We start from the raw sequence: 53,017 nt of genomic DNA on the forward strand, positions 1-53,017 counted from the left end.
CCTCATCGCCGGCTCTGGGTTACAGATTCTCTATTATCTCGATCAAGGACGGACTGCGACCGAGTTGGCCGAACAGAGTGGTGTTAGCCAGGCAACGGTGTACCGTCGCTTAGATGATCTCCAGCGCGTTGGTGTTGTCGGGAAATCGAGGTCTCGGTATCGTCTCAACGATCCGTTTACAGTATTGGTCTCGATCGCCAGAGGGCTGTTCCACCAGAAACACCGGCACGAAGCAGAAAAATATGCGACTGGACTCAATTTCATCTGGGAAACACACGATGAGTATCTCTTCGCGTGTGGCTCCGATGTTAGCGCTGATGAGTTTTATTTGACTGGGCCAGCACTGTTCGGTGAGTTCGGCGTCCCGCTTCTCACCCGTGATCGGCGGCATTACTTCCGAACGGACCGACGCTCGAAGATCACCCCTGCAGAATTAGTCTGCCACACGCTGCTCATCGATGATGACTCGCGATACCGAACGTACTGTCTGTTGTTGATGCAAAAACAGGGAATCGATCGAACTGTACTCCGAGAGCGTGCTGAACACTACGTATCCGAGTCGGCGACCGATCTACGCGCTATTATTGACGAACTCATTGGATTCCTAGAGTCGGAAGGCACTGTCACGGCTGAGCAACTCCCCGAATGGGAAGAGTTCAAACAAACAGCCAGCGAGTATGAAGTTACTCTATGAGTTCTCGTGAACGATTCGGCCGTGACTATATCGAGGCCGAACTCCGGCGGATCGCAGATCATCTCCAGACTGACGTCGAGGCGTATCTCATCGGCGGTGGCGCGATGTCTCTCCACGAGCCGTCTCTCAAGGACACGACCAAAGATATCGATCTCGTTGTCGTGGACGAAGCGGCTCTCAGCCGCCTGATGGGGGTGCTCGACGATCTCGGATACGAGGAAGTCACCGATCTCGGTGACGAGTACGATCGATTGGGCGCACGCCACTGCGTACGAAATGACGCCGGCTGCCAGTTCGATGTCTTTTATCGACAGATCGCCGATAAGCTGTTCTTCAGCGATGGGATGCAAGCGCGAAGCGACCCGTTTCTCTCAGAGGAGTCCTTCTCGGTCGGTCTGGTCTCGTTCGAGGACATCTTTCTTTTCAAAGCCGTCGCAGAACGCCCGGACGATATCGGCGATATGGCCACCCTCGTCCAAACGGATCTCGACTTCGACGTCATCGAATCCGAACTCGAACGCCAGGTGGAGCTCCTTGGCGGGGAATTCTTCGTCACGGTGGTCTCCGAATCCCTGGAACGACTCGATGAAAATGAGGGAATACAAACGCCACTCGATGACGTGGTTCAAGAGTACTATTTGCGGTATATGGAAGGATACGAACTTCGAATGCAGTTAGACAAGGACACCCCGAAGTCCGTGAACGAACTGGCCACGGAGTTGAGCGTTTCTAGCGAGGAGATCGAACATCGATATGCGTACCTCGAACAGTACGGGTTTGCTGAACGAACTTCCGAGGGAATTCGGGATACAGGCAGGCACGACGAATTTACGCGATCGTAACTGCTGCCTGTGGTGGTCTCCCCCAGTAGTCGGTCCATTAGATGATAGGCAGTGGTGGATGCTGGAGATCTTCTTCTATCGAGAGTTCCACCGAAGCGCTGTCTTTACGCGAACATATTTCGAGTGATAGATTCCTGTGTAGCCCCGGTATGACGGGGGGTCCGGCCTTTTTCGAACCTCCCGAAACGATCGATATTCAATCTGAAACGCGTGGAGGCGCGCGCCGAACGAGTGAACGGACGCACAGCCACAGCCGGCGCGGCGACGGGCGGCCGCCCTCGGGCACTGCGGCACGGGGCCGAGCGAGCGCGCTGCCGGCCGCGGCCCCGCGAAACGCGCCGCGGCGCGCCGCAGCGCGCGATCGCAGTACAACGCGTGAGCACACGACAGGGGAGGGCGGCCGCACACCCGTCATCGGAGGGGCGGCCGGGCACGCGACATGACGGAAGCACGAGCGCACACGGGTATTTAAAAGCGCGCTCACGCGCGACGGGTGAGTGTCGCGGAGGCGGCCGTCCGCGGGTGATACTACGTCTCTCCCTGAACTACACTTCTTGTACCCATAGATTTAATATAACCCACTATAGATAGTGTAGTGTCGAACGATGCCCCGAACACCGCCCGGATGGAACACAAGCCTGACGTACTATGCCCACTACTGGGGTTCAGCGTTGGGCAAATCCCCGACTCGCGCCAAACAGCAGATGCGTGATGTCCGCGAGGACGTCTCCGGGACCTGGGGCTCGGCCGATGATCCGTTGGCGTCGCATACGCCGATGGCACAAAATGCGATCCTTAACCGGCTCGCGAAACTCGCCGCCGGCCGGATCGACGACTGGGAGTCACACGTTGATCCGACGCTCTCCTCGGGGGAGAACTACCGGATCCTTCTGGAACGTGGCGGCGAGCTGCCCGCGGACGAAAAACGCGAAATCCGTGAGGCGATCGCCGCGACGGTCGACGAACGAGAACAATCTCGGGCGGCCGACTTGCTCCGGGAGAATCTTGAGGCGATCGACGCCGGTGACAAACAGCAGCTGACCGACGATATCGCCGCTGAATATGGCGAGGAATTCGTCGCGGAAACGCTGCGCGATGCCCGTACATCGGTCGAAACGGCCGCCGAAGTGACGATCGAACCCCGCGACGTCGGGGCGGCGACGGCCGCCGACGTCGAGCCGGCCCCGTCGCAACCGGCCACATCCAACACAACCGATGCGACGGCCGACGGAACGACCGAATCGGCGGCCAACACGGCCGAACCGGCGGGGGCCGATACGACTGCCACGCCAACGACGTCGGAACCGGCCGATCCGACAGCCGAATCGGCCGATCCGACAGCTGAACCACCGTCGCTAAACCTGCTGACGGGGTTGTTCGCGGTGATTTGGGGCTTTTTCAAACTCGGGTTCCAGGATGCGGCGACCGACGGCCCGATGACCGACACGCAAACCACACTCGATGATTACTAACATGTCCGACAATACCACAGACTTCGGTGCGATCGAAGCACAGACGACAAACACGACCGACGAAACAACGTTTGCGGACTTCGGCGGCGAGGAGCGCTCGAACCGTGCGGATCCGGAGCCCCGACTCGAAACCGAGACGGCGACCAAGTTCGGCGTCGACGACCGTGAAACCGCCGAGTCGATCGATACCGGGACGCAAGCCGAGATCGCCGACGATGCCGAGGACGGCCAGCTCGATCTTGCCGGAAACGTGGCCGAGCAGGGGCCGGCCTGGGCTGATAGCCGGGGTGACGAAGACACGCGGTACCTCGGTGACGTTTACGGCCCGACGATGAAACAGCCGATTCCGGCGGTCGAACGGTGCCGATACGACCACTGGGCCACGCCGATCGATGAGCGGGAGCTCGCCGGAACGCCCGTGACGCCGCACGATATGGACTGTTGGACAGTCGAACTCGAGACCGGGATCCACAAGGCTGATTTAGTGAGCCCAAACGGCAATTCGACCGAGGACCGTGAACATCGGGCCGCAACCGGCGAGCGCCGCCGAACGCCGGACTTCATCGAGAACCCCGAGGACTTTGCCGACGGGACGTCACCGACGGACACCACAGCCGAACCGGTCGAACGCGCCGAATACTGCGCGCATCCGACAACGACGGCCCGGACCTGTACCGACCAGTACGGCACCGAACACACGAAACACATCTGTGACGACTGCAACTTCACGGTCGCAAAACACAGCGGCACCGACAGCGGGCATTGCGACCACTGCGGCGACGCCGAGGCGACGGAGGGCGGCCGATGAGCCGTCAAAGCGATATCGACGACTTCGCGGTGGCAACCAACGGCGAGACAGTGGACGGGGCAGATGAGGCGGTTGATACCGGCGAGAGAGCCGATACCGATGCAGACGCCGATGGCGACGAGGCGACACTGCCCGCGAATGAGTCGGTTCGACTGATTACCGGGATCACGGGTGTGTTGCACTCCCCGGAGATCATCGAGGGCGAGACCTCAAGCACTGGCAAGACGATCGCCACGACCGAGCCCCACACCGACAGCCAGCTCCGACTCGACACCGACGCGATTCTCGGCGGCGATAGCGAATATCGGGACGCGCGGTATTACGAACTCTACACGCCCAAACGTTTCCAGAACGCGCAGCGATCGAACCAGCAACCTGGGCCACGGGCCGGCACCAACGGCGTGACCGATGCTGCCGACCTCCCCGAACCGACCCACTGCCCGCCCGATGAAGACCCATATCCGGCTGACGAAGACGGCGGGGACGACGACGCTCCCGACGGCACGGGCGAGACGGGCGACGAAGTCCAAGAGGGTGTGGCGGGTGAGCCGTGGCCGGACGCGCTGGATATGCAGACCTGGAGCCGCGGCGGCGTGATCGAGACGCCCGATCGGTCACTGTTGCTCACGCGACTGTCCCGGGCGGCTGGGTTCGAGACCGTCCTCCGGGCGGAAGCGGTCGACCGTGACGGTACCGAGTACCAGCTTCGAGCCCCACGGGATTATGTCCACGTTGAGCGAAACGGTGAACCCTCGGCGGTCGTGGTCGTCGATGACGTGCGCAAATACGACGCCAAGGAAACGAACTATGCCGGCGTCGACGAGGAACGACTGCGCCGCTGGTTGCGGAATCGGTACGACGATCGGGATGGCGACGGCGATACCGGCGACGGCGGGATCCCCCGAGACGATGACGACCCCGACGGCGGGAGCGGGGGCGGGACCGGCGGGACGTCGGCGGGCGATAGCGAAACGCCGACGATTATGACTGATGGCGGGCGGCCGGATCGGTGACTACTGCCTGGTGTAAGCACTGCGACAGTGATCGACGCTGCTTCGGGCTGACAGCCCGATGGGACACGCCACGGAGACTGGGACAGGTGTATGGGTACCGCCGTATAGTATGCCCGCATTCCAACCAGTCCGACCCGCTTGTCCCGTTGGTTTACGTCCCGTCGGGCCAGAACGGAGGTATGAACGATGCCGACGCCAACGCCGATACTGACACAGACATGAACACGAACACAGCACAAGACCCTGACGACTCTCGAATTGAACAACTGATGCGCGAGCAAGACATGACCCGCGAACAGGCCCAGGCGGCCGTCGAGACCGTCCAGGCCGGCGGCGACGACCCGACGGTCTGTAGCGACTGCGGCCGCCCGAAGAACCGCGAGGAGGGTCGCGCCGTCTCCCAGTATCCCGATCCCGAAACGGGCGAAGAGCGCGCCCTCTGTTCGGCATGCTTCAGTGATCGCGTCGCCGAGTTGACGCTTTTGTCCCCACAGCAGGCACAGATTCTTGCCTACGATCTCGCCGACTGGCAGCCGACTGAGATCATGGCGGCGGTCGGCGTCGACTCGGGGAATCTCTCGGGACAGCGCTCGCGGACGAAACAAAAGCATGTCGACGCGATCGAACAGCTCGAAGAAGCCCAGCGGACGCTCTTCGTCCTCGAAGAGTTGAACCCGGAGGCGGGTCGATGAGCGTCGCTGGCGTTGAGTGGCCCGACGGCCTCGATCGGACGGCCTACGAGGACCAGGTCCGCTGGCAGGGCACGAGTGGCTACTGTCGGACGCGGGCGAACGCAATTCTCGACGAGCTCGATCTGATTGGGGCGACGAACAGTGATCTCCAGACGAACATGCAACATATCCACGACGAACCGAACGTCCCCGCCGTCGACGGTGGCGATCCCGCCGATCCCGCTGTCGTGCTTCGGTTCGAACTCGACGGCGAGCGGTGCTGTGTCGCCGCCGACGGTGGGTCGCGAGTGAAGGACAACCTCCGGGCGATCGAGCAGTATCTGGAGCACCAGCGCTCGGTACATGCCGAGTCGGTGCCGCCACAGGTCTTCCAGACGGTGCGGGCGAATATCGACCGGCCGTAGCAACCGCCATCCGTTTTCATTCAGATACACTTGATCGGTCGCTGTGCTGGCTTCATACATTGCCTCCGGCACGACATCCTTGACAGACAAGCCCCTCCCGAAGGCATATGTTGATCCTCGTCGTTGCCGAGAACGATGATGCCCCTCCAGATTCCAGGCGGTCCAGAACTGATCTTAATCGTCCTTGCGGTCGGTCTCAATCTCCTAGTTCTCGTGGGGTTCCTGGGTGGTCTAAGCTACTTTCTCCTCCGGATTCGCTCAGGTGGGAGTGTAAGCGAACGGCTGGATCGAATTGAGCGAAAAATCGGTAGATTAGAAGTGCAAGTCGAGCAGCTGCAGGACGACGAATCAGACTGATATCGGCCAACGTTCTATTCACCTCGCGTCTCGAAGCCCGCTGCTTTGAGCGCGTCACTCCAGGAGCCGAAGTGGTCGCGATACGTCGAGACCCAATACTGGCCGTCGGCGCGCATCGTTGCCGTCGTCGGTGGCGCCCCATCATCGTCGGCGAGGCGGTGTAGCTCTGCGATGAGATCGGCATCCGAAACCGACGTGTTGGGATCGCGGGCCTCGAACTCGGCGGCCTCGACGGTCTCGTTCCACGAGCCAAAGCGGTTGTAGATCGTCTGGGACCCGTATTCACCCTGTTCGCGGTACTGCTGGAGGGTTGGGGCCTCGTCATCGTCGCCGGCCAACCGTCGGATATCAGCCAGCAGCGATATATGTCGGCCGTCACGGTTTGAGTGCGTCTTGTGGGTCGGCCCCTGCGGTGGGCGCGCGCGCGATAGCTCCCGTCCGATCCTCGCTTCCGAATTCACGAAACGCGAGGATTCGCTTTTTCACATAGCCCTGAGAGACGGCCGGTATGATCCTCGATCGTCGCGCCCTCGACCCCGACGCCCTGCCCGACCGGTTGATCGAGCGCAACGATGAACTCAACGCCATCTCTTCGGCTATCGATCCCCAGGTCGGCGCGCCGCGCCCTGTCTTTCTGTTCGGGCCCTCCGGCTCGGGGAAGACGACCGTCGCCACCTTCGCCCTCGAGGAGGCCCGCAGCGAGTTATTCGACGTCAGCACCGCCTTTCTGTCGTGTCGCGACCAGACGCGGGCGGCGGTCCTCCGGGCGACCGTCCGGGAGGCCATCGGCGGACACAAGGTGTACCAATCGAAGGGGGCTGACGCCCTCCGTCGCGAGCTGGAGATGTTGTCGGATCGGCTGCTCGTCATCTGCGATGAGGCCGACCAACTGCGCGAGAAACAGGTACTCGCCGATCTCTACGGGATCGACGGCTGTACGCTCATCATCATCGGGAATCGGGAAGCGGAGTTGTTCGCCGAACTCGAGGCCATCGCCGGGGGGCGCTCTCGATTCAGCTGTCGGGAGACGATCGAATTTCAGAAATACGAGCATGGGACCCTCCGGCGGATTCTTGAGGCCCGCGTCGAGCAGGGCCTCCAGCGTGGGTCCGTTACGTCGGCGGCTCTCGATGCGATCGCCAAGCATGCCGATGGTGACGCCCGCCAGGCCGTTGCGACCCTGCAGCGGTGTGTGCGCACCGTCGTTGACGGACGCGAGCGCGTGACCGTCGACGTCGTTGAGGCAGTCGCCCCCGATGCCGTGGCGGCCCTCCGTCAACAGAAACTCGAGGCGCTCTCCGAGGACCTCCGGACGCTGTATGCAATCGTCGCCGACGCCGAAACCGAAGCGGAGGCAGAGGCTGGGCGTGGGGACGCCGGACCAGAGTCGGTGGGTGCGACCGTCGCCGACGGCGATGCCGACACCGAGGCCGAGGGTGCGGGCAAGACAGAGGCGGGTGGAGTCGATCCAGCCGACGGGACAGGCGAGGGCGAGGCGGTGGGGCTTCGGCCCGGCGAGATCTATGAGCGATACGCGGACGCCGTTGCCAACCCCGTTACCCAGCGAACGGTGACGACGTATCTGGGCAAGCTCGTCGAGTACGATCTCTTACTCGCGGAGGGGCGCACCCGGGCGCGACGGTACCGGACGGTCGAGGGGAAATGATCCCCACATGTGCTGGAACTGGCGTGATGGCGGCCGCTACGCCGGTTTTGTCAGATGTGGGTTTTTATACGCCTATTCAATAGGGGCTGGGTTCGCCAGAATATGTGTTTTTATACCACTCTAGGATGAAGCGACGATTATGGACGCCACGGCCACCGACTCACTGTGCGCTCGTGACCAGCCAACGGCGGAATCGGGCACTGAGTATGCATCAAAACAAGTGATGCTGCGGGCCGAACGGCACGATCGTATCGAGATCGACTCCGTAGTGACGCGATTGCTAGAGCAGCATGGGGTCCCGGCATCTGTGACGGTCGTGCGCCGGAGTGACCCCTATTTCGGTCCGAAGCTCCTGCTCGATGATCAGACCAGCAATTATTTATTGACTGCTCCTGGCCCTGACACGCAGCTGCTGTTGTGGTGTGGCGACTATGCCGAGGATGGCCTCCGGCGCGGCTGGCAGAAGTTGGCGGAAGTGACCGCCTCGCTTGCGGACACGCAACCGCAGTATGATTTGTGTCCGATGTGTAATAAACCGCTCAAGACGCTCGAACACGAGCGCGAAGCAGCCTTCGGGATGTGTCCGAACGTCGCGGACGAGGCTTAGAACTCGCCTAAATTCGACTGATTCGACCCATCGTCGAAGCTCTGCCGAACCTGGAGAATCGCTTGGACAGCAGCATCGGTCACCCCCACCCGATCGGTGAGTTCTGCCTGGACGGTACCGGTACCCATAGCATGCCGAACCGATTTAGCAGCCAACTCCATCTGCTCGGCGTTGATGATTTTTTGGTAGCGCCGACGTGTGTTCTCCCCAGTCGCTTCGACGCGCTGTTGCACGAACTCACCATCGAGTTGGAGATCGTCCGGGATCGCAGCCGCAAGTTGATCGAGCGGCACATCTCGGTAGCCCCGTTGGATCCGATCAAACAGCTTGAAGCTCTCTGAGTCCTCCATCTCATCGAACTTATCCCCAGGAATATTCGGGCTTTCGTGCATCCCACCGATGACGTCCAACCCCATCCCGAAGCCACAGAAATCGTCGCCGGGGCGAAGCCCCAACGTCGCATCTCGATTGGCGTGGTGTAGATTTATCGCGTAGAGGAGAACCCTTTCTTCGAGGTTGTTTCGGGTGATGTGTCGGGCGAGCGGTCGCATCATCGCAACCTTCGATTGAGCGGTGATCCGACTTCGATCGAAATTCAGACAGAACAATTCTACACCATGCTCGCGATATAGCGGCAGCAAGTCCCGGATATACTCCCAGCCAACCATCGGGAGGACACCCATCACCGGCCGATTCAGCGCGCGTTCGCGAGCTGCTTCAAGGAACCGCTCTACACTTTCGCGGTACATCCGGTAGGCGGGATCTCGGGAGGACCCCGTTCTTTCATCTTCACCAACGGCTCGGGCAACCTTTGGCATCAACGGGATCGTGATAACGTCCGATGTCGTCGCCAGTATATCGACTAGGAGTGCCGCGTCACTAGGACTCAGCGTGTCCGTTTCGGTGTATTTCAAGAAGGCAACCGTCAGGACATCCGGTACCTCGACAGCCTGCTTGGCCAGCTGGTCGACGAACTCCGTATCTGTTCCGCGGCTGAGTTCCGTCAGCGTATCGTCGCCGAATGTCCGATATAACTCCTGAACTCCACAAACCCCTGGATCTACAGCGTCCGATTTGCGGAGCTTTGCCGCCTGCATCGCTGTGGTTGGAGTCTGAACCTGCACACCATCGCCGACGATCGTCCGGCGAGCTGCAACGAGGTCGTCACTAACGTAGTCCGTTCGTATCTCAAAAGTGGTCATTGCGGTTTTTAGCAAGAACGCGAGCGAGAGGTCGATCCCTAACCCGCAGTGGTATCGCTCGCAAAACGGGCGAGGGCAGTGCTTCACCGATGTCCAAGATGTTTAGTAATACCCGATCCACTACTCGGGTGCACATCTTGTGCAGTCCACTCGGCTCTGGGTCGTGGCCGTTGAGGGCGGCCGTGACCGACTCAGCGCCACGCCTTTGTATCATATTGCGTGTAGATGGTCCTGAGCAGCTGACGGCGTATAAGCGTATCCGCTCCGCGGTGAAAGTGAAGTCCCAATCCGATAACCGCAGTACTGCGGCTGTGTTTCCTCTGGAAATGATCGGGTTTCAGTCAACAAATAACGGCGAATCGAGTAGGTCTATAATATATATGGGGTCGTATCTTCGGACCTGTTGGTAAATTGTTGTAATACCGGTTGTGGAGAGAACGAAGGGATTGCTTTTCCGAACTTCCGAAACGCGCGGGAGTCGTTGAAAATCCTCCCGGTCATCTCACCGGGTATGACGCAAGCAGACAACGTTATGGTCCGGGAGTACGGTGCGATTCAAGACGTGATCGAACAGCGACTTCGCGCCCGGGAGACGACGGTCGATGTTGACACGCTCGTCGCAGAGACCGGGCTTGAGGTTCCGACGATCGAGGCGACGATGGCGCACCTGGTTGGCAAACACGAGTATATCTCCAAGACCGATGTCGGCGAGTGGGGCTTCGAGCTGCCCGACGCGTGAATTGATCAGCGAGCTTCGCCGTGGGTTTTAGTATGTAGGTCGCGTGCAGACACGATATCCGTGTCCGGCGACCCAGACAAGATTCGGGAAGCGCTCTATGCAATCCCACCAGAACCGTTCGAGCACTTTATTGCTGATCTATGGGACCGGCAGGGCTGGGACACATCGGTTACAGACCACCACGCGGATCGGGGCGTGGATATTGTCGCGACGCGAACAGACGCCGTTGTCGCCCAGCAACACGTCATCCAGGCGAAGCGATATCAGTCGACGAATGTCGTCGGCCGCCCGGAACTACAGCAGTACTATTCGCTCCGGGATCAAGAGGGCGCAGACGCCGTCGTGATTGCCACGACCTCTCGATTCAGCTCCCAGGCCGAAGCGTGGGCAGACGAGTACAATCTGAAACTCGTCGACGGTGCGGCACTCGCCGAACTCGTCGGTGAGATCGGTGCGACGTCATTACTCGAACACTACAGTGAGTCCGCCTTCGCGAAGGATGCGGCTGGACCACCAGCAAGGGATCGGGGAGGGCAGTCATCCAGAGAGCACAGCCGTCCCGAACGGTACAGCGGTATTCGCGGCCTTTTTCGGACGATGTATGACATAATCGTTGTCTCATATAAGAGCGGATATCGGGGAGCTGACAATGAAGACGACTCAGATCAAGGGCGATAGTGTATGGTCGATCCAGAACCGGATGGCAATGGTGTGCCACTCCCTTCGTTGGCGGACAATAACGGGGTATATTCGCAGTGTGATCGCTCCTGAGGCGTTCGAGCCGCTCGTTGACGACCTCGTGGACAAGGGAGGTCAGTTTCGATGGAACAGGCTCCAAACTTGGGGTTGGTTGAGGTGACTGTCTCATATCTCGATCCCGGCCAGATCGATGAAGAGACGGCGGGAGGTGGATCGCTATATGCCAAGATCCGAAATGCCGATTGTGGGTTAAAATTCGTCGTTGATGAATTCTGACACAAGCCCTTGGCGCGCGCCTTCGTTCAGGTGTGTGCGTCACGTAGGTTTATCACTGTTTGATATCATAACTGGAGTATGAAGCGACAAAAGCGGCGGCGGTCGTTCCTGGCGGCGGTCGCAACGGTTGGGGTAGCGGGGTGTCTTAGCGATGGTGCAAGCCAAACGCCCGACGGTGACACGACAGCAGCGACAGAAACCGAATCCGCCGACGCAGACGCCTATGGGCTTGAAGACCATGCACAGAAATTCGAGATGCAACGCCCGTCTGGAGAGGACTTCCACTTGGAATACGTCACACAGGATGGGCAGTATCGGTTTCGTGTCGGTCGGACTGAGATCGGCCCGTACACCTATTTTGACCCCGGAACCGAGACGGTGAAAGAGATCCGTAGCGAGCGTGGGCGATACGTTTCGTTGATCGTGGGCGTTGAGAATCTGTCGGGTTCGCCGTTCGAGCTTACAGCCGCGCCCTATCCCGTCTACGCGGATGGCGAATGGTACTGGCCTTCCGAAAAATTGCGCTCTGGGGTCGAACTCGATCAACTCAGAGATCTTGCGGTAACTCCCAATCCTCCAGAGTACAGCGCCGAACCAATAACCGTTCCAGCAGACGCCTATAGAGCGGTTGAAATGTACCTATACAACGTTCCTGACGCAGCGTGGCCCGACGGAACTGCAGTTGATATCACGCCAGACGTCCCAGACAGCCGTTCGCCCGCTTTGCTTTCGGTGTGAGTGGCACCTCCGCCACGAGCGAGAGTTCATTTCCGAGAGAGTTAGGCCGGGATCAGTTCTTCCGAACTTCCGAAACGCGCGGGAGTCGTTGAAGAAGGTGTGTCGCGTCCCTCCGATGGATGCACTATCGCGCCCTCGCCCGGCCTACCGAACGACAATCCGTTTGTAATCGGGGTGGTTCCCGTCCCGAACGGTCGCAGGTTCAAGCACGCTGTCGGCGACGATCGCGCCTACGCTCGGGTGGACGGTCCCCCGAAGCGTCACGCTCGCGAGCACCTCCGTTTCCGCGTACGGTTGCTCGGCCGCGTCACCCGCCGCGGAGTACTGCACGCCCGTTGCGTGCGGGCACGCTTCGAGATCGCGAGCGAGTTGGCGGTGGGCCGCCCGCCGCGCCGCCGGACACGACGCCCCCGCGCCGTCGCGGTCGCGCTCCCGGACTCGGCCTCGATCGTCTTCGCGCCCACTCGTCGCGTCGCTCATGGGCTCGTGAACACCTCCCCGCGGTCGGGCTCGCCCGCATGCGCATTCCATTGGTGGCGTTGGTAGGCTTCGAGGTCGGCGAACGTATCGTGGCAGTTCAAACAGCGGATCATTCAGATCACCTCGGCGATCCGGTCGAGGTACGCGGCGAAGCCGTACTGTCGCTGTGCCCAGCCCCGTTGCTCGGCGACGAAGGCCATGTATTCGTCGGCCGACTTGTCGATGGTGTCGAGGTCGAAGCGGTGCTCGATCGTGCCGTTGGCGACTGCGAAAATCGTCTCATCTGTCGTTCGATACACATGATTCGTGTCCATTGTATCCGTCCCGAGGTTGTAGTAGCGCTGTCGGATCCGGGGCGAACTGTTTTTGCGTGTTGGGTGTGTAGCTTTCATTGTTCTCTTCGAGGACACACGGCCCGCCTGTTGGTCCAGGTGGGCCGGATTTTCCCGAATCCAGCGCTGCCGAGCCGTGTGTCCGTGTTTTTATCGTATAGGGCAGTGGTCATAAAAGTTTTCCATACAGAAAATAAACATAGCAATGAGACACATGAGCTCGCAAAGCGACCGTCGGACTGTTTCAGACTCGGAACTAGTAGATGCTATCAAAGCGCACCCAGATCCGGCTGTCAAAACGGGCGAAATAGCGTCTACCGTCGGTCTTACAGATACACGCGTAAACCAGCTATTGAACGATCTCGAAACCGCAGGAATACTCGAATCAAAACGATTCGGGAGCGGGAAGGGCTGGTGGATATCGCGTACGCCGCCAGGAAACTAAGCGAGTCTCTCTCGTGCGATACCAGCGATGTATTCCTTTCCAGAGGTCGTCAGCCACCACAGTCGCCTACCAGATGCCTTCTTCGAGGTTACGAGACCGTCCTGTTCAAGCTCGTTAAGAAGCTGACCAACGCGCTGTCTCGTGATGGGCAAGTTCTCAGAGAGTTCGGAAGTGAACAGAGCAGGGTCAGATGTCAGAAGAAACTCCAGCAGAACGCGCTCATCGCTGACTTCGCGGTCGTGCCTCCCGTCACTCATTACTGCACTTGTTCAAGACGAGGGGATAAAACAACGGTGGCCCAAACAGCGGGTAGGTGTTTCCATACAGAAAACCTAAGTGGCATGGGTGTGACGGAGCACATATGCGACGCTCATCGAGCGAACTCGGCGCGCCCAACGAAACGCGCCGACCGGACTTTGCCTCCGGTCGACGCTCGCTGGGAGTCGCAACAACGACCATGAGCACGGACACAACCCGAACACAAACCGATTGCGGTGCCGAACAGACTGCCACCCACGAGCGCCGGGACTGGCGCGGAGACGCCACGGACATCACCGGATCCCAATACTACAGCCTCGAGGGTCGCCGGCAGGCCGCCCTCGCGCTCCCACCACACGGCGAGACGTGGACGACCGCCGACGTCGAAGCCCTCGATAGCGGTGCGGTGAAATCGTTCCACATCGCCGGCGTCATCGCCCGCGTCGAACGCGAATACGACGGCGCGAACGTCTGGGAAACCGAGCCCGGCATCCACGAGTGGGTCCAGACACATTTCAACAGCGAGGCCACCTGCCCCGGCACCGGGACGCGATCGTGTCCGGCGACGGGGGTCCGCTGTCTCGAATCGTGTGAGGTTTACACCTGCACCGACCCCGACTGTGGAGCGCGCTTTGGCCCCACCACCGCCCGGCGGCTACTGAACGGACAAACCACAGGGGGGACGGAGGCAAAGCGATGACTGTCGAAGACGTCGGCGGCTCCGGTACATGGGAACGGCTACATACGACGGAGTGTTCGCTGTGCGGTGCCGTCCGCGGCGAGGACTACGACCAGTTCGCCGGGCACCTCTCACAGCATCACGAGTGGGCCGATCTCGGGCTCGATGCCGACCCGACCGTGGCCGACACCCCAGACGGCGTGGTGATCGTCGATGACTGAGTGTCTCTTCTGTGGGGCCGCCGCCCACGACGAGCTCGACGAGCACTGGCCCTGTCCGGCGCTGCCCGATCCGGAGCCGATACCGATCGATAGTGTGGTCGCCGATCCCGCGGCCGGCCGCTATACCGAACGCCTCACACTGCGGATCCCCCAATCACTGGAGACGGCGATTGACGACCTCGTGGACGGGGGCGCATACAGTTCTCGAAGCCAGGCGATCCGGGCGGCGGCCTTCGAGGCCTTCGTCGCACCACGGCACACCGAGCAGCCGTGTGCGATCGCCGATGGCGGCGGCACCGACGCCGACAGTGCCCTCGAAGCGGATCTTCGGGCGGCCTTGGAGGCCTCGGCGTGTCACCGCGATTTCACCGAATACTGTGAGCACGCGGCCGACCGGGGTGGGACGCCCATCCTCGAGTCGGTGCGACACCTCCACGCGGCCACCGATGTCTCGCGCGTACCGGTGCTCGGGACGGCCATCGAGACGACGCTGTGGGAACAAGGCGCGAAGGCGACGCTCGACACCCACGGCCACGTCGACGAGACGAACACCGAGATCCTCGAAGCCATCGTCGCCGACCACGATCGCCTCGCGACCGACGGCGGGCGGCGTACCGCCCTCCCGGCCGACGATTCCCGCTCGATCGACAGTCGGCTTGGCAACGCCGACGCCCAACTCGAGTGCGCTCTCGATCGGCTCGATGCCACGACGCAGACGTGGCTCACGGATGCGATCGGGGCACTCCGTGCGGACCTCCGGGCGCTTCGGACGTTGTTTGAGGGTGACAGCGACGGCGACAGCCCCACCGACCCGGAGGGGCGACGATGATGGGTACCGGCCGGATTGTCTGTGCCCAGTGTGGGGAGTCCGGACTCTCGCGGACGGCCCGGTACTGTTCGCAGTGTGGCGACCAACTGCGCACTCTCGAGCCCTTCGAGACGCCCACGGAGGAGGTGTCCGCCGATGAGTAATCGGATCAGCGGTGGCGAGGATGCGACGCCGTCGCCGTGGTACTGCCCGCACTGTGAGATGTGGGTCGGCACGAAGCTCGACACCTGTCTTGAGGGCCATTCGTGCCCGCGACTGCCGCTGTATTACGACGATGTCGACGTCGACACCTCGTGGCGGGTCACGCTTCGTGATCGCGTTCGCTCGAAGCTCCAGCGGGTGATCGGCCGATGACTGACTGTGAGTCGGCGACTGAGGCTGGAAACACACCCACCGCATCCGGGGGTGGCTCCGAAGACGGGGGTGGAACTGACGCCGACGCCGAGGGCGACCGCGACGCGATCGCCCGGCGATATCTGCACAATCGGGACCTGCGGGCTGCGATTGTGGTGACGATCGGCAGTGATCCGAGCCGCTATACGACGGGGCATCGGAAACTCCGACGGCGCGAAGTCGAGGCGGTCGGCCGCCAGTTACGACCGGGCGACAGCGACGTCGAGCTCGAAGCACTCGCCCTCGCCGAGCTATACGAACAGGTGTGTGCGCGTGGGCCGATGCCGACTATGAGGCGACGAGCGAGCGGGTATGGGGCTGAATCGCCCGCAGCTGAAGGCGCTGTATCGAGCACTGGATGCCGACCCCCCGGAGGGGCGGCGATGAGCGATGACGTTGCCGTCGGCGCGTACGGCTTCGAGGGATGGGACGACAACACGAGTGATCCCGAGTACGTCCGCCGCTTTGCGAAACCGCCGTACACATGGCAGCGGGTCCGGCGGGATCGCTTTACCGCGACCGAGCGCCGTCGACGCGGTGATTCGACGCAGACAGGGGACACACACACGCACAAATGAGCAACAGCAATACTAACACCAACCGGCGGGAGTGTCCGGCAACCGGGCGGCGACCGCGGGCGACGACGCGACCAGTGACGATCCGACTCGACGTCGAAGGGACCCAACTCCTTGCGGCGGCGGAATCCGAACACGCGACGGTCGCCGTCTATGCCGATGAGGCGGCGAGTGCCGCGGAACTCACCGATCTGCTCGGTGATCTTCGCGTCGATCTGCCCGTCCAGGGCCGCCGGATCGGTGTCTTCGAGCGACTCGATGCCGAGTCCAGCAGCGCCGGTACCACTCGATCCGAGAACTCGCTCGCTGGGTCCCCCGACACGGAGGATGTGCGATGACCGCCACCTGCTGTATGTCGACATTGGGGGCGGGCGAGCCCGCTTACACACCCGGAGGATGGCGAAAAAATTCCGCCGTGGCGGCCACGGCGAGAGGACACACCAGGACCACCACGTCAGTCGGTACGACGGTTGTCGTAGCGGTCGTTGATCAGTCGCAACGCTTCGTAGGGTTCGTCGGCCTCGAGATGGGCGCGGACCCTCGTCTCGGTGTCGGGGGCCAACAGTCCTTGATCCAGGAACTCGGAGACGGCTTCGGTGGCCCGAGTCGACTTATCGGTCTGTGGTGGCGGGATCATTGTGTTACCCCAGCCAGTCGATGTGCCACGGTATTAATAAACATGCTGGCCGTTACGATGATGCAAGCCTATCGGTCGGCGTGCTCGCTCCGGTGGCCTGGAGGGGTTTGCCAGTGAGCCTCGCAGCCGCAAAGCGGGCGGGTGAGCGAGCGGAGGCGGCCGCCCACGAGTTGCTGCCGTGGCTCCGGTATGTCAGTGATACGACGGCCGAACATTACGATGCCGTCGTCCGCGAGCCCAACGGTGAGCTTGCAGCCGGCGACGTGATCGAGATCAAGAGCGCGGCTGTCGTCATTCAAGACGGTCGCCCCGGACAGTTCTATCTCCGCCAGACCCAACACGACCCGCTCGTCGCCGAGGAGGGGTGGTATCTGTTGGTCGTCTGTTCGCCCACCACCGACCGAGAGATCCTCACCCACCGCTTTGTTCGCGCCGCGACGCTCGAGGCCGACCACATCGATTCGTGGTGGAGTGGTGCCGGTACTCGGTCGGATTTCCGGCAACTACGATGGCCCCATGTGATCGCCCGCGACGCCGTGGAGGGATCGCGATGAGTGGGGGATCGATGCGGGGTGTTCGTCGACCCGATGGTCGCGAAGAGCCGCCCGAGAACCATGTCAGTGTCTTCCCCTGGCCCGGCGGCAAGGGTCGGCGGTCCGAGTGGCTTCTCTCACGAATGCCCGCCCATGACTGCTACGTAGAGGCTTTCGGTGGCAGCGCGGCGCTGCTCTACAACAAACCACGATCGCACAACGAGGTCTATAACGACGTGAACGACGATCTCGTGCAGTTCTTCGAGATCCTTCGCGAGCGCGACGACGAGCTCGCCGAGTGGGTCCGGGACGTTCCCTACTCCCGGAGTCTGCACTCGGAGTGGATTGATGACTACCTTGACGGGTATCGCCCCGAGGACTCGATCGAGCGCGCCGGCCGGTTTTGGTGTCTCAGATACATGCAGTTCGCGGCCAAGCCCTTCGAGAAAGCCGGATTCAAGGTCCGTAACTACAGGAATCCGGCACGGACCTTTGACAACGCGAAAGGGCGACTCCGGGAGATCGCCGACCGCTTCCGCGCAGTGACGATCGAAAACCGCGACTGTGTGGACATCCTTGAGGGGTACGACGCGACTTGGGACGACCCCGATGAACCGGACGTCCTGTTCTACCTGGACCCGCCATACGTCGGGACGGAGCACTACTACGCACTCGAGTTCGATCACGAGGCGTTCGTCGAGGCGTTGATGAACATCGACGGCCGCTGGATGTGTTCGTACTCCGAGCTCCCCGGCTCGCTGGTCGCGTGTTTAATCGGCGCAGCGAGGGAGGGAGACGACCACTACGTATTATCTCGCGAGCGCCGCCACCGGATGACGCGCTCGAATGCATCGGAGACAACAGAGCGGCTGATCTGCAACTTCGACCCGTCTCGCGAGGCGTCCTTCGTCGATCAGTCGACGACACAGCAGACGTTAGTTCAGTCCGATGGCGGACAGAATACCCGTGCTGAAAACACTGGGACTGACCACACGGAGGGATCGCGATGACGGGCAACTCCGAGATCCGGGCGGCACTCGCCGACGAGCGGGAGAACGCGACGTTCCTCCAGCATATCGCTATCGGCGTGATCGGCGGTGCGGTTGTGGGGATCAACATCGGCGATGACGCTGTGGCGTTCCTGATCACGCTGGCGGTCGGAGCCCTTCTCGCCGGTCACCTGTGGGAGCGCTCGCTACAAGCTCTGGACAGCGAGGGAGGTGACACCGCGTGAGCACCATGATCAACCAGTGGGTGAACGACATCCACATAGGTGATGCTGCAACGACGCTTGCGGAACTCCCCGAGTCGTCGGTCCATATGGTGATGACATCGCCCCCCTATTTTGGACTCAGAGATTACGGTGTCGACGGCCAGATCGGACTGGAAGACTCTCTCGACGAGTATATCGACGAGCTCCTCGATGTCGCCGACGAACTGCGCCGTGTCCTTCGCGACGACGGTTCATGGTGGCTCAACCTCGGCGATTCCTTCGCCGGCTCTCGCGGCGCCGGTGGGCAGTGGGGTGGCAACGATACCGGAACGGCCACGCGAAACGCGGATCCGGGCGGCGCCTCTAATCGTGATACCTCGACATCACTCCGCCGAAAGTCGAAGATGCTCGTCCCGCATCGCGTTGCGATCGCCCTCGAGGAGGCGGGGTGGATTGTCCGTTCCGACGCCGTTTGGAGCAAACCGAACCCGATGCCACATCCGGTGAAAGACCGCCTTCACGAGCACAAGGAGTACGTCTTCCATCTCGTTCCCGAGCCGGACTACTGGTTCGATCTCGATGCGATCCGCCAGCCGCACAAGGAGGCATCACTCGAACGGCGCGGTCGGTATGATTTCAATACGTCGGGGACCAGCGCTGACGCCTACCCAACGCGGGAGACTGACGAGTACATCGGCACCGAACCGGGAGACGCACTGCATCCGAACGGGAAGAATCCCGGCGACATCTTCGACGTCGCGGTCAAACCATTCCCCGATGCACACTTTGCGGTGTACCCGCCCCAGTTGGTTGAGGCGCCGATCGAATCTTCGTGTCCAAAGCGGGTCTGTGCCTCCTGTGGCACACCGTATGAGCGTGCCGTCGAGGATGTCCCAGTGTGGGAACGGGATCGATCGGGCATCGAACGCGAGCAGTTACACCACGCCCTCGATCGGTTTGAAAATTCCCACCTAACGGAGGAACACCTCGAGGCGGCTCGGGCGAAGGGGTTCTCTGACGCTGCCGCCGGGAAAGAACAGGTCGGCGCGGGTAGGAACACTGCGGACGTCGAGCAGCTTGCCCAGGAAGCGAAGGAAGTCCTAGGAGGATACTTCCGGGAGATCACGATGACCGCCCACAAGACCGGAGGCTGGTCGCAGGCGTGTGACTGCGAGACCGACGAGACCGAGCCGGGTATCGTCCTCGATCCCTTCGCCGGAGCAGGGACGACCTGTCTCGTTGCCAAGCAGCTTGGCCGGCAGTTCATTGGGATCGATCTAAACGCCGAGTACGTCGCGATGGCGCAGAAGCGTGTCGGCGTCGACGTCGATACGCCCGAACTACTGCTTGAGGATGCAGCCCAGACAACGCTGCGCGACGCCGACGGAGGTGACACTGCGTGAGCGCGACGATCGAGGGTCGGGAATACACTCACACCTTTGTCGGCGACTGTCCCGCCTGTGGCGGGCGGATGCTCGAGGTGTCGGTGACGATCGCCAGCGACGAGCGGACGATCAGTTTCGAGTGTATCGACTGTGCCCACCGCGGCCGCGTCGCCCACACGTTCGCGGCCGGGATCGACGAGCCGATCCAGCAGGTGGGCGTCGAGGCGGTCCGCAGCGGATGGGTGCGCTGGATCGACTGTCGGCGCTGTCACGGCAGCGGTCGCGTGCTTGCGACCGTTTGTGATCTCCAGCGGGCGCTGGGGCGCGACGAATCCTGCCCCCGATGTGGGGGCAGTGGCACCGTTCGCAATGGCTACCACGAATCCATTCCGGAGGCTGTTTCACGATGAGCAAATCAGACGCAAATCAATCCACTGAGGACGAACTGTTAGCGTTGATCCAGGCCGAGCCAGCGGAGGCGTTTCGCATGTATCCCGACGAGCTTCGTGCGATGCGTGAGGAGTGCGACAGCGAACGCGTCCGGAAACTGATCGATCACGTTCTGGATAAATATGTCAACGGCCACGAGCCGGCCGAGACAGCCGGCAACGTCGGCACGGGGGGGTCTCGATGAGTGCCGTGTCACTCCAGCATCGAGCGGACGACGTCGGGATCCATATCGAGTTCCTCCCCGAGTTTCTCGAAGAGGACCGCCCGTTGGGGGTTGGCGGTTCCGTTCCGGTTGCGCTCGAGGTCGTCGTCGACGGCGGCGAGTTCCTGGGCAGCGGCGGGCGTCATCGCCTGCCCACAGTCCGTACAGACCGGCTCGTGGCGGGGAACGTCGGTCCCACAGCGGGGGCAACTCACGGGAGCAATCCGCCCCGGCTTGTCGCCGGCGTCGATCTCGATGCCGTGGACCTTCGCAAGTTCGCGATCGGTGTCGCTACCGAAGACCGAAATGTAGCGGGCGGCCGCCCGCGAGCCCCGCACCCAGCCGTGATGGTCCTCGATGTGGGCCTGGTTCAGGTTCCGCGAGGCCAGAAAGGCCGCACTCGATTTCCGGAAGTTCGTCAGCGTGACGGGACGGGAGATCCCGGCCCGCTTGGCGGCCTGTTTGAATACTTTTCCGACCATCCGATCGGAGAGTTCGCCGACCGAATGCAGCTTCGACCACAGCGGGACTTCCCGGTCGGTGCGATCGGCCGGATGATACCCGAGCCAGTCGTTGACGTGTGGGGCCCCCGGAATGAGCGTGACCGTTCGGCGGCCCTGCTTGCCTTCGACGGTGACCTGGAGGCCGTGTTTGTGGTCCTGGAGGTCGCCGATCGAGAGCGATTTGAACTCCCCGCCGCGGAGGCCGGCATCGAACTGCAGCGCGATCATCGCCTTATCGCGGGCGTTGTGGCAGGCATCCAGCATTGGGATGACGTGGTCTTCCCAGTGCAGCATCTCACGGGGATCCGGCGTCGGATCGTACTCGCTCGAGGTCCCCGAGGGGATCCACGAGAAACTCACCGGCAGCCCGTCGGTGTCCGTTTCGATGTCGTCGCGACGCTCGGCGATGCGACGGCCGAAGACGCGCAGCACGGAGCGGTAATCGCGGTTGGTCTCCTCGTTGTCGAACTCTCGGTTGATCCAGGCGACGATCGACTCGGCGGCCGCCCGATCTTCGAGGGCGTCGGCGAGGCCGCCGTGTCGTTCGCTGATCCGGACGCAGGTACCGAGCAGCTTCTTGTGTCGGTAGTCAGTGTACTCCTGTTTGAGGAGGTCGATCCGATTCGAGAATGTCAGCAGCAACTCCCGATCCGCCGGGTCGACGTCGTCGCCAGTCCGGGCCCGATCGCGGAGTCGATCGATCTGCTCGCGGAGGTCATTAGCCATGCTTATATGCGAGAACTTCCGAGCCATGTTATAGCTATTGCTGTGGCTTTGAACTTTGATTCGGAAGCCGGCCCTTGGCTCTCACACTTTTTGCTAAAGCCCGAGACGACCTTGTCTCGGCACGTCTCTCTTTTTCGTATCGCCATGTCGGGAGTAGGACATAACGTTTCGACCGAGTGGGTTGTCTCGTCAGATTCGCTTGTGCCGTCGTAGCACAGAACGAGCGCGTCGAACCTTGTCCTATAGTAAACATCGCAACTATGTACACATCGATCTTCACCTGATGTGATGGTTTATTATACTTAAAATACGGCCTTAATTCGGGCGCTTAGCTCTTTTCTAATCGTTCAATGCCCAAGGCGGTCTTGGCCTGGGCCTCCCTGAGCAACGAGCATACACCGGACGGTGCGAATCCGCCCTTAAACGCGGTGGACGATCGCGACATCGCACTCACAGTCGTCTAGCTGTCTGAACGTGGGGGGGTGAATCGCCCGCGAAACCAGCGTCCGCTCCGAACTCGATCCCACGACCGTGAGGTCGTAATAGGCCGCGTTTTCGGCGATGACGTTCTCGATCGGCGCGTTCATGACGCGTGTCTCGAACGCTCGATTGAACGTCTCCGCAAGGTCCGCGAGCATGCTTTCGGCCTCCCGCCGCTGGTTCTCGGCATCGATGGAGTGACAGATAGTCGTCCGCCCCTGGTCACCGGCGAGGCGGTCGGCGAAATCCAACATCGTGTGAGCGATGCCTCCGGCGTATTTGACGGGCACGAGGATGCGGCGCCACGTCTCCGTCCCGCCGGTCCCCCGGAAGACGATCACGTCGATGGACGAGGCGAATAGCTGCCGGACGAACTGTGAGAGCTTCCCGTCGGCGGTTTCGTAGGGTGTGACGATCAGATCACAGTTGTTCTCTTCTGCCGTCCGCGTCACGATCTGTCCATCGTCGGGATCACCGTCGACGACGACCACTTCACACGGGACGTCGAAGCGCTCGGAAACGGTGCCGGCGTACGCTTCCACTCGTTCCGCGGCTCGCCGTACCTGACGGGGCGGTGTATCCGTATCGGACTCCCCTTCGTCGCCTCGGTCCGCATCGACGATCCCGAGTAGCACGACGTTTCCGGTCTCGTGTGCGGCGGCGATCTGGGCCCCGAACGAGAGCACTGTCTCGATGCGATCGCCGCGGATTGGGACGAGGACGGCATCGTCGCCGTGGGTGGTCCGATAGAGGTATTCCGCCCGCTGTTCGTAGATCCGGTCGCGCCACAGGTAGAACGCCCCGGCGACGATCGATGCTGACAGGCCGACACTGACGACGTAGATGGGTTCGCCGACTCCGACGACGAGCACGAGCAGCGCGGTCGAGAACGCCTGTGACTCCTCGAAATCGAATATCCATGTCACGGCCCCCGTGAGAAACACGCCAAGGGCCGCCGCCACCGGATCGACGTGGAACAGCCCCGAACCGGCGACGTACCAATAACGCGTGCTGATCTCGAGTGCGGCCCATCCACAGAATGCTCCGGCGGTCATTCCGGCGACGAACCGTCGCGGCGTCGCGTATTTCGACTCCGGATTGGCGAACAGGGTGTACGTCCCCGAGGCCAGCGGCGGAAACATCAGGAACGGCAGGACGTCGAGTCGGTTCGAGACGAACGTCACGACGCCGATCAGCGCCGGCATGAAGACCAAAAGCGAGACGTGGAGGAAATTACGTGTGTTTTCGAGCCACCGCCGCGCGTCCGTGACCTCGCGTCGCGTGACCCGCCGAGCCCGTGTGAGCGCTAGTCGCAGACGTGACCGGATCGACATGATAGATTCCAAATGCGGTGCCCGATGAACTACCCCGCCCTGCTCGCGCCGCACGCTCTCTCTCTCGTTCGGACGCTGTCCGTGTTTGCCAACTTCGCAAGGAGCGAACCGTTCCTGACGGAACGACGAGCGAGCCGAAGCCGACGGGTCGGAACGCCCATCTCGACCATCTGTTCGACGTTCGTTGTGATAAATGCTTGTGTGAGCCCGTGAGCCTACAAGACAGGGGGTGGTGGTGTGAGACAGGGGGTGGTGTCCGTCCGGATCCCCCCCGCGCTGTTGGCTTCCCCCGCGATACCGGACCGTGGGGGCTTCGCTTCGAAGCCTTTATCAGCGGACTGACCCTCAAATGACGTACTATGAGTGACAAGCCGGCCTCGATGTACCGGGACATCGACAAGCCCTCGTATACCCGACGCGAGTACATCACGGGTATCCCCGGCTCGAAGGTCGCCCAGTACAAGATGGGCAAATTCGATGCCGACCCCGACGACTACGAGGTCCAGATCAGCCTCCTCGTCGACGAGGAGGTCCAGATCCGCCACGGTTCCCTCGAGGCCTCCCGGCTCTCGGCGAACCGCCGTATGCTCAAAGAGCTCGGCGAAGGCGGCGACTACAAGATGACGCTCCGAAAGTTCCCCCACCAGGTCATCCGGGAGAACAAACAGGCGACCGGCGCGGGGGCGGACCGTGTCTCCGACGGGATGCGACAGTCCTTCGGGAAGATCGTCGGTACGGCCGCTCGGATACAGAAGGGTGAACAGCTCTTTACCATCTGGTGTCACCCCGAGGACGCCGACGTCGCGAAGGACTCGCTCCGACGCGCGTACAACAAGATCTCCCCGCCGTGTACCGTCCGAGTCGAGCGCGGTGAGGAACTGCTCATCGCCTGACCGGCGATCTCCTCCCGATGCGGCTTGCGGATGCGACGTGGACCGACGCCCGTGACGCCGAGACCGATCTCGCGGTTCTTCCGGTCGGTAGCACCGAACAGCACGGGCCCCACGCACCGCTCGGCGTCGATTCGATAACGGCCGAAGCGATCGCTTCGGCCGGCGCGGACGACTACGCCGATGCCCACGGCGACCGACCGGTCGTCGGCCCGACGATACCGGTGGGGATCGCAGAGGAGCACCGTGCCTTCGACGGGACGCTTTGGGTCTCCGAGGACGCCTTTCGGGCCTACGTCCGCGAGACGATAACGAGCCTCGCCTCCCACGGGTTCGATCGGATCGTCGTCGTTAACGGCCACGGCGGCAACACCGAGGCGATCAGAGAACTCTGTGGCCGGGTGAGCCGCGACAGCGACGCCTACGCCGCCGGGTACACCTGGTTCGACGCGGTCGAGTTCGACTCCTTCGGCCACGCCGGCCCGGCCGAGACGGCGGTGATTCGTCATCTCGCTCCGGAACTAATCTCCGAAGACCGGGTCGCGGAAGCCGCCGACGGGGCGGCCGAGCAGTGGGGAGAGTGGGTCGCGGGAACCAACCTCGCGTACGATTCCGATACGTTCACCGACAGCGGTGTCGTCGGTGACCCTCGCGACGGTGACGCCGACCTCGGCGAGCGACTCCTGTCCGCGGCCGCGGCCGGACTGTCGGAGCTACTCGCCGCGGTGGCGAACCGAGATCACTGACCGACGGGCCGGACGTGCCGCCCGTGTTTATGTATCTCTACGCCCAACCCCGGCGTATGCGTGTCCTCGTACCCGTCGATGGGTCAGCGCCCTCGAACGACGCGTTGGCGTACGCGTTCGAACGCTTTCCCGACGCCGAGTTCATCGCGCTCTACGTGATGGACCCCGTCGACGGCGCGACGGCTTGGGGACCCGGACGAACCAACGACTGGCTCTCTGCCGCCGAAGAACGCTCCGAGACGGTTCTGGAGGCGGCACTCGACGCCGCCGACGCCGACGTTGCGATCACGACCGACGCGGTCGTCGGCCGCCCCGCACACACGGTCGTCGAATACGCCGACGAGCACGACGTCGATCACGTCGTCGTCGGAAGCCACGGCCGAGACGGGATCTCCAGAATACTCCTCGGTAGCGTCGCCGAAACGGTCGTCCGCCGTTCCCCCGTCCCCGTGACCGTCTGCCGCTCACCCTGACGTCGGGAGCCGGATTTATGGTAATAGACGGCCTACCCGGCGGTATGTACGGGACGCTTCTTTTCGCGACCGACGGCAGCTCCGACGCCGCGGCCGCGCTCGATCACGCTCTCGAACTCGCCGCCTCGACCGGGGCGACGCTTCACGTTCTCTCCGTTGTCGAGACCCGGACTGCCTACGACAACGCCATCGTCGATCCCGAGGAGGTCCGAGAGAACCTCAGAGCCGACGCGAAGGAGGCACTCGCCGACGCCGAGGCCAGAGCCACCGAGGCGGGCGTCGAGTGCGAAACCACCCTCGAGGAGGGGCCGCCGCCGGAACGGATCCTCGATGCGACCGAACGCACTGACGCCGACGCGGTCGTCGTCGGTGCGACCGGTCGGTCCGGGTTCAAACGACTCGTCCTCGGGGGAACGGCCGAACAGCTCCTCGAATCGTCGCCGGTCCCGGTCGTCGTCATCGGCGGCGGGACCTGATACGGACCACCGGCGGGGGCCTTTTATCTGATGGGATCGTATACCCCGTTCAATGCTCGTATTCGACGTGCTCTTGGTCGGTGAGGCCCCCTCCCGCCGAGCCGTTCTGGAGTCGTTTCCCGACGACATCGTCGATACGACGGTGGTCTCGGGGGCTGACGACGCGCTCGAGGTACTCGAGACGACCGGCTCCGACTGCGTCGTCACCGACTACGACCTCCCGGCTCGCGACGGGCTCGACCTCCTCGCGTCGGTCCGGGAGTCGTTCCCGGCGCTGCCGGTCGTCGTATACACGGCGGACGGCGACGAGGCCGTCGCCGAGGCGGCTATCGACGCGGGCGTGACCGCCTACGTCCCCGCGAGCGACGGTTCGGGCGGTGACGGGATTGCCGACCGGGCGATCGAGCAAGCGCGACGGAACCACGTCTCGACGACGGTGGACGAGTCGGACCCGACCGCCGCGAACCTGAAACTCGCCGAGTTGGCGATGGACGAAGCGCCGGTCGGGATCACGGTCGCCGACCCCAACGAATCCGACGAGCCGCTCATATACGTCAACGACGCGTTCGAACGACTCACCGGATACGATACCTTCGAGATCCTCGGCCGGAACTGTCGGTTCCTCCAGGGCGAGGGGACCGACCCCGAGACGGTCGAACGGGTCCGACAGGCCGTCGACGATCGGCGACCGATCTCCGTCGAGATACTCAACTACCGCAAGAACGGTGAGCCGTTCTGGAACCAGTTGAACATCGCGCCCGTAACGAACGACGACGACGAACTCACCCACTTTCTTGGGTTTCAAACCGACGTCACGGAACGAAAGGAGATCGAACTCCGCTCACAGCGACAGGCCGAACAGCTCCGCGCCGACCGGCGGGCCCGCGAACGCCTTCTCGCCCGCCTCGACGGCATCATCCAGCGCGTGACTGCCTCGACGGTCAACAGCACGTCCCGAGCGGAGCTAGAGGAGCGCGTCTGTAAAGCGATCCTCGAGACGAACGACTACGAGGCCGCGTGGTTCGGGACGCGGCAGGCGACGAGTGACCGCATCGTGGTCAACGAACGGGCGGGCTGTGGGGGTGCCGACGAACCCGCTATCCCGGCCGATGCGCCCGACGACCCCGCCGACGAGGCGATCCGGAACGGGACCGTGACGATCGCCGAAACCGGATCGTTGCGGCCGGAATCGCCACACGGCCGCTTTGCGCCCCCGGACGGCGGACTCGCGGCGATACCGCTTCGGTATCGCGACGCGGATTACGGCGTTTTGGTCGTATACGTCTCCCAGTCGGCCCCCCTCGACGACCACGAGACCGCGGTCTTCGAGGCGCTCGGTCGGGTGATCGGGACCGGCATCAACGCCCTCCAGAACCAGCGGCTGTTGGCCACCGACGAGTACCTCGAGTTGACGTTTACCGGGCGTCCCCCCGCTCCCGTCCCTGCGGAGTTGGCCGCCCAGGCGGACTGTGAGATCACATACCGGGGTGCCGTCTCCCGTAGCGATGGCCAGTTCGTCCTGTCGGCTCTCGTCTCCGGGGCAGCCTTCGCCGACATCGAGGAAGCCGCCGCGACGCTGTCCCGGCCGCCGAACGTGAGCCTGGTCGCCTCCTACGACGACGCGTGTCTCGTCGAGATCGTACCGGCCGGGGCGTCCGTCGTCCGGACGGTGCTCGATCACAACGGCTCGATCCGGTCCCTGTCGGCCGACGGAGACGTCGTCGACCTCCGGATCGAGATCCCACAGACGACAAACCCCAATACGGTGGTCGGTGCCGTCCTCGACCGGTACGGGGGGCTCTCGCTGTCCTCTCAGCGCCGGCGCGAGCGCGATCGGGACTCCCGAAAGGAACTCACCGAGTCGCTCCGCGCCAACCTCACGGACAGACAACTCGAGGCGATCCAGAAGGCGTATCTGAGCGACTACTTCGAGTGGCCGCGCCCGGTCTCCGGCGAGTCCATCGCCGATTCGATGGGCATCACCCGATCGACGTTCCACCAGCACCTCCGCGCCGCCCAATCGAAGATCATCGGGGAACTCCTCGAAGACGTCAAACTCCCGCGAAAGCCCAACTAGTCGGGTGGCGCGGATTTGTACGTCGCGGACGGATTTGTACGTATGACAGCCGACCCGCGGTCCCGGACGTTCCTGTCGACGCCGTGTCCCGAGCAGTCAGCCGGAGCACTCGGGTCGACGGAGGCACCGATCGGGACGCTCGGGTCGACGGAGGCACCGACCGGGACGCTCGGGTCGACGGAGGCACCGATCGGGACGCTCGGGCCGGGGAAACGATGACGCCGACGACGTATCTCGGGTTGCACCTCCGATTCATTCTCCCGCCGATACTGCTCGTCGGGCTCCTCGCGTACCGCCGTCCCGCCGCATCGTGGGGCCGCGTTCCGTTCGCCGGCCTCGGTGTCATTCTCGTGTTAGCCGTCGGATACACGACGCCGTGGGACAACCTCCTCATCGAGCAGGGCGTCTGGACGTACGGCGGGGGCGTCACTGCCGCCCACGTCTGGGCCGCGCCGATCGGGGAGTACCTCTTTTTTATTCTCCAGCCGCTGTTGGTCGCGCTATGGCTCTACAACCTCGATATCCCGACCGAGGGTGGCCTCCGGATTCCGATCGGGACGCGGGCTCTCGGCCTCGTGGCCGGTCTCGCCGTCGTCGCGGTCGGTGTCGGGTTGGTTCTTTCGGGGCCTTCGACGCTGTATCTGGGCGCGATCCTCGGGTGGGCCGGGCCGATCCTCGCAATCCAGTGGGCGTTCGGGTGGCCACACCTGCTCCGTGCCTGGAAAGCCGTCGCCGCCGGGATCGGCGTCCCGACCGTCTATCTGTGGGCCGTCGACTGGTATGCGATCACGAACGGGCTCTGGACCCTCTCCGATACGTATACCGTCGGGATCGCACCGTTCGGCCTGCCGATCGAGGAGGCGCTCTTTTTTTTCATCACGAACGCCTTCATCGTCCAGGGGCTGGTGTTGTACCTGTGGCTCGTCGACCAGTGGCCGACGGTCGCTCCCGACGTCCGGGCGGCCGTACCCCCCGCCTTCGAGAAGCTGTGTCCCTCCCGCACGCCGGTAGCCGCGACCGAGACCGAAGGGGGCGAGGACCGTGACCGAACCGCTACCTGACCGGCGGGCTGTCGCCGCCCGCCGGCCGGCCGAAACGACGGCGGTGCTGTTTTGGCTCGCCTTCGTGCCCGGTTGGGCCGTCGTGGCCGCGACGACGCTCGGCTTCGCCGCCGGTCTCTCGCTCCCGCAGTCCTACCAGTTGGTTCCGCTCGCCGTCAGTGTCGTCGTCCTCGGCCTCCCACACGGTGCTATCGACCACCTCGCGATCCCCCGGACCCGCGGCGAGGCGGTCACCGGTCGGTGGCTGGCCACCGTCGGCGTGCTGTATCTCCTCGTCGGTGGGGGATACGCCGCCGTCTGGTTTCTCGACCCCGCCGCAGCCGTCGGGTTCTTCGTTCTTTTGACGTGGGCTCATTGGGGACAAGGGGACGTCTATCCCCTCGTCGTGCTGTCGGAGGGCGAACACCCTGCCGGCCGGATCGGACGCGCCCTGACGGCTGCGACGCGGGGCGCGCTCCCGATGGGGGTTCCGTTCGTCTCGTTCCCCGAGCAGTACGAACTCGTCGTCGGGACGCTTGCGGGGCTGTTCGACCCGGCGGCCCCGGCGGCGCTTTCGGCCGTCTTCACCCCGAGGGCTCGATTGGCAGTCGCGGCCGTAATCGCCGGACTCATCTCGCTCTCGCTCGCCATCGGTGTCGTCTCGGCGGCCGGCGGTGACCGTCGTACGCTCTACGTCGACGCTGCCGAGACCGGGTTGCTCGTCGCCTTCTTTTGGACCGTCCCCCCCGATCTTCGCGGTCGGGCTGTACTTCTGTGTCTGGCACGCCCTCCGGCACATCGTCCGACTGCTCGCCGTCGATCCGACCGCCGCCGCCGCCCTCGAATCCCGGCGATACGGGGCCGCGATATCGGCGTTCGTTCGGGACGCCGCGCCCCTGACCGCCGTCTCACTCGGTCTGCTCGGATCGCTGTATCTCGTCGTTCCCGGGACGGTCACCGACCCGTTAGCGCTCGTCGGGACCTACCTCGTGTTGATCGCGGTGCTCACGCTGCCGCACGTCGTCGTCGTGACCGTGATGGACTACGAACAGCGGATCTGGACGCCGGCGTGATGCGGATCGGTGCCCCCCGCCGTCCTCGATACGACACAGCCGGACGCCGCATACCGTACTAGTAAGGCTCGGCTTTCATTCCCGTCGTCGGCGAACTGTGGGGTACGGTTATGACACACAAGACCCTGCTATCGGCACCGGACTCGGTCCTCACGCCCCAACAGACCGGGGTGACACAGACGGAACTGTTCGAGTACGTCCTCGGGGATCCACTCCTCGCGAGTTCGCTGTACGTAAACATCGCCCTCGCGGGGCTGGCGCTGGTGTTCTTCGTCTTCATGGCGAAGGACCTCCAGGATCCCCGCGCGAAACTCATCGCCGTCTCGGTGCTTCTCGTCCCGACTGTTTCCGTCGCGAGCTACACCGGACTCGCCTCCGGGCTCACGATCGGCGTACTCGAGATGCCGGCCGGACACGCGGCCGAGAACGCGTCGGTGATGATCGGCGGCGAACCGGTCGACGGCGTCATCTCGCTGTGGGGGCGGTATCTGACGTGGGCGCTGTCGACGCCCGCGATCTTGCTCGCGCTCGGACTGCTTGCGGGCTCGGATTCGACGTCTATCTTCACCGCGATCACCTTCGATATCGCGATGTGTATCACGGGGCTCGCCGCCGCGTTGACGACCTCCTCACACATCCTGCGGTGGTTCTGGTACTTCATCAGCTGTGCGTGCTTTGCGGTCGTCATCTACGTTCTGCTCGCGAAGTGGCCCGCCGACGCCGCGGCCGCCGGCACCGCGAGCGTCTTCAACACGCTGAAGCTCCTGACGGTCGTCCTGTGGCTCGGCTACCCGATCGTGTGGGCGCTCGGCGTCGAGGGAATCGCCGTCCTGCCGGTCGGCATCACCTCGTGGGCCTACAGCCTGCTCGACGTCGTCGCGAAGTACGTCTTCGCGTTCCTGTTGCTCAGATACGTCACCTCGAACGAGAGTGCCGTCTCGGGTGACGTCCTCGACGTTCCGTCCTCGGCCGCACCCGCCGACGACTGATCATCGGATGCCGACGGCTGGGTACCGCTTCGGCTCTTTCGCTCGCCCCGGCCGTGCCCTGTTCTCGACCGTCGATCGAAACGCATAAACTCGCCACCGACCCACGTACGACCGAGCCGAGGTAGCCTAGCCCGGCCAAGGCGGTTGCTTCGAGAGCAACTGTCCGTCAGGACACGTGAGTTCAAATCTCACCCTCGGCGCTTCTATCTTGATACAGCGAGAGAATCCCGCCCTTCTCGTGAGTGACGAGCGTTCCGACGTTCTGTCGGAACCGAGGAACGAACAGGGCGGGAGTGAATCGCGTAAACTCTGGGAAGATATCACCCTTGTTCCTACTGGCTGGATATTCAACGCTGGCCGAGGTCATTAAGTAATTACGCTGTCATAGGCTATGTATAGTGAATCTGGTCACGACACGTACCATTACAGCGGCACTTACCAACGACCGTGAGGGTGTCGTGCGTGATCTTGATTCACTCGCTCGTTCCGGCAGTAAAATCTGGAATGTAGCTCGGTGGACCGCTGGCCGCATCTGGGACCACACCGGAGAAATACCCGATGAAGGACCGCTCAAGTCCTACATGAAGAACCAACAGTGCTGGAAAGATTTGAATGCCCAATCAAGCCAGGCAATCGTCGAAGAATTGGCTGGCGCTTTCCAGTCGTGGTTCGAACAAAACGATCCAGACGCCAACCCACCGGGCTACCGCAAAGACGGCGATGAACGACCACGTAGCACGGTCACGTTCAAAGAAGACGGGTTCAAACTCGATACGAAACATCAGCAGGTCCGTCTCTCGAAAGGCAAGAACCTCAAAGACGACTGGAGCGACTTCATCCTCTGCGAATACGACACTGGTCCAGACACAGACCTGACCGACGTAGAAGACGTACAACAGGTCCGAACCGTCTGGAACGGCGACCAGTGGGAACTGCACTTCGTCTGCAAAGTCAGTATTGACGCCGCCGACTCGTCTGGTGAGAAGACGGCTGGTGTTGACCTCGGTATCTGCAACACTGCCGCTGTCTCCGTCGGTGACGAGACACTGCTGTATCCAGGGAATGCCCTGAAAGAAGACGCCCGCTACTTCCGACAAAAAGAATACGATACGGAAGGCGAAAACGGCCCCAGCAACCATGCTGAGTGGGCACGTCGAAAGAAATCACAGCGACAGGCTCACTTCCTGCACGCTCTCTCGAAAGACATCGTCGAGCAATGTGCTGAACGTAGCGTGGTGACGATAGCGGTCGGGCATCCGAAGGACATTCGTGAGGATGAAGACTGGGGGCGTCACGGGAACAAGCGTCTGCACGACTGGGCGTTTGAAACCCTGCTGAGTCACATTGAGTACAAAGCCGAACAACACGGGATTGACGTAGAGCGTGTTGATGAGGCAGGGCTGAAAACGTCGAAGACATGTTGTGTGTGCGGGATGAAAGCGGATTCAAACCGTGTTGAACGTGGCTTATACGTCTGTGAGAACTGCGACCTGGTCGCAAATAGTGACCTGAATGCGGCTGAAAATATGCGAAAGACGGTAACTCCGAGTCCGTCACAGGATAGGAGTAACGGCTGTCTGGCCCAGCCATGGGTCCGCCTGTTCGATAAACAGACGGGGAGCGTAGCCCCACAAGAACAGGTACGACCGTAGACCAGCAAATATCCCAACGCTGCGGTGCGGTTCGGGAAGCCTCGCCGTTTACGGCGAGGAGGAGGTCACCACCTATCCTGCGGTGAACGGCGGGACTCCCTCGCTGAATTGTAGTAGCGATCGGAAGACAATACACACTCGACCGCACGCTGTCAGTGCGATCGATGTGTACATAGTTGCGATGTTCACTATAGCTGGCAAACCACCCGGACAGCGACGCAGAGCGCTACCGTCGAGAAACGGGAGAACCCAGCCGCTTGCGGAGGGCGGAGACGTCACTCGACGCCCGATCTGTCGCCGGCGATACCGCCCTCGATGGCGATCCATCCAAGCGCGGAGATGAAGATCACCGGCGGAACCAAGAGCGCACCCCAGATCGGGTTCATGTCCCACTGGAGGATCAACAGGACGTTCCCGATCCCGAGTATACAAAGCGGAATGACGATCACGGCGGCCTTCCGGCTCCCCGAGGAGCGTTCGCTGGGATCGTTCACGTCGCCCATACTCCGAACACGGGGCGGTTCGATCAAAAGGGCGCCGGTCTCATATGGACTGCCGTCGCCGGGGAGTGTGCGGGCCGTCCACGGGACCGATGTGGCCGCTACCGGAGCGCCGAGACCCCGATCTGTTCGCCCCCGTCTCGTTGCCCCGGAGGCTGCTCCGGCGAGCCGGGAAGTAGCCGTCTACGCCGTCTCGGTCGAGCGGATGGGCGTCCTGATACTGACGGACAAAAGAATGTACACACGACGCACGAGGATCACGCCGTTCGACGGAGCGAACGGCGGATCACTCGTGAGTCGGTTTCATTTGATTTCGTCTACCGGTATGAATCCACAGCGTCCGGCCCTCGAGGCTGGCCTCGCGGGCCCACTCACGAGCCGCCGCCTTCGAGTCGAACCGGCGGCGGTATCCCGATTCGGCGACCCACTCGCCGACCGCGCCGCTGACCCGTCCGGCGGAGGGTTTCGCGGCGACGACGTAGCTTTCTTCCACGTCGGAGCCTGATACTGCCGGACGTACCGACGTGAATCGGGCATCTCTGAGAGTCGTGTTACGGCACGGTTTCGTCTATCTAAACGATTCGGATATGTACGAAAGTACGTCCGGTAGTATGAACGCTGGAGGCGAAAGGCTTTGATTGCGCTCGACAAAACGAGAGACAATGACACACGAGGCGACCGTCCGTGGTCTCGGAGTCAGCGTCGACGAGGAGGGGAGCGAGGGGTCACCGGTCGTCGTCCTTCGGGCACGGGGGGAGGTTCTTCCGATCTTTATCAGTCCCGATCAGGCGAAATCCATCTCACACGCGCTCGAAGGCCGCCCCTTCGAGCGCCCGCTCACCCACGACCTGTTCGTCGAGATGCTGACCGAGTTCGGTGGAGCGATCGACCGGGTCCGGATCGACGGGCTCTCGGACAACACGTTCTTGGGAAAGATCGATACGGAACGGTACTCGGCGGGGGCGCGACACGAACTCACGTTCGATGCCCGCCCCAGCGATGCGATCGCGTTGGCTCTCAGAGTCGAATGCCCGATCCTCGTCGGCGGCGACGTTCTCGACGAGGCGGGCCGCCCGCCCGACGCCTTCGAAGTCCGGTGAGCGTAGCGTCACGACGTCCGGGCCGGGGTGGCCGTCACCGGCAGGTTTCGACGGAGGCCTCCTGCCCCCTCGGAACCGCGATCCAGGCCCCGTCAGTCCCGACGTCGGCGATGACGAACGCGGACCGTCCCTCGTAGTAGTCGTAGGCTTCCTGAACGTTTCTGTCCCCGGCCCTCTCCACCGTGTCCCCGGCCCTCTCCACCATATCCGGTCGAACACGCCGGTCGGATAATATTCTTGCGAAATGCCGGAATGTCTCCCCTGCGGGGCGGACATACGATCACCCGTCGTCGTATCGATCCGCGGCGGACTCGAACGCGAACTCCGAGCGTTCCTTCGAGCGCCGTCCCTCGGCGGCCGCCACGCCATCCGGATCGGGCGCGGCGTCGTCGTCGACCCGTGCCCACGAACCGTGGACCTTCGCGTGACACCACCGACACAGCGACACCGTGATCTCGTGTGCCAGCTCCGTTCGACCGTCGTCGGGGTATTCGAGGTGGTGCTCTTCCAGTAACGGGCGGGTCTCTTCGCCCGCCAACCGTCGCTCTTCGAGCCCACAGCGCCGACACGTCCGCGACGTATCGGTGGCACGGAACTTCGGACAGTCCCTCCAGGCCCACTCGCCCTCGGGATCGGCGGCCGGACACCGAAGGCCGTCGGCGTAGCGCTTCCGTGAGAACTCGGGGTCGCTGTGGCCGTGTTCGGCGGCGTACCGACAGCGCCCGTCGTCGGCGAGGAAATCACACCGTTCGACGACGGCGTATGGGTCGTCGACGCCGACGGAGGTCCCCCGCGGTGTCTTCTCCATGCGGGGGATTCGTTCTTCGACTACCTGAACGTTCGGCCGGACGCACCCGACGCGCTCGACGCGTCACGCTGATACGACCGCGGCCCGACCGTTCGATATGGACGCGGCGGCGGTCAGTGCTCGGGCGTCGGAGCTTCCCGACGATCCGGGCGTCTATCAGTTCGAAGCCGGCGAACGGGTGTTGTACGTCGGAAAGGCGGTCGATATCCGCGACCGGGTCCGGTCGTACACCGATCCACGCAGCGAGCGGATCCGTCGGATGGTCGAAGCCGCGGTGCGGATCGACTTCGCCGTCACCGACACCGAGACGCAGGCGCTGTTGCTCGAGGCCAACCTGATAAAACGCCATCAGCCACGATACAACGTCCGACTGAAGGACGACAAGTCCTACCCCCTCGTCGCGATCACGGATCACGACGCGCCCCGGATCGAGATCACGCGCGATCCCGAGGACGGCGCGACCGTCTTCGGCCCCTTCACGGATAAGGGACGCGTCGAGACGGTACTCAAGTCCGTTCGACGGGTCTACGGCCTCAGGGGGTGTTCGGACCACAAATACCGGAACCGCGACCGGCCCTGTCTCGACCACGAGATGGGGCTGTGTACCGCCCCCTGTACCGGCGAAATTTCCGCCGACGCTTACCTCGAGGACGTCGAATCCGCGATCCGGTTCCTGGAGGGTGAGACGGGCGTCCTCGCGGAGCCGCTGCGGCGGCGGATGGGGGCTGCCGCGGAGGAGCACTCCTTCGAGCGCGCGGCGGCGCTTCGGGACGAACTCGACGCCGTCGAGGCGTTTCACGGTGGCGGCGGCGACGCCGTGGTCGGGCGCGGCGAGGAGTTCGTCGACGTTCTCGGCGTCGCGAGTGAAGGGGCGGAAGCGACCGTCGCACGACTCCACAGCGAGGGCGGCAAACTGGTCGATCGTGAGCGCCACCGCGTCGACGCTCCCGAGTCGGGTGCCGGTACCGGAGCCGTCCTCGCCGCTTTCGTTCCGCAGTTCTACGCCGACCGACCGCTGCCGGACGCGCTCCTGTTGCCGGAGCGCTACGACGATCCGGACCTCGATCGCTGGCTCGACGCCGAGGGCGTCTCGGTCCGCGTACCCGGGGCGGGCCGGGAGGCGACGCTCGTCGAGTTGGCGATCAAGAACGCCAGCCGTCGGGTCGGCGAGGCCGACCCCACGGGCGAACTCGCCCGACGGCTCGGCATCGACCGGATCGACCGGATCGAGGGCTTCGACGTGAGCCACGCGGGCGGCCGTTCGGTCGTCGGGAGCGACGTCGTCTTCGTCGGCGGCGACCCCGACAAGCGCGGCTACCGCCGGAAGAAACTCGAGGAGACCAACGACGACTACGCGAACATGAACCTCCTGCTCCGATGGCGCGCCGAGCGGGCGATCGGGGGCCGCGACGACCGCCCCGATCCGGATCTACTGTTGATCGATGGCGGGGCGGGCCAGCGGAACGCCGCACGCGAGGCGCTCGCCGAGACCGGCTGGGACGTCCCCGTGATCGCCCTCGCGAAGGCCGAAGAACGCGTGATCACCGCCGACGGGAGCCGTACGTGGGACGACGACGATCCCGCGTTACACCTCCTCCAGCGCGTTCGCGACGAGGCCCACCGCTTTGCCGTCCAGTACCACCGAACCGTCCGTGATACGGTCTCGACGCCGCTGGACGAGGTCCCGGGCGTCGGCCCCGAACTCCGAAACCGGCTCCTCGGGCGCTTCGGTAGCGTCGAGGGCGTTCGCGCCGCGTCGGCCGAGGAACTCGAAACCGTCGACGGCGTCGGTGCGGCGACCGCCGAGACGATCGATCGGGCCCTCTGATCTCCGTGTGACTTATCTCACTCGCCCTCTCCCGTCAGCAGCCCCGTCTGGACGACCCGTCTCCGCTTTTGGGACTGGTCGATACACGTTTTAAGCCGAAATGCATAAATCAATCATGAGGAACTCGGACACCACACGGCCGGAAGCAGCGGACATGCTGTCCGCGCTCGCGGACGCTACGTCGCGGGATATCCTCGAGGCTACGGCAGGTGACTCCGCAACGGTGTCGGAACTGGCCGACCGGTGTGGCATCCCGACGTCCACAGCGTATCGAAAGGTCGAACGACTGGTCGAGGCGGGTCTGTTGACAGAACGGGTGCGAATACGGCCGGAGAACCGGAATCCCTGGGAGTATCTCCTGGGCCGGGGCGAAATAACCCTCACGATCGACGGCTCGGGCGCGCTGTCCCTCGATTACGACGTCGACGGCAGCGACCGTCTCGAGGATGACACCGGGGTCGGCGAGGGGACGTCGACGCCGACCCGGATTTCGACCGACGGCGGAACGGACCTCGAAGAGAAGCGCTGACATTCGGGGACGGAGTCACCTTGTCCGCTCCGCTGGCGTGATTGGCGTCGGAGCTCCGCTGGCGGACGGGAAACGACGCCTGTGAAACGGCGCGTCGATACTGATGGCGGGAAGGGTACTGGCCGCCCTCCAAGACGAGGGGCTCACGGACGTCCCGCCGGCAGTATCACTCCACGATATCGATCGCCGGCCGCGACGGTTCCGCCTTCTCTCGGACGTCGTCGGGCGCGTCTTCGGCGGCGAGGACGCGCACGTCGGCGTCGAACTCCCGCTCGATCAGCCAGGCAGCCGACTCCAACGCGTCGAGTTCGGTGTCGGGATCGAGCGTCCGCTGGAGCGCCTCACGGCTCTCTTGGAGGTTCTGGCCGTAGGCGGCCGCCGCCTCGCCGTGGCGTTTGATTTCGTCGCGTTGCATCAACGCCCCGATGACGTTCGGCGCGTCGCTGTCGATGGCGACGTTCAGCGCCTCGTGTTTCCACTCGGGCGTGACGACGATGTCGATCCGTTCGGGGTCGTCGATGCCGGCGACGTCGACGATCTGTCGGACGTCCTCACGGGTATTCTCGACGAGCCGTCGACGTTTCTCGGCGGTCTCGCGGTCGGCGTCCGAGTCGGGCCAGTCCGCGTCGACGACGAAGCCGTCCTCGCCGAGCGTCTCCCACAACTCCTCGCAGACGTGGGGGGTAACGGGCGCGAGCAGCCGGATCGAGACCGACAGCGCGCGTTCGAACGTCTCCTCGTGGACCGCCGCGTACTCGCGGTACTGTCTGAGCGTGCTGACGAGTGATTGGGCCTCGCGGACGGCAGTGTTGAACACCAGCCCGTCGTACTCCTCGGTTGCGACGACGACGGCGGCCCCGGTTTCGTCTTCGACGTACTCCGCGATCGAGTCGGTCTCGGCCGTCGTCTCGATCCCGCCGCCGGCGTAGGCCCCGACGAGTTCTTTGAGCCGCGAGAGGAAGCGGTAGGCCGACTGGACGCCCTGTTCGGACCAATCGAAGTCACGCTCGGGCTGGGCGGCCTGCATCATGAACAGCCGGGCGGTGTCGGCACCGTACTCCGAGACGATCGCCTGCGGGGAGACGACGTTGCCCTTCGATTTCGACATCTTCTCGCCGTCGAGTTGGACCATCCCCTGGGCGAGCAGGTTCTCGAAGGGTTCGCGGTGTTCGAGCCCCTCGTGGTCGGCGAGCGTCTTGGTCACGAACCGCGAGTACAGGAGATGCATCACGGCGTGCTCGATGCCGCCGACGTACTGATCGACCGGCATCCAGTCGTTGGCCCGACCGAGATCGAAGGGAGCGTCCCCGAGGTCGGGGGAGACGTACCGCAGGAAGTACCACGAGGAGTCGACGAAAGTGTCCATCGTGTCGGTCTCGCGTTCGGCGTCGGCACCGCAGTCGGGACACGCCGTCTGCTTCCACTCCTCGGCGGCGTCGAGGGGGTTGCCGGTAGTGTTTATGAACTCCGGCAACTCGACCGGGAGCTCACCCTCGGGGACCGGCACCGCCCCGCACGCCTCGCAGTGGACGATCGGGATCGGGGTCCCCCAGTAGCGCTGTCTGGAGATGCCCCAATCGCGCAGTCGGTACTGGGTGTGGTAGTCGGCAACGTCGACGTCCTCGGTCAGCCGCTCGCGCGCCTCGGCACTTTCGAGCCCCGAGTACTCCCCGGAGTTGACGAGGACGCCGTCCTCGGTGTAGGCCTCCTCGCTCACGTCGGGGGGCTCGGCCTCGCCACCGTCGGGGGCGGGCGCTATCACCGGCCGGACGTCGATACCCATCTTCTCCGCGAAGACGTGGTCGCGGGTGTCGTGGCCGGGCACGCCCATCAGCGCGCCTGTACCGACGTCCGAGAGGACGAAGTCGGCGACAAACACGGGCAGCTCCTCGCCCGTGACGGGGTTCGTGGCCGTCAGATCCGTCTCGACGCCGTTCGGCTCGTCGCCCTCCGGGTCGGCTTCGTGTTCGAGAAACGCCTGAACCGACTCGTCGGTCTCGGTCAGGTCCTCGGTGATCGGATGATCCGGGGCCAACGCGAAGAACGTCGCCCCGAAGATGGTGTCGACGCGGGTTGTGAACGCCTCGACCCCGCCGTACTCCTCGCCGGCCCCCGAGACGTCGAACTCGAGGCGTGTTCCCGTCTGACGGCCGATCCAGTTGCGTTGCATCTGTCGGACGGAGTCGGGCCATCCCTCCAACCCGTCGATGGCGTCGACCAGTTCGTCGGCGTACTCCGTGATCGAGAGGAACCACTGTTCGAGCTCGCGCCGTTCGACGGGCGTCTCACAGCGCCAACAGCGTTCGTCGTCCCCCTCGACCTGCTCGTCGGCCAACACGGTCTCACACTCGGGACACCAGTTGACCTCGGCGTCGCGGCGCTCGGCGAGGCCCTCCCGCAAAAAGCGCAAAAAGAGCCACTGGTTCCACTTGTAGTACTCCGGGGTACAGGTCGTGATCTCCCGTTCCCAGTCGTAGCCGAAGCCCATCGACTCCATCTGGCGCTTCATGGTTTCGATACAATCGAAGGTCCAGTCGCGAGGACTGGTGTCGCGCTCCTTGGCGGCGTTTTCGGCGGGGAGTCCGAACGCGTCCCATCCCATCGGATGGAGGACGTCGTCGCCACACATCCGGCGATACCGGGCGTAGGCGTCCGTTATGGTGTAGTTCCGGACGTGTCCCATGTGGAGCTGTCCGGAGGGGTACGGGTACATCCCGAGGACGTACGTCGGATCCTCGACGTCGTCGGGGGTCCGATACGCGGAGGCGTCGTCCCAGGCCTCCTGCCAGCGTCGTTCGACCGCGGCGTGGTCGTATCCGTCGTCGTACATAGAGAGGAAGGTACACCGACCTTCCGTCGGTTCGGCCCTTAAACTTTCCATCCCGCGGTCACGTTCCCGCGGGTCGGGAACTATCACCAACGGTGATACCCTCGGGGGCCGAACGAGAAGGTATGATCCGAGATATCACAGTGAGGCGGCTGCGAGGGGTGGTACACTCGATACGGACCTCGGAGGGCGAGGACGATCAACTGGCCAACCCCAAGATCGCGGCGGCGGCGGGGATACTCGTCGTATTGCTTCCCCTCGTACCGTTTTTCGCTGTCGTCTGGATGATCTCGAAGACGCTGGAGGGTGTCCGACAGCGCGTCTCCTGGGAGTGATCCTGCCGGCGAGATCGGACGCGATCCGCCGTCGCTCGGATACGAGACGCGTCACTTCCGTCTGCTTTCGCGCATCCCCTCGGAGAAACTGACGATCGTCTTCCGGATGAACAGAAACAGCGCGAAGACGACGAGCAAGAGCACCAGAATGATGCCGACCAACACGGGATCGACGCCGAAAAAAAGCGATAGCGGGACGCCGACAGCCGTAGTCGTCGGGACGGGGACTGTCATACCCGGTCCTTACGCCCCCGAGACAAAATCGTTTCGGGGATCGGACCGCGTCCCGCCCTCCGCTTTCCGGGCCGACGCGTGAAATCGACGCGCCGACGCGCGAAACAGATGCGCCGACGCGCGAAACAGATGCGCCGACGCGTAAAATCGACGCGCCGACGCGTGATAGCGTGTATAAACGCTCATGCGTGCGGGGTCAATACGCTCGGTCGATGAGCCTCCTCCCCTCCAGTCCGGACGTCGCCTCCGACGGCGAACCACGGGTCGTCGGTCTCGACAGCGCGGCGGCCGACGACCTGATGGCCGCCCTCTCCTCCGGGACGGCCCGGCGTATTCTGTCCGCGCTTCACGCGGACCCGGCCCCGCCCGCCAAACTCGCCGACCGGGTCGATACGTCCCTTCAGAACGCCCAGTACCACCTCGAACAGCTGGAGGACGCCGGCGCGATCGAGGTCGTCGGAACGGCCTACTCGGAGAAGGGCCGGGAGATGTCGGTCTACGGTCCCGCCGACAGCCCCCTCGTCATCGTCGCCGGCGAGGACGAACAGGCCTCCGGGCTTCGGGCGGCCCTCTCTCGGCTCTTCGCCGGCTTCCTCGCTCTCGGCGTCGGCGGCATCGTCGTCCAGACGCTGTTCGGGGGCGATCGAACCGCCGGGGACGCCGCTCCGCGTGGCTCCTCGGCGGACGATACCGGCCCGACGCCCGACGGGGACGACGTCGGGGCGCTCGACGGTCCGGCCGACACCCCCCGAGCCGAACCGACGCCGACCCCGGAGGCGGTCGAGGAGCCACTCGCCCCGGAACCGGCCGCCACGCCGATTCCGGAAGCCGGGGACGCCGGAACGGAGGCGGCGGACGGCCTTCTTGCCGCCGTCGAGGGGGTCTTCACCGGCGGGATGCCTCCCGGAGTGGCCTTCTTCCTCGGCGGCGCGGTCGTCTTGACGCTCGTCGTCGGCGTCACCTACCTCCATGCGCGGCGTCGCCCGCCCCGTGAGTAAAAGACCGATCGTACCTTCCGGTGGCCTCTTTATATATCGGTGCCACGTACCGGATGCGCTGAACGCTTCGGCCCTCGACGACCGCCTGTTCCCCGCTAGCGGCGTTCGGCGCGTTCACCTCCCCTCTGTCGACGTCCCGTCGCCCGCCCGACGGCGGCGTCACCCGACGTCACGTGGCCCGACGGCGAACCGGTCGAAGACCTCCCCGGACGGTTCGACGAGTCGCCCGCGCGCGATACCTTCGGTGTCGTCCCACTCGAGTTCGGCGTGGGCGGGGCGGTGCCAGCGCGGATCGGCGTGGCTTCCGGGGTTGAGTGCCGGAACGCCCCCGTCGCGGAACCCCGGCTCGTGGGAGTGGCCGACGACGACGAGGTCGGCGTTCGACTGTCTGGCGAACATCGACAGCCCAGTGTCGGTGTGTTCGTGGCCGTGGACGACGGCGATTCGGAGCCCTCGCCATTCGACGCGCCGGTCGGTCGGGACCCGCTCGCACACCGCCGACGTGTCGTTGTTGCCCGAGACGCCGTGGACGGGGCCGTACGATTCGAAGTCGTCTAGCACCGCGGCGGTCATGAAATCGCCCGCGTGGACGATCGCCTCCGCGGCGTCGACGGCCTCCGCGGTCCGCCCCGAGAGCCGTGCGTCCTCGTGGCCGTGGGTGTCCGAGAGAACAGCGAGCATGCGGGCGCTTCGAGGTGGGAGAACAAATGTCCACCGGCGTCGGGAAGCGATCCGACGACGGACATCCGGTGGGCGGACGGCCCGTATCGAGTCCTTTTTTCCGCCGCCCATCCAACATGTGATATGCTCAACGCGGGCGTCATCGCGGTACAAGGCGATGTCGCCGAACACGCCGAGGCGATCGAGCGGGCCGCCGACCGGCACGGCGAGTCCTGTACCGTCGAGACGATTCGGTCCTCGGGAACCGTTCCGGACTGCGATCTGCTTCTCGTGCCGGGCGGGGAGTCGACGACGATCTCGCGGCTGCTCGCGGAGGAGGGAATCGACGAGGAGATCGAGGCGTTCGCCGCCGCCGGCAAACCGATGCTCGCCACCTGTGCGGGTCTCATCGTCGCCAGTTCGGATCCGAAAGACGACCGTGTGTCGGCGCTCGACATCCTCGACGTGAGCGTCGACCGGAACGCCTTCGGGCGACAGAAGGACAGCTTCGAGACCCGCCTCGACGTCGCCGGCCTCGGGGAACCCTTCCCGGCGGTGTTCATCCGAGCGCCGACGATCGATTCGGTCGGCGACGGCGTCGAGGTCCTCGCCTCGGTCGACGGCCGGCCGGTCGCCGTCCGGCAGGACAACGTCCTCGGCACCTCGTTTCACCCGGAGCTGACCGACGACTCCCGGATCCACGGACTGGCCTTCTTCGACTGACATCCCCCCACGAGTGACGTCGTGGGGTTCTCTCGAACCCGGTAGTACGACCAACCGGACGACCCGCCGGAGTTGTTTCGGCTGTTGTCGGATTCATCCCACGGCTGCGGCCGTCGGCTTTCCCCTCGAACCACGTAACGCCGCCGCCGCGATGTCGCTCCGACGGCGCGCGGCGACCGCCTGGGTTTTTAGGTATCCGGCGCCTCCAGCGGGTATGGACGCACACATCGAAGGCGTCCGCGTCGCCGAATCCCCCTCCGGGGTCGTCGCCGTCGTGACGCTCGGCGTCGAGGACGACACGGACGTGTTGCCGATCTTCGTCGGCGTCGAGGAGGCTGCGAGCATCGCTCGCGGCCTCGATGCGACGGACATCGGCCGCCCCCTCACGCACGATCTGCTCCTCGACGTCACCGAGGAGTTGGGCGGTCGCATCGATCGCGTCGTCGTCTCGGCGATCGACGACGGTACGTACATCGCCGACCTCCACCTCGAGACGCCCCGGCAGGCGGCCACCGTCGACGCCCGCCCGAGCGACTCGCTCGCCCTCGCAGCGCGGACGAACGCCGACGTCGAGATCGAGCCGTCGGTGTTCGACGCCGGCCGTGAACCGCTCGAGGAGTACGCGGACCTCGATGACATCCGGGAGGTGATCGGCGCATGACCGGCCGCGGCGACCACGGGTCGGACGGCGACCGGCGGCCGGAGGCGGAGATCCTCGACGATCTCTTTGCCGTGATCGAATCGCGCAAGACGGAACTGCCCGAGGACTCCTATACCGCCTCGCTGTTTACCCACGAGAAAGGCGACAACGCCGTCCTCGAAAAACTCGGCGAGGAGACGACCGAACTCGTCTTGGCGGCCAAGGACGACGATACCGAGGAGATGGCCCACGAAGCCGCGGACATCGTCTACCACATGCTCGTCTTGCTGTCGATGAAGGGCATGGACCTCGACGATCTCAGGGCGGAACTCCGCGACCGGTACTGACCGGCCCTATCGGGACCGCTCTACAGGTCATACGTTTCCGGGCCGCTCCACAGGTCATACGTTTCCGGGCCGCATCACAACCCTTCGAGCGACCGGAGCCGCTGTTCGACCGACGGCGGCGCGGCGCTCGGCCCGTCCGAGACGCGGTGATCGGGGACGACGAGCGGCGCGGGATTTCCGTCCAGGGCCGTCCTGATGAGCACCTGATCGTCCTCCGAGCTGGGATCGAGCCCCGGTGTCGTCCGCGCGAGCGTCCCGACGGTCACGTTCTCGCCGTAGGGCACCGTCCGGAGGCTCTCCAGTACCTCCCGACGGTCGGTCGCCATCGTCATCGCCACGTCGACGTCCCGGAAGTCGTCGGCCGTCCCCTGGAGGTAACGTTCGATCCGATCCAAGAGCGGGTGGTCGGTATCGGCGTCCTCCTCGGGCGTCTCCGGAAACGAGACCGAGAGCACGCGCCCGCTCGCGATCCCGAGTTGTACGTGTCGTTCCAGATACGGCGACCGTCGGGCGTGGATGCCCGCATCGGGCTGGGTGTCCATGCCACCGATTCGGGCGCGAGTGATTTGAACATGCGGGGCCGTCGGAGGCCACGGGGGACGACAATCCATATGGGAGCCGGCCCGTAACCCCGGGTATGGAACCACGACACCGCCCTCGGCGGCTCCGGACCGACGGTATCCGGCCGCTGGTCAGCGAGACGGCACTGTCCCCGACGGATCTCGTCGCGCCGGTCTTCGTCGACGCGACGGCCGACGAGCGAGCCGAGATCGAGTCGATGCCGGGACACGAGCGCGTACCCCTCGCGGAGAGCGTGGCGCGGGTCCGTGAGATCACCGACACCGGCGTCGAGGCGGTCATCCTCTTCGGGATCCCCGACTCGAAGGACGACGCGGGCTCGCGGGCGTGGGCCGAAGACGGCGTCGTCCAGCGGGCCGTCCGCCGGATCACGTCCGAGACCGACGCCTACGTCATCACCGACGTCTGTCTGTGCGAATACACGTCGCATGGCCACTGCGGAATCCTCGAGGAGGGGGCCGAATCCGATCCCCGACTGACGGTCGACAACGACGCGACGCTCGAACGGCTCGATCGAGTCGCGGTCTCACACGCCGATGCGGGTGCCGACATGATCGCACCTTCGGGGATGATGGACGGCATGGTCGAGGCGCTCCGTTCGGGACTCGACCGGGCAGGACACGAGGACGTCCCGATCATGTCCTACGCGGCGAAGTACGAATCCGCCTTTTACGGCCCGTTCCGGGACGCCGCCGACGGCGCGCCGGCCTTCGGCGATCGTCGCCATTATCAGATGAATCCCGCGAACGCGCGCGAGGCACACCGCGAGGTCGCCCTCGACGTCGAGGAGGGCGCGGACGTGTTGATGGTCAAACCGGCCCTGCCGTACCTCGACGTCGTCGCCGACGTCCGACGGTCCTTCGATCACCCCGTGGCGGCCTACAACGTCTCCGGGGAGTACGCGATGTTGTGCGCCGCCGCCGATCGGGGGTGGCTCTCCCTGGAGGCGGTCGCCCACGAGTCGCTGCTGTCGATCAAACGAGCGGGTGCCGACCTGATCATTACGTACTTCGCCGAGGACGTCGCGCGGTCCCTATAGCGTCCGCGCGCGCGCCGAATCGGGGCGACATCGGGGGAGTCGCGTCGATCACGGCCGTACGAACGTCCACAAAACGCCGCCGAACACCGTCGAATTATTGACGCGATACGTCCTTATATTGCTATTATTATCACCCATATCGTACGATCGTCTACCTCTGATGTATTGAATGGGTCAATGTAAACTCCAACATTTATATAGAGGGCTTCCATGAGGGTAGCGTGTGATGCGGAACACAAACGTAGCGGAAACGAGAGAATGTATGGACGTATATGAAAATATTTTCGGCAAATTAGCGGAGGTGACACGATGATCGAGACGATCCCGATGCAGACCGGTGCCGAGGCGATCGCCGAGGGGGTCAACTGGCTGTGGATCCTCGTGGTGACGTTCCTCATCTTCTTCATGCACGCGGGCTTTGCGATGTTGGAGGCGGGACAGGTACGTTCGAAGAACGTCGCAAACCAGCTGACGAAGAACATGTTGACGTGGTCGGTCGGCGTCGTGACGTTCTTCGTCCTCGGTGCCGGCGTATCGGGGATCATCGGTGCGTTGACCGGCGGCGGCTCCTACGGCGCGATCTCGCAGTTCGGTGCCGGTAACTTCGGCTGGGTCAACTGGCTGTACGGTGCCGTCTTCGCGATGACGATGGCGACGATCGTCTCCGGCGCGGTCGCCGGCCGCGCGAAACTCCGCGCGTACGTGACCTACACCTTCCTCGTCGCCGCGGTCATCTACCCCGTCGTCACCGGGATGACGTGGGGCGGCGGCTTCGTCGCCGGTCTCGGCTTCCACGACTTCGCGGGCGGAATGATCGTCCACGGCGTCGGCGGGATCGCGGGCCTGACGGCGGCGTACATGCTCGGTGCCCGGATGGGCCGGTTCAACGACGACGGCTCCGTCAACGTTATTCCGGGTCACTCGATGACGTTCGCCGTCCTCGGGACGCTCGTCCTCGCGTTCGGCTGGTACGGGTTCAACGTCGGAACCTCGGTCAACGTCTTCGCGGTCGAGGGCGGCGAGGTCGTCCTCGGTGCCGGCTGGGAGATCGTCGGTCGCGTCGCGTTGAACACCACCCTCGGGATGGCGATGGGCGCGCTCGGTGCCGGTCTCGTCGCGCTGGCCCGAAGCGGCAAAGTCGATACGCTGTACGTCGCAAACGGGATGCTCGCCGGCCTCGTCGGCGTCACGGGCACGGCCGACGTGCTCACCCCGATGGGTGGCATCGCGCTCGGCTTCCTCGCCGGCGCACAGCTCCCGATCGTCTTCAGCTTCGTCGAAAAGAGACTGAAGATCGACGACGTCTGTGCCGTCTTCCCGGTCCACGGTAGCGCCGGTGCCCTCGGGATCGTCCTCTTCCCGCTGTGGTCAACCGGCGGTTCGCCCGTCGGCGGCGGCGTCGTCCCCGGCGGCATCCTGAGCGTCGAGGCGAGCATGTTCGTCCCGCAGATCCTCGGCACGCTCGTCATCACCGTCTGGACGGTCGTTGCGACCGCGGCCGTCTGGGGTGCGTTCAAGGCGGTCGGGCAAGCCCGCGTCGAGCCGGATCACGAACGTGACGGCCTCGACGTCTCCGAGCACGGCGTCGACACCTACCCCGAGTTCGGCGGCCGCGACGCGATCGCCACCGACGGCGGCCACGCCTCCACGACGGACGAGACGGACGGCATCATCCGTACTGACGGGGGGACCCCCAACGACGGCGAGATCAAGATGGTCATGGGCTTTATCCGTCCCGACACGCTCTCGGACGTGAAACAGGGCCTCGCGGAGATCGGTGCCCCCTCGCTCACCGTTACGAACGTCTCCGGCCGCGGCTCACAGCCGGCGAAGACCGGCCAGTGGCGTGGCGAGGAGTACAGCGTCGACCTCCACCAGAAGGTCAAAATCGAGTGCGTCGTCGCCGACATCCCCGCCGAGGACGTCGCCGAGGCGATAACCGAGGCCGGGAAGACTGGCGAACCCGGCGACGGCAAGGTATTCATCCTCCCGGTCGAGGAGGCCTACCAGATCCGCACCGGCGAGGTCGGTACCGACGCCGTCTGACCGTGTCGATGACGGAGCGGCTCGACAGGCGGCTCGTCGCAGCGCTGTGTCGGGACGGCCGCGCCGACATACGGGACGTCGCGACGACGACGGATACGGTTCCGACGACGGTCCAAACCCGCCTGCGGGCACTCGAGGAGAACGGCGTAGTCGACGGCTACGCCGCGCGGATCGACTACGGAACGCTCGGCTACGGGACGGTCGTGTTCCGGCTCGGCGTCGCCCTCGACGCGATCGACAGCGTGACCGCGCGGCTCCGCGACCGCGAGGCGTTCGTTACGGTGTATCAGACCTGCGGCCCGAGCGTCTTCGCAGTCGGCAAGTTCGGTAGCGAGGCCGCGATCGCGGCCTGTCTACGCGAACTCCACGACGACCCCGACGTTCGACGGGTCGAAGCCGATACCGTCGTCTCGGTTCGGGACGAAAACGCCTGTCCGATCCCGGAGGAGTAGGCCGCCGAAAAGATCGGATCCCGGATGGGATCCCACGGAGGAACCGACGGGTGCCACCCGTTTCGGTCCGTATTCGACAGCGCTGTGCTCCCTGCCGCGCCGACCGCGGCGCTTTCCGTTAGGAATCTAAACGACATTACCCGGTCGGATACTGCAAGTATCGCGCTGTATCCGGACATACTGTTTTGAACGTCGAATTATCGACAGTATTCTTAGAAAATCGATTATACTGCCACGTCCGCATAGCCTGGGGACCGTAACGTTTTGATAACGGGGGGAAAAAGGCCGAACATGAACCACGATGCCTCCCGGTCGCTGTACGATCGGGCGCTGTCGGTCATGCCCGGCGGTGTGAACTCCTCGGTCCGGGCCGCGCCACAGCCGTATCCGGTCTTCGTCGAGGGCGGCGACGGCGGCCACGTCGTCGATGCCGACGGCAACCGCTATATCGACTGGATCGGCGGGCTCGGACCGCTGTTGCTCGGCCACGATATGCCTGAACAACTGCAGGCCGCGGTCCAATCGCGGGCCGCCGAGGGCCCGATGTACGGAATGCCGAGCGGGATCGAAGTCGAACACGCCGAGTTCGTCTGTCGACACGTCCCGAGCGTCGAGATGATCCGCTTCGTCAACAGCGGCACCGAGGCGACCGTCTCGGCGTGTCGGCTCGCGCGGGCGGTCACGGGGCGCAACAAGATTCTCATCATGCAGGGCGGCTACCACGGCGCCCAGGAGTCGACGCTCGTCGAGGGCGACGCCGACGATCCGAGACCGTCGAGCGCCGGGATACCGCAGGCCTTCGCCGAACACACGATCCCGGTGCCGTTCAACGACCCCGGCGCCGCCCGATCGGCCTTCGAAGCACACGGCGAGGACATCGCCGCCGTCCTCGTCGAACCGATCCAGGCGAACATGGGGATCGTCTACCCCGAGGACGGCTACCACGAGCGTCTCCGGGGCCTCTGTGACGAATACGGCTCGCTCTTGATCTTTGACGAGGTCATCACCGGCTTCCGGGTCGGCGGTCTCGGGTGCGCCCAAAGCGAGTTCGGCATCGACCCCGACATCACGACCTTCGGCAAGATCATCGGCGGCGGCTTCCCGGTCGGCGCGATCGGCGGCAAGACCGAGTATCTAGAGCGGTTCACGCCCTCCGGTGACGTCTTTCAGGCCGGCACCTTCTCGGGACATCCGGTGACGATGGCGGCGGGGCTCGAAACGCTGAAATACTGCGCCGAGAACGACGTCTACGACCACGTCGATCGGCTGGGTCGGACCCTCCGGGAGGGGCTCTCGGATCTCGTCGCCGACCACGCCCCCGAGTACACTGTCGCGGGCTCGCATTCGATCTTCAAACTCGTATTCACCCGGGCCGAGGGTGCCCCCCAGGACGGCCCCTGCCGGAACGGCTGCCGACAGGATCCCTCCTGTAGCCGCTACGATGCCTGTCCCAAGCGGGGGACCGACGTGACCCGAGCCGAGACCGATCGTTACGCCCGGCTGTTCCGCCCCGCGATGCGCGAACGGGGTGTGCTCGTCTCACAGAACCAATTCGAGTCGAACTTCGTCTCCTACGGCCACACCGACGAGGACGTCGAGGAGACACTGGAGGCGTACAAGGAGGCGTTGTGAACAAACGGCACCCTTCGCAGTGGGCTGTGAACACTTCCGCGGTGGCGCGGGTGCGCCGGAACCACGGGTGTCGGGACGCCGCGTTCGGCCCTACGCGTAGTTCTCCTCTAGGAACTCTACGCGTAGTTCCCCTCTAGGAACTCGACGATGTCGTCCGACTCGGCCATCCCGTCGACCCCGTGTTCCTCGTCGACGATGACGGGGACGCCGGTCTGGCCGCTGACCTCCTCGACTTCGGTGCGCTGGCCATGGGATCGCGGTACCTCGATGCTGTCGTACTCGACGCCGAGTTGGTTCAGTTTGTCGATGACCTTCGCGCAGTACGGACAGCCGGGTAGTTCGTAGAGGGTGATGTTCGCCATCAGCCTACAGTTGGCGTGGCTTCCTAAAGAGCACGACGGTGTTGTGTCCCCGCCGCGTCAATCCGCGGCCGCGGCCGAGGTCCGTGCGCTCGCGGTCGACGGCTCCCCCGTCGGGGTGTCGGCCGACTGTGCGGTCGCCGGCGCGCCCGTCGGCGCGTACACCGATCCGAGGGCCGGCCGCGAGGGGGCCTTGACGACGGTGACCGCCTCGCCGTCCCGATCGACCCGGATCGCGCCGTCGAACCGTCCGTCGCCGTCGAACGTCCAGACGGCCCCGCCGTCGACGGTCCCGCGGTGCCGGCCGCCCCAGTGTTCGATCACCCGTCCGTATCCCTCCCGAAACGCCGTCGCGTTCTCGGCGTCGTTGAACGTCACGTTCCAGACGTGGGCCGTCTCCCCGCCCCGCTCGTAGGCGTGGAGGCGGTCGCCGTACCACCCCTCCGTGTACGGGACGTCGTACGTGTACGGTCGGTCGTGGTCGAGCCCCCCCGTGCCGGTGTTTCGGAACTCGCTGCGGTCTATGACACCGGTCCCGTTTCCGGCGTAGGCGGTGTAGGCGAACATCGATGCGAGGCCGGCCCGGCCGACGGTCGCGGCATCGGAGCCGTTTTCGACGGTGACGCGCTCCCACCCGCCGCGGTTTCGGTCGCGGACGACCGCCCCGCCGTAGCGTTCGGACCCGTACGTCTCGGGGGCGATGATCTCCGCGCTCGCGGTCGGGTACTCGCCGTGCATCGCATCGACCGCGCTCCAGTCGCCGCCGTCGCGGTGGTGGTCGACGAACCCCGGCCCCTCGGCGTACGGAAAGAACCCGAGGAAGTACACGCCCCAGTGGAACGCCGACGTGCGCGTCCCTCCCGAGTCGCCCCCGACCTCGACACACTGCCACTCACCGCGCTCACAGCGTTGCTCGTAGGCGTTCTCGACCACGGTCGCATCACCCTCGACGAGCCCGTTTCGGGCGTTGACCGCGTCGGTCGTCGTTCGCTCGGGCGCTCGGAGGCCGAAGCGCTGATCCTGGAGGGCGTGAACCAACTCGTGGGCGAGCGTCAACTCGTCGTCCAGCGTCGCCGGGTCGTTCGCGCTGACGATCACGAGCCGTTCGGTGCTCGGCTGATAGAAACCGAGGACGGTCCCGCCACGGTTCGTCCGTCTGACGTCGACGACGTCCTCGTCGGGGCCGACCAAAAACAGCGCCTCGTACTGGGCGTTGTCCAGCCTTCGCCGATCCGTCGTCGGCTCCTTCCAGACCTCGTCGAACTCCTCGGAGAACGCCTCGCGGGTGATGATCTCCACCTCGATGTCCTCCTCGAATCGGAGCCCCCTGAGCAACTGGACGCGCGCCATCGCCCGGGAGACGACGGCCTCGGTCTCGCCCTCGGTGAGGCCGTCGCCGGGATCGAACTCGAAGGTCTCGTTGTACCGGTAGCCGTCGTAATACCCCAGGCGGTCGTCCGCCGGCGGGTCGGACCGCTCGGGCACGTTCGCCTGGTACCCGGCGGTACAGCCCGCTACGAGCAACACCGTAACGAGCGCAACCGCCGCCATCGGCCGTCGAGTCATTGTCCACAGTCAGGGCTGAAGCGACAAAAACCCGCCGTGGACACCGTCGGCGTTCGCACCGTCCGTCCGAAACGTTCTCCCCGGCCTGCGCACAAACGACTGCATGGGCTATCACCACGTCGTGACCGACGATCTCGAACAGTGGGACGACCGCGATGCCGACGTCCGCTCGATCAGCGCGGCCGCGGGGCTCGACGACGAGGGCGCGCCCGTCGGCCTGCGTGTCTACGAGGCCGATCCGGGCCACCAACTCCCGTTAGCGTATCACTCCCACGACGAACAGACCGAGGCGTTCTACGTCCTCGAAGGGGCCCTCTCCGTCGAGACGCCCGAGGGGACGTTCGTCGTCGAGGCCGACGAGGCGTTCGTCGTCGAGCCCGGAAGCGCCCACCGGGCGTACAACCCCGACGGTGCCGAGGAATCCGTTCGGGTGCTGGCGATCGGCGCGCCGACTGTCGACGACGCCCACCCCTACGACCCCGAGTCCTGAAGCGTCGGGGGCTCACGTTTTTGTA

Annotated in this window: 68 protein-coding genes, 1 tRNA gene and 1 pseudogene (1 of these 70 running past the window's edge); 52 read left to right on the forward strand and 18 right to left on the reverse strand. The window is 64.1% G+C overall.

Annotated features, from left to right (window positions below; all coding sequences use genetic code 11):
* The 8 genes from HZR14_RS02780 to HZR14_RS02815 form a co-directional block, all read left to right on the forward strand.
* Positions 1-694, forward strand: partial view of a winged helix-turn-helix domain-containing protein gene (locus tag HZR14_RS02780; RefSeq protein ID WP_181691347.1) — the 3' portion only. 257 nt of this gene lie to the left of the window's left edge; the window shows 694 of its 951 coding nt (coding positions 258-951); the start codon falls outside the window, past its left edge; it ends in the stop codon at positions 692-694.
* The gene (locus HZR14_RS02785) at positions 691-1,536 is read left to right on the forward strand and encodes a DUF6036 family nucleotidyltransferase (RefSeq protein WP_181691348.1); all 846 of its coding nucleotides are present in this window, start codon (positions 691-693) and stop codon (positions 1,534-1,536) included. Before HZR14_RS02780 ends, HZR14_RS02785 begins: the two co-directional genes overlap by 4 nt.
* Before the next feature lie 605 nt (positions 1,537-2,141).
* Complete coding sequence (locus HZR14_RS02790; protein ID WP_181691349.1) at positions 2,142-3,008, forward strand: hypothetical protein; 867 nt, start codon at positions 2,142-2,144, stop codon at positions 3,006-3,008.
* A gap of 1 nt (position 3,009) precedes the next feature.
* Positions 3,010-3,816: a hypothetical protein gene (locus tag HZR14_RS02795; protein ID WP_181691350.1), complete on the forward strand. Its 807-nt coding sequence runs from the start codon at positions 3,010-3,012 to the stop codon at positions 3,814-3,816.
* Complete coding sequence (locus HZR14_RS02800) at positions 3,813-4,829, forward strand: hypothetical protein (protein ID WP_181691351.1); 1,017 nt, start codon at positions 3,813-3,815, stop codon at positions 4,827-4,829. The genes HZR14_RS02795 and HZR14_RS02800 overlap by 4 nt, the downstream gene beginning before the upstream one ends.
* Positions 4,830-5,008: 179 nt before the next feature.
* Positions 5,009-5,521, forward strand: coding sequence for a hypothetical protein (locus tag HZR14_RS02805; protein ID WP_181691352.1), 513 nt, complete (start codon positions 5,009-5,011; stop codon positions 5,519-5,521).
* The gene (locus HZR14_RS02810) at positions 5,518-5,925 is read left to right on the forward strand and encodes a hypothetical protein (protein ID WP_181691353.1); all 408 of its coding nucleotides are present in this window, start codon (positions 5,518-5,520) and stop codon (positions 5,923-5,925) included. The genes HZR14_RS02805 and HZR14_RS02810 overlap by 4 nt, the downstream gene beginning before the upstream one ends.
* A gap of 135 nt (positions 5,926-6,060) precedes the next feature.
* Positions 6,061-6,282 (forward strand): hypothetical protein, encoded by a 222-nt coding sequence (locus tag HZR14_RS02815; protein ID WP_181691354.1) that lies wholly within the window; start codon positions 6,061-6,063, stop codon positions 6,280-6,282.
* A 14-nt stretch (positions 6,283-6,296) separates the two neighbouring features.
* Here the strand turns inward: HZR14_RS02815 and HZR14_RS02820 are convergent, their stop codons facing one another.
* Positions 6,297-6,743 carry a homing endonuclease associated repeat-containing protein gene (locus HZR14_RS02820; RefSeq protein ID WP_370464944.1) on the reverse strand — a complete coding sequence of 149 codons (447 nt, stop codon included), beginning with the start codon at positions 6,741-6,743 and terminating at the stop codon, positions 6,297-6,299.
* A gap of 47 nt (positions 6,744-6,790) precedes the next feature.
* Between HZR14_RS02820 and HZR14_RS02825 the strand changes: the two genes are divergently transcribed.
* Entirely contained in the window at positions 6,791-7,948 is a 1,158-nt protein-coding gene (locus HZR14_RS02825; RefSeq protein ID WP_181691356.1) for a Cdc6/Cdc18 family protein, read from the forward strand.
* 139 nt (positions 7,949-8,087) lie between these two features.
* Entirely contained in the window at positions 8,088-8,555 is a 468-nt protein-coding gene (locus HZR14_RS02830; RefSeq protein ID WP_181691357.1) for a hypothetical protein, read from the forward strand.
* Here the strand turns inward: HZR14_RS02830 and HZR14_RS02835 are convergent.
* Positions 8,552-9,757 carry a hypothetical protein gene (locus tag HZR14_RS02835; protein WP_181691358.1) on the reverse strand — a complete coding sequence of 402 codons (1,206 nt, stop codon included), beginning with the start codon at positions 9,755-9,757 and terminating at the stop codon, positions 8,552-8,554. The genes HZR14_RS02830 and HZR14_RS02835 overlap by 4 nt on opposite strands.
* A 511-nt stretch (positions 9,758-10,268) precedes the next feature.
* Here HZR14_RS02835 and HZR14_RS02840 point away from each other — a divergent pair.
* The 4 genes from HZR14_RS02840 to HZR14_RS02855 all read left to right on the forward strand — a co-directional run bounded on the left by HZR14_RS02840 (position 10,269) and on the right by HZR14_RS02855 (position 12,209).
* Positions 10,269-10,496 carry a hypothetical protein gene (locus HZR14_RS02840; protein ID WP_181691359.1) on the forward strand — a complete coding sequence of 76 codons (228 nt, stop codon included), beginning with the start codon at positions 10,269-10,271 and terminating at the stop codon, positions 10,494-10,496.
* A 60-nt stretch (positions 10,497-10,556) separates the two neighbouring features.
* Positions 10,557-11,174, forward strand: a complete 618-nt coding sequence (locus HZR14_RS02845; RefSeq protein WP_181691360.1) for a restriction endonuclease — start codon at positions 10,557-10,559, stop codon at positions 11,172-11,174.
* Positions 11,175-11,318: 144 nt separating this feature from the next.
* Complete coding sequence (locus HZR14_RS02850) at positions 11,319-11,471, forward strand: hypothetical protein (protein ID WP_181691361.1); 153 nt, start codon at positions 11,319-11,321, stop codon at positions 11,469-11,471.
* A 78-nt stretch (positions 11,472-11,549) separates the two neighbouring features.
* On the forward strand, positions 11,550-12,209 hold the full coding sequence (locus HZR14_RS02855; RefSeq protein ID WP_181691362.1) for a hypothetical protein: 660 nt from the start codon (positions 11,550-11,552) through the stop codon (positions 12,207-12,209).
* A 144-nt stretch (positions 12,210-12,353) separates the two neighbouring features.
* Here HZR14_RS02855 and HZR14_RS02860 read toward each other — a convergent pair whose 3' ends face one another.
* The 3 genes from HZR14_RS02860 to HZR14_RS02875 all read right to left on the reverse strand — a co-directional run bounded on the left by HZR14_RS02860 (position 12,354) and on the right by HZR14_RS02875 (position 13,723).
* The gene (locus HZR14_RS02860) at positions 12,354-12,689 is read right to left on the reverse strand and encodes a hypothetical protein (RefSeq protein WP_181691363.1); all 336 of its coding nucleotides are present in this window, start codon (positions 12,687-12,689) and stop codon (positions 12,354-12,356) included.
* 113 nt (positions 12,690-12,802) lie between these two features.
* Positions 12,803-13,003 (reverse strand): hypothetical protein, encoded by a 201-nt coding sequence (locus tag HZR14_RS02865; RefSeq protein ID WP_181691364.1) that lies wholly within the window; start codon positions 13,001-13,003, stop codon positions 12,803-12,805.
* Positions 13,004-13,462: 459 nt separating this feature from the next.
* Positions 13,463-13,723, reverse strand: a complete 261-nt coding sequence (locus HZR14_RS02875; protein WP_181691366.1) for a MarR family transcriptional regulator — start codon at positions 13,721-13,723, stop codon at positions 13,463-13,465.
* A gap of 200 nt (positions 13,724-13,923) precedes the next feature.
* Between HZR14_RS02875 and HZR14_RS02880 the strand changes: the two genes are divergently transcribed.
* The 7 genes from HZR14_RS02880 (at position 13,924) to HZR14_RS02910 (ending at position 16,759) form a co-directional block, all read left to right on the forward strand.
* The gene (locus HZR14_RS02880; RefSeq protein WP_181691367.1) at positions 13,924-14,424 is read left to right on the forward strand and encodes a hypothetical protein; all 501 of its coding nucleotides are present in this window, start codon (positions 13,924-13,926) and stop codon (positions 14,422-14,424) included.
* Entirely contained in the window at positions 14,421-14,624 is a 204-nt protein-coding gene (locus tag HZR14_RS02885) for a hypothetical protein (RefSeq protein WP_181691368.1), read from the forward strand. The genes HZR14_RS02880 and HZR14_RS02885 overlap by 4 nt, the downstream gene beginning before the upstream one ends.
* On the forward strand, positions 14,617-15,453 hold the full coding sequence (locus HZR14_RS02890) for a ribbon-helix-helix domain-containing protein (protein ID WP_181691369.1): 837 nt from the start codon (positions 14,617-14,619) through the stop codon (positions 15,451-15,453). The genes HZR14_RS02885 and HZR14_RS02890 overlap by 8 nt, the downstream gene beginning before the upstream one ends.
* Entirely contained in the window at positions 15,450-15,596 is a 147-nt protein-coding gene (locus HZR14_RS02895; RefSeq protein WP_181691370.1) for a hypothetical protein, read from the forward strand. The genes HZR14_RS02890 and HZR14_RS02895 overlap by 4 nt, the downstream gene beginning before the upstream one ends.
* Positions 15,589-15,807: a hypothetical protein gene (locus tag HZR14_RS02900; RefSeq protein ID WP_181691371.1), complete on the forward strand. Its 219-nt coding sequence runs from the start codon at positions 15,589-15,591 to the stop codon at positions 15,805-15,807. Before HZR14_RS02895 ends, HZR14_RS02900 begins: the two co-directional genes overlap by 8 nt.
* Positions 15,804-16,424, forward strand: coding sequence for a hypothetical protein (locus HZR14_RS02905; protein WP_181691372.1), 621 nt, complete (start codon positions 15,804-15,806; stop codon positions 16,422-16,424). The genes HZR14_RS02900 and HZR14_RS02905 overlap by 4 nt, the downstream gene beginning before the upstream one ends.
* A gap of 74 nt (positions 16,425-16,498) precedes the next feature.
* Positions 16,499-16,759 (forward strand): hypothetical protein, encoded by a 261-nt coding sequence (locus HZR14_RS02910; RefSeq protein ID WP_181691373.1) that lies wholly within the window; start codon positions 16,499-16,501, stop codon positions 16,757-16,759.
* A 116-nt stretch (positions 16,760-16,875) separates the two neighbouring features.
* Here HZR14_RS02910 and HZR14_RS02915 read toward each other — a convergent pair whose 3' ends face one another.
* Positions 16,876-17,058 carry a hypothetical protein gene (locus HZR14_RS02915; RefSeq protein ID WP_181691374.1) on the reverse strand — a complete coding sequence of 61 codons (183 nt, stop codon included), beginning with the start codon at positions 17,056-17,058 and terminating at the stop codon, positions 16,876-16,878.
* 113 nt (positions 17,059-17,171) lie between these two features.
* On the opposite strand from HZR14_RS02915, the gene HZR14_RS02920 reads away from it, so the two are divergent.
* From HZR14_RS02920 to HZR14_RS02945, 6 genes are read left to right on the forward strand one after another with little or no spacing between them, the layout of a single operon-like run.
* Positions 17,172-17,612 (forward strand): PD-(D/E)XK family putative nuclease, encoded by a 441-nt coding sequence (locus HZR14_RS02920; RefSeq protein ID WP_181691375.1) that lies wholly within the window; start codon positions 17,172-17,174, stop codon positions 17,610-17,612.
* On the forward strand, positions 17,609-18,601 hold the full coding sequence (locus tag HZR14_RS02925; RefSeq protein WP_181691376.1) for a DNA adenine methylase: 993 nt from the start codon (positions 17,609-17,611) through the stop codon (positions 18,599-18,601). Before HZR14_RS02920 ends, HZR14_RS02925 begins: the two co-directional genes overlap by 4 nt.
* A complete protein-coding gene (locus HZR14_RS02930) occupies positions 18,598-18,825 on the forward strand; it encodes a hypothetical protein (RefSeq protein WP_181691377.1) in 228 nt (75 codons plus the stop codon). Before HZR14_RS02925 ends, HZR14_RS02930 begins: the two co-directional genes overlap by 4 nt.
* A 5-nt stretch (positions 18,826-18,830) precedes the next feature.
* On the forward strand, positions 18,831-20,207 hold the full coding sequence (locus tag HZR14_RS02935) for a DNA-methyltransferase (RefSeq protein ID WP_181691533.1): 1,377 nt from the start codon (positions 18,831-18,833) through the stop codon (positions 20,205-20,207).
* Entirely contained in the window at positions 20,204-20,599 is a 396-nt protein-coding gene (locus tag HZR14_RS02940; RefSeq protein ID WP_181691378.1) for a hypothetical protein, read from the forward strand. The genes HZR14_RS02935 and HZR14_RS02940 overlap by 4 nt, the downstream gene beginning before the upstream one ends.
* Positions 20,596-20,823 carry a hypothetical protein gene (locus HZR14_RS02945; protein WP_181691379.1) on the forward strand — a complete coding sequence of 76 codons (228 nt, stop codon included), beginning with the start codon at positions 20,596-20,598 and terminating at the stop codon, positions 20,821-20,823. Before HZR14_RS02940 ends, HZR14_RS02945 begins: the two co-directional genes overlap by 4 nt.
* Positions 20,824-20,831: 8 nt before the next feature.
* Here HZR14_RS02945 and HZR14_RS02950 read toward each other — a convergent pair whose 3' ends face one another.
* A complete protein-coding gene (locus tag HZR14_RS02950; protein WP_181691380.1) occupies positions 20,832-22,070 on the reverse strand; it encodes a tyrosine-type recombinase/integrase in 1,239 nt (412 codons plus the stop codon).
* Positions 22,071-22,489: 419 nt separating this feature from the next.
* Positions 22,490-23,884: an HPP family protein gene (locus HZR14_RS02955; RefSeq protein ID WP_181691381.1), complete on the reverse strand. Its 1,395-nt coding sequence runs from the start codon at positions 23,882-23,884 to the stop codon at positions 22,490-22,492.
* 359 nt (positions 23,885-24,243) lie between these two features.
* Between HZR14_RS02955 and HZR14_RS02960 the strand changes: the two genes are divergently transcribed.
* From HZR14_RS02960 to HZR14_RS03010, 12 genes and pseudogenes are all read left to right on the forward strand, one after another.
* Positions 24,244-24,777: a 50S ribosomal protein L16 gene (locus HZR14_RS02960; RefSeq protein WP_181691382.1), complete on the forward strand. Its 534-nt coding sequence runs from the start codon at positions 24,244-24,246 to the stop codon at positions 24,775-24,777.
* A 17-nt stretch (positions 24,778-24,794) separates the two neighbouring features.
* Complete coding sequence (locus HZR14_RS02965) at positions 24,795-25,520, forward strand: creatininase family protein (RefSeq protein ID WP_181691383.1); 726 nt, start codon at positions 24,795-24,797, stop codon at positions 25,518-25,520.
* Between the two features lie 56 nt (positions 25,521-25,576).
* Positions 25,577-25,993 carry a universal stress protein gene (locus HZR14_RS02970; protein ID WP_181691384.1) on the forward strand — a complete coding sequence of 139 codons (417 nt, stop codon included), beginning with the start codon at positions 25,577-25,579 and terminating at the stop codon, positions 25,991-25,993.
* 44 nt (positions 25,994-26,037) lie between these two features.
* Positions 26,038-26,469 carry a universal stress protein gene (locus HZR14_RS02975; protein ID WP_181691385.1) on the forward strand — a complete coding sequence of 144 codons (432 nt, stop codon included), beginning with the start codon at positions 26,038-26,040 and terminating at the stop codon, positions 26,467-26,469.
* Between the two features lie 52 nt (positions 26,470-26,521).
* Positions 26,522-28,546 (forward strand): bacterio-opsin activator domain-containing protein, encoded by a 2,025-nt coding sequence (locus tag HZR14_RS02980; protein WP_181691386.1) that lies wholly within the window; start codon positions 26,522-26,524, stop codon positions 28,544-28,546.
* A gap of 42 nt (positions 28,547-28,588) precedes the next feature.
* Positions 28,589-28,765 (forward strand): hypothetical protein, encoded by a 177-nt coding sequence (locus tag HZR14_RS02985; RefSeq protein WP_181691387.1) that lies wholly within the window; start codon positions 28,589-28,591, stop codon positions 28,763-28,765.
* Positions 28,762-29,607, forward strand: coding sequence for a lycopene cyclase domain-containing protein (locus HZR14_RS02990; RefSeq protein WP_181691388.1), 846 nt, complete (start codon positions 28,762-28,764; stop codon positions 29,605-29,607). The genes HZR14_RS02985 and HZR14_RS02990 overlap by 4 nt, the downstream gene beginning before the upstream one ends.
* Positions 29,608-29,689: 82 nt before the next feature.
* A pseudogene (locus HZR14_RS14330) lies at positions 29,690-30,274 on the forward strand (Brp/Blh family beta-carotene 15,15'-dioxygenase); the annotation flags it as partial.
* On the forward strand, positions 30,261-30,659 hold the full coding sequence (locus HZR14_RS14335) for a Brp/Blh family beta-carotene 15,15'-dioxygenase (RefSeq protein ID WP_370464945.1): 399 nt from the start codon (positions 30,261-30,263) through the stop codon (positions 30,657-30,659). The pseudogene HZR14_RS14330 and the gene HZR14_RS14335, both read left to right, overlap by 14 nt.
* 170 nt (positions 30,660-30,829) lie before the next feature.
* Positions 30,830-31,648, forward strand: a complete 819-nt coding sequence (locus tag HZR14_RS03000) for a bacteriorhodopsin (protein WP_370464948.1) — start codon at positions 30,830-30,832, stop codon at positions 31,646-31,648.
* Positions 31,649-31,763: 115 nt separating this feature from the next.
* Positions 31,764-31,848 (forward strand) — tRNA-Ser (locus tag HZR14_RS03005).
* Positions 31,849-32,043: 195 nt separating this feature from the next.
* Positions 32,044-33,300: an RNA-guided endonuclease InsQ/TnpB family protein gene (locus HZR14_RS03010; RefSeq protein ID WP_181691534.1), complete on the forward strand. Its 1,257-nt coding sequence runs from the start codon at positions 32,044-32,046 to the stop codon at positions 33,298-33,300.
* Positions 33,301-33,575: 275 nt separating this feature from the next.
* Here the strand turns inward: HZR14_RS03010 and HZR14_RS03015 are convergent, their stop codons facing one another.
* Positions 33,576-33,803, reverse strand: coding sequence for a DUF8142 family protein (locus tag HZR14_RS03015; protein WP_181691390.1), 228 nt, complete (start codon positions 33,801-33,803; stop codon positions 33,576-33,578).
* Between the two features lie 283 nt (positions 33,804-34,086).
* Positions 34,087-34,293, reverse strand: a complete 207-nt coding sequence (locus HZR14_RS03020) for a DUF8081 domain-containing protein (RefSeq protein WP_181691391.1) — start codon at positions 34,291-34,293, stop codon at positions 34,087-34,089.
* 169 nt (positions 34,294-34,462) lie between these two features.
* On the opposite strand from HZR14_RS03020, the gene HZR14_RS03025 reads away from it, so the two are divergent.
* Positions 34,463-34,900 carry a bifunctional nuclease family protein gene (locus HZR14_RS03025; RefSeq protein WP_181691392.1) on the forward strand — a complete coding sequence of 146 codons (438 nt, stop codon included), beginning with the start codon at positions 34,463-34,465 and terminating at the stop codon, positions 34,898-34,900.
* 34 nt (positions 34,901-34,934) lie between these two features.
* Here HZR14_RS03025 and HZR14_RS03030 read toward each other — a convergent pair whose 3' ends face one another.
* Positions 34,935-35,105 carry a DUF7556 family protein gene (locus HZR14_RS03030; protein WP_181691393.1) on the reverse strand — a complete coding sequence of 57 codons (171 nt, stop codon included), beginning with the start codon at positions 35,103-35,105 and terminating at the stop codon, positions 34,935-34,937.
* A gap of 75 nt (positions 35,106-35,180) precedes the next feature.
* Complete coding sequence (locus HZR14_RS03035) at positions 35,181-35,708, reverse strand: DUF7097 family protein (protein WP_181691394.1); 528 nt, start codon at positions 35,706-35,708, stop codon at positions 35,181-35,183.
* Between the two features lie 97 nt (positions 35,709-35,805).
* Between HZR14_RS03035 and HZR14_RS03040 the strand changes: the two genes are divergently transcribed.
* Positions 35,806-37,536 (forward strand): excinuclease ABC subunit C, encoded by a 1,731-nt coding sequence (locus tag HZR14_RS03040; protein ID WP_181691395.1) that lies wholly within the window; start codon positions 35,806-35,808, stop codon positions 37,534-37,536.
* 115 nt (positions 37,537-37,651) lie between these two features.
* A complete protein-coding gene (locus HZR14_RS03045; protein WP_220132420.1) occupies positions 37,652-38,065 on the forward strand; it encodes an ArsR/SmtB family transcription factor in 414 nt (137 codons plus the stop codon).
* 166 nt (positions 38,066-38,231) lie between these two features.
* Here the strand turns inward: HZR14_RS03045 and leuS are convergent, their stop codons facing one another.
* Positions 38,232-40,895 (reverse strand): leucine--tRNA ligase, encoded by a 2,664-nt coding sequence (leuS, locus tag HZR14_RS03050; protein ID WP_181691397.1) that lies wholly within the window; start codon positions 40,893-40,895, stop codon positions 38,232-38,234.
* 122 nt (positions 40,896-41,017) lie between these two features.
* Here leuS and HZR14_RS03055 point away from each other — a divergent pair, with 122 nt between their 5' ends.
* The gene (locus HZR14_RS03055) at positions 41,018-41,227 is read left to right on the forward strand and encodes a DUF7535 family protein (protein ID WP_181691398.1); all 210 of its coding nucleotides are present in this window, start codon (positions 41,018-41,020) and stop codon (positions 41,225-41,227) included.
* Positions 41,228-41,278: 51 nt separating this feature from the next.
* Here the strand turns inward: HZR14_RS03055 and HZR14_RS03060 are convergent, their stop codons facing one another.
* Positions 41,279-41,461 carry a DUF7859 family protein gene (locus HZR14_RS03060; RefSeq protein WP_181691399.1) on the reverse strand — a complete coding sequence of 61 codons (183 nt, stop codon included), beginning with the start codon at positions 41,459-41,461 and terminating at the stop codon, positions 41,279-41,281.
* Positions 41,462-41,673: 212 nt separating this feature from the next.
* Between HZR14_RS03060 and HZR14_RS03065 the strand changes: the two genes are divergently transcribed.
* Positions 41,674-42,459 (forward strand): ArsR/SmtB family transcription factor, encoded by a 786-nt coding sequence (locus tag HZR14_RS03065; protein WP_181691400.1) that lies wholly within the window; start codon positions 41,674-41,676, stop codon positions 42,457-42,459.
* Positions 42,460-42,618: 159 nt separating this feature from the next.
* Here HZR14_RS03065 and HZR14_RS03070 read toward each other — a convergent pair whose 3' ends face one another.
* Positions 42,619-43,140 carry a metallophosphoesterase gene (locus tag HZR14_RS03070; protein ID WP_181691401.1) on the reverse strand — a complete coding sequence of 174 codons (522 nt, stop codon included), beginning with the start codon at positions 43,138-43,140 and terminating at the stop codon, positions 42,619-42,621.
* A 123-nt stretch (positions 43,141-43,263) separates the two neighbouring features.
* Between HZR14_RS03070 and pdxT the strand changes: the two genes are divergently transcribed.
* From pdxT to hisE, 3 genes are all read left to right on the forward strand, one after another.
* A complete protein-coding gene (pdxT, locus tag HZR14_RS03075; RefSeq protein ID WP_181691402.1) occupies positions 43,264-43,842 on the forward strand; it encodes a pyridoxal 5'-phosphate synthase glutaminase subunit PdxT in 579 nt (192 codons plus the stop codon).
* A gap of 214 nt (positions 43,843-44,056) precedes the next feature.
* A complete protein-coding gene (locus HZR14_RS03080) occupies positions 44,057-44,503 on the forward strand; it encodes a bifunctional nuclease family protein (RefSeq protein WP_181691403.1) in 447 nt (148 codons plus the stop codon).
* Positions 44,500-44,829 carry a phosphoribosyl-ATP diphosphatase gene (gene hisE / locus HZR14_RS03085; protein ID WP_181691404.1) on the forward strand — a complete coding sequence of 110 codons (330 nt, stop codon included), beginning with the start codon at positions 44,500-44,502 and terminating at the stop codon, positions 44,827-44,829. The genes HZR14_RS03080 and hisE overlap by 4 nt, the downstream gene beginning before the upstream one ends.
* 74 nt (positions 44,830-44,903) lie before the next feature.
* Here hisE and HZR14_RS03090 read toward each other — a convergent pair whose 3' ends face one another.
* On the reverse strand, positions 44,904-45,371 hold the full coding sequence (locus tag HZR14_RS03090; protein ID WP_181691405.1) for an MGMT family protein: 468 nt from the start codon (positions 45,369-45,371) through the stop codon (positions 44,904-44,906).
* A 95-nt stretch (positions 45,372-45,466) separates the two neighbouring features.
* On the opposite strand from HZR14_RS03090, the gene hemB reads away from it, so the two are divergent.
* The 4 genes from hemB to hemL all read left to right on the forward strand — a co-directional run bounded on the left by hemB (position 45,467) and on the right by hemL (position 50,577).
* Entirely contained in the window at positions 45,467-46,447 is a 981-nt protein-coding gene (gene hemB / locus HZR14_RS03095) for a porphobilinogen synthase (RefSeq protein ID WP_181691406.1), read from the forward strand.
* 309 nt (positions 46,448-46,756) lie between these two features.
* Entirely contained in the window at positions 46,757-48,493 is a 1,737-nt protein-coding gene (locus HZR14_RS03100) for an ammonium transporter (protein WP_181691407.1), read from the forward strand.
* Between the two features lie 8 nt (positions 48,494-48,501).
* Entirely contained in the window at positions 48,502-48,945 is a 444-nt protein-coding gene (locus HZR14_RS03105) for an Lrp/AsnC family transcriptional regulator (RefSeq protein ID WP_181691408.1), read from the forward strand.
* A gap of 291 nt (positions 48,946-49,236) precedes the next feature.
* The gene (gene hemL, locus HZR14_RS03110) at positions 49,237-50,577 is read left to right on the forward strand and encodes a glutamate-1-semialdehyde 2,1-aminomutase (protein WP_181691409.1); all 1,341 of its coding nucleotides are present in this window, start codon (positions 49,237-49,239) and stop codon (positions 50,575-50,577) included.
* Positions 50,578-50,693: 116 nt separating this feature from the next.
* Here the strand turns inward: hemL and HZR14_RS03115 are convergent, their stop codons facing one another.
* Entirely contained in the window at positions 50,694-50,939 is a 246-nt protein-coding gene (locus tag HZR14_RS03115) for a glutaredoxin family protein (RefSeq protein WP_181691410.1), read from the reverse strand.
* Positions 50,940-50,996: 57 nt separating this feature from the next.
* On the reverse strand, positions 50,997-52,502 hold the full coding sequence (locus tag HZR14_RS03120) for an Hvo_1808 family surface protein (RefSeq protein WP_181691411.1): 1,506 nt from the start codon (positions 52,500-52,502) through the stop codon (positions 50,997-50,999).
* Between the two features lie 103 nt (positions 52,503-52,605).
* Here HZR14_RS03120 and HZR14_RS03125 point away from each other — a divergent pair, with 103 nt between their 5' ends.
* Positions 52,606-52,992 (forward strand): cupin domain-containing protein, encoded by a 387-nt coding sequence (locus HZR14_RS03125; protein WP_181691412.1) that lies wholly within the window; start codon positions 52,606-52,608, stop codon positions 52,990-52,992.
* The last annotated feature ends 25 nt before the right edge of the window (positions 52,993-53,017 follow it).

The sequence above is a fragment of the Natronomonas salinimetallica genome, from assembly GCF_013839515.1.
In the GTDB taxonomy this organism is placed as follows: domain Archaea; phylum Halobacteriota; class Halobacteria; order Halobacteriales; family Haloarculaceae; genus Natronomonas.

Excerpts from the sequence above, each read along its gene's own strand:
- HZR14_RS02785 (WP_181691348.1), top strand. The coding sequence starts at position 691 with ATGAGTTCTCGTGAACGATTCGGCCGTGACTATATCGAGGCCGAACTC.
- HZR14_RS02790 (WP_181691349.1), top strand. The coding sequence starts at position 2,142 with ATGCCCCGAACACCGCCCGGATGGAACACAAGCCTGACGTACTATGCC.
- HZR14_RS02795 (WP_181691350.1), top strand. The coding sequence starts at position 3,010 with ATGTCCGACAATACCACAGACTTCGGTGCGATCGAAGCACAGACGACA.
- HZR14_RS02800 (WP_181691351.1), top strand. The coding sequence starts at position 3,813 with ATGAGCCGTCAAAGCGATATCGACGACTTCGCGGTGGCAACCAACGGC.
- HZR14_RS02805 (WP_181691352.1), top strand. The coding sequence starts at position 5,009 with ATGAACGATGCCGACGCCAACGCCGATACTGACACAGACATGAACACG.
- HZR14_RS02810 (WP_181691353.1), top strand. The coding sequence starts at position 5,518 with ATGAGCGTCGCTGGCGTTGAGTGGCCCGACGGCCTCGATCGGACGGCC.
- HZR14_RS02815 (WP_181691354.1), top strand. The coding sequence starts at position 6,061 with ATGATGCCCCTCCAGATTCCAGGCGGTCCAGAACTGATCTTAATCGTC.
- HZR14_RS02825 (WP_181691356.1), top strand. The coding sequence starts at position 6,791 with ATGATCCTCGATCGTCGCGCCCTCGACCCCGACGCCCTGCCCGACCGG.
- HZR14_RS02830 (WP_181691357.1), top strand. The coding sequence starts at position 8,088 with ATGGACGCCACGGCCACCGACTCACTGTGCGCTCGTGACCAGCCAACG.
- HZR14_RS02835 (WP_181691358.1), bottom strand. The coding sequence starts at position 9,757 with ATGACCACTTTTGAGATACGAACGGACTACGTTAGTGACGACCTCGTT.
- HZR14_RS02840 (WP_181691359.1), top strand. The coding sequence starts at position 10,269 with ATGACGCAAGCAGACAACGTTATGGTCCGGGAGTACGGTGCGATTCAA.
- HZR14_RS02850 (WP_181691361.1), top strand. The coding sequence starts at position 11,319 with ATGGAACAGGCTCCAAACTTGGGGTTGGTTGAGGTGACTGTCTCATAT.
- HZR14_RS02855 (WP_181691362.1), top strand. The coding sequence starts at position 11,550 with ATGAAGCGACAAAAGCGGCGGCGGTCGTTCCTGGCGGCGGTCGCAACG.
- HZR14_RS02860 (WP_181691363.1), bottom strand. The coding sequence starts at position 12,689 with ATGAGCGACGCGACGAGTGGGCGCGAAGACGATCGAGGCCGAGTCCGG.
- HZR14_RS02865 (WP_181691364.1), bottom strand. The coding sequence starts at position 13,003 with ATGGACACGAATCATGTGTATCGAACGACAGATGAGACGATTTTCGCA.
- HZR14_RS02875 (WP_181691366.1), bottom strand. The coding sequence starts at position 13,723 with ATGAGTGACGGGAGGCACGACCGCGAAGTCAGCGATGAGCGCGTTCTG.
- HZR14_RS02880 (WP_181691367.1), top strand. The coding sequence starts at position 13,924 with ATGAGCACGGACACAACCCGAACACAAACCGATTGCGGTGCCGAACAG.
- HZR14_RS02885 (WP_181691368.1), top strand. The coding sequence starts at position 14,421 with ATGACTGTCGAAGACGTCGGCGGCTCCGGTACATGGGAACGGCTACAT.
- HZR14_RS02890 (WP_181691369.1), top strand. The coding sequence starts at position 14,617 with ATGACTGAGTGTCTCTTCTGTGGGGCCGCCGCCCACGACGAGCTCGAC.
- HZR14_RS02895 (WP_181691370.1), top strand. The coding sequence starts at position 15,450 with ATGATGGGTACCGGCCGGATTGTCTGTGCCCAGTGTGGGGAGTCCGGA.
- HZR14_RS02900 (WP_181691371.1), top strand. The coding sequence starts at position 15,589 with ATGAGTAATCGGATCAGCGGTGGCGAGGATGCGACGCCGTCGCCGTGG.
- HZR14_RS02905 (WP_181691372.1), top strand. The coding sequence starts at position 15,804 with ATGACTGACTGTGAGTCGGCGACTGAGGCTGGAAACACACCCACCGCA.
- HZR14_RS02915 (WP_181691374.1), bottom strand. The coding sequence starts at position 17,058 with ATGATCCCGCCACCACAGACCGATAAGTCGACTCGGGCCACCGAAGCC.
- HZR14_RS02925 (WP_181691376.1), top strand. The coding sequence starts at position 17,609 with ATGAGTGGGGGATCGATGCGGGGTGTTCGTCGACCCGATGGTCGCGAA.
- HZR14_RS02930 (WP_181691377.1), top strand. The coding sequence starts at position 18,598 with ATGACGGGCAACTCCGAGATCCGGGCGGCACTCGCCGACGAGCGGGAG.
- HZR14_RS02935 (WP_181691533.1), top strand. The coding sequence starts at position 18,831 with ATGATCAACCAGTGGGTGAACGACATCCACATAGGTGATGCTGCAACG.
- HZR14_RS02945 (WP_181691379.1), top strand. The coding sequence starts at position 20,596 with ATGAGCAAATCAGACGCAAATCAATCCACTGAGGACGAACTGTTAGCG.
- HZR14_RS02950 (WP_181691380.1), bottom strand. The coding sequence starts at position 22,070 with ATGGCTAATGACCTCCGCGAGCAGATCGATCGACTCCGCGATCGGGCC.
- HZR14_RS02955 (WP_181691381.1), bottom strand. The coding sequence starts at position 23,884 with ATGTCGATCCGGTCACGTCTGCGACTAGCGCTCACACGGGCTCGGCGG.
- HZR14_RS02960 (WP_181691382.1), top strand. The coding sequence starts at position 24,244 with ATGAGTGACAAGCCGGCCTCGATGTACCGGGACATCGACAAGCCCTCG.
- HZR14_RS02965 (WP_181691383.1), top strand. The coding sequence starts at position 24,795 with ATGCGGCTTGCGGATGCGACGTGGACCGACGCCCGTGACGCCGAGACC.
- HZR14_RS02970 (WP_181691384.1), top strand. The coding sequence starts at position 25,577 with ATGCGTGTCCTCGTACCCGTCGATGGGTCAGCGCCCTCGAACGACGCG.
- HZR14_RS02975 (WP_181691385.1), top strand. The coding sequence starts at position 26,038 with ATGTACGGGACGCTTCTTTTCGCGACCGACGGCAGCTCCGACGCCGCG.
- HZR14_RS02980 (WP_181691386.1), top strand. The coding sequence starts at position 26,522 with ATGCTCGTATTCGACGTGCTCTTGGTCGGTGAGGCCCCCTCCCGCCGA.
- HZR14_RS02985 (WP_181691387.1), top strand. The coding sequence starts at position 28,589 with ATGACAGCCGACCCGCGGTCCCGGACGTTCCTGTCGACGCCGTGTCCC.
- HZR14_RS02990 (WP_181691388.1), top strand. The coding sequence starts at position 28,762 with ATGACGCCGACGACGTATCTCGGGTTGCACCTCCGATTCATTCTCCCG.
- HZR14_RS03015 (WP_181691390.1), bottom strand. The coding sequence starts at position 33,803 with ATGGGCGACGTGAACGATCCCAGCGAACGCTCCTCGGGGAGCCGGAAG.
- HZR14_RS03025 (WP_181691392.1), top strand. The coding sequence starts at position 34,463 with ATGACACACGAGGCGACCGTCCGTGGTCTCGGAGTCAGCGTCGACGAG.
- HZR14_RS03030 (WP_181691393.1), bottom strand. The coding sequence starts at position 35,105 with ATGGTGGAGAGGGCCGGGGACACGGTGGAGAGGGCCGGGGACAGAAAC.
- HZR14_RS03035 (WP_181691394.1), bottom strand. The coding sequence starts at position 35,708 with ATGGAGAAGACACCGCGGGGGACCTCCGTCGGCGTCGACGACCCATAC.
- HZR14_RS03040 (WP_181691395.1), top strand. The coding sequence starts at position 35,806 with ATGGACGCGGCGGCGGTCAGTGCTCGGGCGTCGGAGCTTCCCGACGAT.
- HZR14_RS03045 (WP_220132420.1), top strand. The coding sequence starts at position 37,652 with ATGAGGAACTCGGACACCACACGGCCGGAAGCAGCGGACATGCTGTCC.
- leuS (WP_181691397.1), bottom strand. The coding sequence starts at position 40,895 with ATGTACGACGACGGATACGACCACGCCGCGGTCGAACGACGCTGGCAG.
- HZR14_RS03055 (WP_181691398.1), top strand. The coding sequence starts at position 41,018 with ATGATCCGAGATATCACAGTGAGGCGGCTGCGAGGGGTGGTACACTCG.
- HZR14_RS03060 (WP_181691399.1), bottom strand. The coding sequence starts at position 41,461 with ATGACAGTCCCCGTCCCGACGACTACGGCTGTCGGCGTCCCGCTATCG.
- HZR14_RS03065 (WP_181691400.1), top strand. The coding sequence starts at position 41,674 with ATGAGCCTCCTCCCCTCCAGTCCGGACGTCGCCTCCGACGGCGAACCA.
- HZR14_RS03070 (WP_181691401.1), bottom strand. The coding sequence starts at position 43,140 with ATGCTCGCTGTTCTCTCGGACACCCACGGCCACGAGGACGCACGGCTC.
- pdxT (WP_181691402.1), top strand. The coding sequence starts at position 43,264 with ATGCTCAACGCGGGCGTCATCGCGGTACAAGGCGATGTCGCCGAACAC.
- HZR14_RS03080 (WP_181691403.1), top strand. The coding sequence starts at position 44,057 with ATGGACGCACACATCGAAGGCGTCCGCGTCGCCGAATCCCCCTCCGGG.
- hisE (WP_181691404.1), top strand. The coding sequence starts at position 44,500 with ATGACCGGCCGCGGCGACCACGGGTCGGACGGCGACCGGCGGCCGGAG.
- HZR14_RS03090 (WP_181691405.1), bottom strand. The coding sequence starts at position 45,371 with ATGGACACCCAGCCCGATGCGGGCATCCACGCCCGACGGTCGCCGTAT.
- hemB (WP_181691406.1), top strand. The coding sequence starts at position 45,467 with ATGGAACCACGACACCGCCCTCGGCGGCTCCGGACCGACGGTATCCGG.
- HZR14_RS03100 (WP_181691407.1), top strand. The coding sequence starts at position 46,757 with ATGATCGAGACGATCCCGATGCAGACCGGTGCCGAGGCGATCGCCGAG.
- HZR14_RS03105 (WP_181691408.1), top strand. The coding sequence starts at position 48,502 with ATGACGGAGCGGCTCGACAGGCGGCTCGTCGCAGCGCTGTGTCGGGAC.
- hemL (WP_181691409.1), top strand. The coding sequence starts at position 49,237 with ATGAACCACGATGCCTCCCGGTCGCTGTACGATCGGGCGCTGTCGGTC.
- HZR14_RS03115 (WP_181691410.1), bottom strand. The coding sequence starts at position 50,939 with ATGGCGAACATCACCCTCTACGAACTACCCGGCTGTCCGTACTGCGCG.
- HZR14_RS03120 (WP_181691411.1), bottom strand. The coding sequence starts at position 52,502 with ATGACTCGACGGCCGATGGCGGCGGTTGCGCTCGTTACGGTGTTGCTC.
- HZR14_RS03125 (WP_181691412.1), top strand. The coding sequence starts at position 52,606 with ATGGGCTATCACCACGTCGTGACCGACGATCTCGAACAGTGGGACGAC.